Here is a 56833-nt window from a genome sequence, read left to right as displayed (position 1 = left end):
TGCAGGCCGAGCTCGACCGGTTCGAGAACCTGCTCACCGACCTGCTCGAGATCAGCCGCTTCGACGCCGGTGCGGCGGCGCTGGAGCTCGACGACGTGGACCTGGTCGACGTCGTCAACCGGGTCGTCGAGGCCACCGCACCGCTCGCCGCCGCGCGGGAGGTGCGGGTCAGCGTCACCGCCGACGGCCCGTGCGTGGCGGAGGCCGACGTACGCCGCGTCGAGCGGATCGTGCGCAACCTGGTCAGCAACGCCATCGACCACGCCGTGCGCGACGACGTGCGGGCCGCCGACATCGAGATCCGGCTGGGCGCCGACCCCGACCCGGTGACCGGCGCGGCGGCGGTGAGCGTGCGCGACTACGGCGTCGGGCTCGAGCCGGGTCAGGCGTCGCTGGTGTTCAACCGGTTCTGGCGGGCCGACCCGGCCCGGGCGCGGACCACCGGAGGCACCGGTCTGGGCCTGGCCATCGCGCGGGAGGACGCCCGGCTGCACGGCGGCCGGCTCGAGGCGTGGGGCCGTCCGCACCGCGGTGCCGCCTTCCGGCTGGTGCTGCCGCGCCACGTCGGCGCGCCGATCACGGCCAGCCCGCTGCCGCTGGTGCCCGCAGCGGCGGCGACCTCGCGCCCGCGCACCCGCGAGGACGTCGCGCGATGAGGGCGCGGGTTCTCGCGCTCGTCTCCTGCCTCCTGCTGCTCGCCGGCTGCGGCATGCTGCCGACGTCGGGCGTCGTGCACCACACCGCCGGCAGCGGCGACGGCGTGGAGGAGGGCGACGCCCGGTTCTCGGCGCCGGGACCGGCCGACGGCGACGACCCGGTGGCCATCGTCAACGGCTTCCTGCAGGCGATGACGGCCAACCCCGCCACCACCTCGGTCGCGCGCAGCTACCTCTCCCGCGACGCCCGCGGCTCGTGGAACCCCACCCGAGGCACCGTCGTCTACTCGACGGCCTCGGTCACCCAGCGCGGCAGCCAGCAGGTCCGGGCCCGGTTGGCCGATCCGCGGCTGCTGGACTCCCGCGGCAGCTGGCTGGGCAGCGCGCCGGCCGCCGCCGGTCGGCTGAGCCTGCAGGTGGTGCGCGAGGACGGGCAGTGGCGCATCACCGATCCGCCCGACGAGCTGCTCGTGCCGGACTGGTTCCTCGACCAGCGCTACCAGCCGTACAACCTGTACTACTTCGATCCCAGCGAGCAGACCCTGGTGCCCGACCGCGTCTACGTGCCGCGCGGCGAGCAGGCCCCCTCGCAGCTGGTGCGCGCGCTGCTCAACGGCCCCGGGCCCGGGCTGTCGACGAGGGTGCGCACGGAGTTCCCGCCGCAGACCCAGCTCAACCTCTCGGTCGTGGTCGCCGACGACGGCACCGCCGAGATCCCGCTCAGCGGGCCCAGCGGCGACCACCTCGCGTCGCTGCCGTCCGCCAAGCTGAGCCGGGCCGCCGCGCAGCTGGCCTGGACGCTGCGCCAGGTGCCGGGCGTGTCCCGGCTGCGGATCACCGTCGGCGACACCGCGATCACCCTGCCCGACGGCCGCCGCGACTTCAGCGCCCAGAGCGGCAACCGCTACGCGCCGACGGTGGCCACCGCACGCTCGGCGCTCTACGGCCTGCGCAAGGGCCGGCTCGTGGTGCGCACCGGCACCACCGAGCAGCCGGTGGCCGGCGCGTTCGGCACCGGCGCCTTCGTGCTGCGGTCGTTCGCGGTGCGCCTCGACGGCGGGGCCGTGGCCGGTGTGAGCGGCAACGGCCGGATGCTCTACGTCTCGCGGCGCCTGGGCGCGGGCGCTGACGCACCCCCGCCGAGCCGCGTCTACGCCGGCGCCGACCTGCTGCGGCCCGGCTACGACATGTTCGGCACGCTGTGGTGGGTCGACGACGCATCCAGTGGGGCACGCGTCTACCGGATGGTCGACGGCACTCCGACCCCGGTGCGGGTGCCCGGGGTGAGCGGCGCCAAGGTGAAGTCGTTCACGATCAGTCGCGACGGCACGTCGCTGGTGGCGGTGGTCGACGCCACGGGCGGCGACCAGGTGATCGCCGCCGGTCTGGAGCGCACGGCCGACGGCGACGTCGTCGGCGCCCTGCCGGGTCGCAGCATCGGCAACGTCCCCGACGACCTCGACGACCTGCGCGACGTGGTCTGGCGCAGCCCCAACGACCTCGCGGTGCTCGGGCGGCTGCCCAACGGCGTCTTCGAGGTGCTCTTCGTCAGCCTCGACGGCTCGCCCGGCGACCCGCGCGCCGTCCCGCCCGACACCCGCCGCGGCGAGGTGACCGGGCTGGTCGGGGCGCCCGACAGCACGCTGCCGCTCTACCTGGTGCTCAGCGGCGGTCAGCTGCTGCGCCTCGACGACAGCTCGCGTTGGGCGGCCTCGGGCATCCCCAAGGGCCTCGTCGACCCGGCCTACGTGGGCTGAGCGGCGGTCAGGACCTCCTGGGCCAGCAGCTCTCGCCACGCTGTGGGGCGCTGCCAGTAGTAGCCCTGGCCGAGGTCGCAGCCGTACGCGGCCAGCCGTTCGGCCACCTCGGCGCTCTCGACGCCCTCGGCGGTGACGGTGCAGCCCAGCCGATGGCCCAGGTCGATGATCGAGGCGACGACGGCCTCGCTGGCCGGCTCGCGGTCGAGCCGGTCGACGAACTGGCGGTCGATCTTGATCTCCGCCACCGGGATCGCGCGCAGCTGGGCCAGATTGGTCACGCCGGCACCGAAGTCGTCGAGCGAGACCCGGATGCCCGCCTGCTGCAGGTCGACCACGGTGCGGCGCAGCACCTCGTCGTCGAAGGGCGTCATGGTCTCGGTGAGCTCCAGGATGAGCCGCTCGGGGTCCACGCCGTAGCGCCGGGTGGCCTCGACGGCGCGCTGCACCACGTCGGGGGCGGTCAGGTTGCGGGCCGAGACGTTCACCGAGAGCGTCCAGTCGGCGCCCGCCTGCTGCCAGGCGGCGCAGTCGCGCAGCGCCCGGTCGACCACCCAGGCGGTGAGCTGGTCGATCAGCGGCGACCGCTCGGCGACGGGGATGAACTCGTCGGGTGACATCCGGCCGCGCTGGGGGTGCTGCCAGCGCACCAGCGCCTCGACGCCGACGGTGCGACCGGTCGCGAGCAGCACCTTGGGCTGGTACTCCACGAAGAGCTGGTCCTCGGCGATGGCCTCGGCCAGCTCGCGCTGCAGCACGAGCGGCGAGAGCGCGGCGGGCGCGATGGCCGGGGCGTAGGTGACGATCTTGGTGGCGCCGCGCTTGCCCTCGTACATCGCGGTGTCGGCGTGCTGCAACAGCTCCTCGACGTCGCCGGCGTCGTCGGGGAACAGGCACAGGCCCAGGCTGGCGTCGATGCTGATGACGACGCCGTCGACGGCCACGTCCTCGCGGATCTCGTGGCGGGCCCGCTCCATGAGCACCATGGCCTCCTCGGCGTCGTGGACCCGGCGCAGCAGCACGGCGAACTCGTCGCCGCCGAGCCGGGCGACCACGTCGTCGGAGCGAAAGGCGCCGACCAGCCGGCGGGCCACGACGCGCAGCAGCTCGTCCCCGGCGGCGTGGCCGAGGGTGTCGTTGACCTCCTTGAAGCGGTTGAGGTCGACCAGCACCAGCCCGCCCTTGCGCTCGGCTGAGCTCTCGGCCAGCGCGCGCTCGGCCAGCCGGCGGAACAGCGCGCGGTTGGGCAGCCCGGTGAGCGGGTCGTGCAGGGCGCGGTGCTCGTGGCCCGCGGCGTCGCGGCGCAGCGCCCGCGTGGTCCACCACGAGATCAGTGCGAGCATCACGTACAGCGCCAGCAGGCCCAGCCCGAGCCGCAGGTAGCCGCGGTGGGTGTTGTGCTCGACGACCTTGGCGATGTGGTCGTAGGGGAACCGGATCTCCAAGATGCCGATCGGCAGTCCGTTGCGCTCGGAGACCACCGGCTCGAGCACCCGCACGGCGCGGGTGCCGGTCATGTCGAACTGGGCCACCGGCGTGCCGGACTCGACCCGTCGGAAGGCCGCGGTGGTGGTGTCGCGTCGCTGCTCGCGATCGCCCGCGGAGGCGAAGACGACCTGCCCGTCGAAGTTCACGAGGTTCAGCTGGGCCACCGAGCCCTTGAAGATCGCCTCGTTCGAGACGGCGTAGAGCTTGATCTCCTGGGCGTCGGTGAGCCGCAGGCCGGGCGACACGTCGAGCAGGGCGGGACCGATCGACATCTGCTCGATCACCGCCGCCTGGGCCAGTCCCTGCTGCAGCGCGCCCTGCTCCGCGTCATGGCGGTAGCTGGCTCCCAGCACCACGCCCAGCACCAGCACGGGCACCAGGCTCGCACCGGCGTACAGCGCGAACAGGCGCAGCCCGCGGGCGCGGAAGCGGCGGTACGGCATGCGCCATAGTGTGGAGGGGATTCGGACATCTCGGACAGCTTTCGGACAGATAGCGCTCGTCCACAGCCGGGCGGGGCGGCCCTGGCGGAGTCTGGCGCCGGCGGCCAGGATGGCGGGGGTGAGCCTCCTCGACGCCCTGCTGGACCTGGCCGCGGGCACGGTCTGCGTGGGGTGCGCCCGGCCCGGTCGCGTGCTCTGCCTCGCCTGCGAGGCCGCCCTGCCGCTGCGCCCTCGAGCGGCGCGACCCACGCCCCGTCCGGCCGGGCTGGCGCCGACCGTGGCCGCCGGCGGCTACGACGATCCCGTGGTGCGCGCGATGGTCATCGCCCACAAGGAGCGCCGCGCGTTCGCGCTCGCGCGGCCGCTGGGCGATCTGCTGGCGAGCGCTGCGGCCGGGCTGGTCGAGCGGCCCTGCCTGGCCGGCTCGCGCGTGCTGCTGGTGCCGGTGCCCTCGCGCCCGGCGGTGGTGGCGCGCCGCGGCCACGACCCGGTCCAGCGGGTCGCCCGGCGGGCCGCGGCACGGCTGCGGGCCGCCGGGCACGACGTCCGTGCGGTCGACGTCCTGCGTCAGTCCGAGCGGCCGCAGGACCAGGGCGACCTGGGTGGTGCGCAGCGCCGGGAGAACGTGCGCCGCACGATGGCCGCCCGCGGCGCCGCACTGCGACGCCTGGCCCGCGAGGGCGCGCCGGTGGCCGCGGTGGTGGTCGACGACGTGGTCACCACCGGCTCCACCGCGCGCGAGGCCCAGCGAGCACTGGCGGCGGTCGGCGTGTCGGTCGCCGGCATCGCCTGCGTGGCTGCCACGGACGTCCGAACGGCCGGTGACGGTTCCCCACCGATCGCGTACCGTCGGCCCATGGAGCCCGACTCCGCGATCTGACCCGAGGCACGTGGTGCCTCGGGTCTTGTCGTTTTCACCGTCGTCTCACAAGGAAGGTCAGCGCATGGACATCGTGGTCAGCGGTCGCCACTGCGACGTGTCCGATCGTTTCCGGGAGCACGTGGAGGAGAAGCTCACGCGGCTGGAGAAGCACGACCATCGGATCATCCGGGTCGACGTCCTGGTCGAGAAGGACTGCAGCCCGAACCCCGCGCAGGCGGTGCGCATCGAGCTCACCGCGAAGTCGCGCGGGCCGGTGGTGCGGGCCGAGTCGGCCGCCGAGGACAAGATGGCGGCGCTGGACCTGGCGCTGGACAAGATGGCCGCGCAGATGCGCAAGGCCGCCGACCGCCGCAAGGTGCACCGGGGCCAGCGTCGGCCGCAGTCGGTGGCGCGGGCGATGGCCTCGATCGGCGCCCCCGTGCTCGAGGAGTCGGCCGAGGAGGTGCTCGAGCACCAGGTCGGCCCGGTCACGGTCACCGGCGACGGCCCGTTGGTGGTGCGCGAGAAGGTGCACGAGGCGGTGCCGATGACGCTGGAGCAGGCGCTGTACGAGATGGAGCTGGTCGGTCACGACTTCTACCTGTTCGTGGACAAGGAGAGCGAGAAGCCCTCGGTGGTCTACCGGCGTCGCGGCTACGACTACGGGGTGATCTCCCTGAGTGGTCTTTGAGTAGCCCGTCTGGACGTCTGACATGATGCGAACGTGTCACAGCAGCCAGTCGCGGTCCGCCCCGCCGGCGCCGAGCCCGTGCGCGTGGTGGTGGTCGACGACCAGGAGCTGTTCCGGCGCGGGCTGATCATGCTGCTCGGTGTCGAGCCCGACATCGAGGTCGTCGGCGAGGCCGGCGACGGGCAGGACGCGGTCGAGCTGGTCAAGAACGTCGTGCCCGACGTGGTGCTGCTCGACGTCCGGATGCCCAAGCGCACCGGGCTCGAGGCGTGCATCGAGATCAAGGACCTCGTCCCGGCGGCGCGGATCATCATGCTCACCGTCAGCGACGAGGAGGCCGACCTCTACGAGGCGGTCAAGAACGGAGCGTCGGGCTACCTGCTCAAGGACTCCTCGATCGACGAGGTCGCCCAGGCCGTGCGCGTCGTCGCCGAGGGGCAGTCGCTGATCAGCCCGTCGATGGCGGTCAAGCTGCTCGACGAGTTCAAGGAGATGTCGCGCACCGACAAGGAGCAGGTGCCGACGCCGCGGCTCACCGACCGCGAGCTCGAGGTCCTGCGGCTGGTGGCCAAAGGGCTGAACAACCGCGAGGTGGCCAAGGAGCTGTTCATCTCCGAGAACACGGTGAAGAACCACGTGCGCAACATCTTGGAGAAGCTCCAGCTCCACTCGCGCATGGAGGCGGTCATGTACGCCGTCCGCGAGAAGCTGCTCGACCTCCCGTAGGTGGTCCCCGAGCGCCTCTCGCTCGCGCGCGCCCGCCGGGTGGCGCTGGCGGCCCAGGGCTTCCGCGACCCGGCGCATGCGGTGCCGACCATGCGCACCTTCTCACGCACGCTCGAGCGCACCGGGGTGCTCCAGGTCGACTCGGTCAACGTGCTGCAGCGGGCCCACTACATGCCGCTGTTCTCGCGGATGGGCCCCTACGACGTCGAGCTACTGCGACGCGCCTCCGAGCACCGGCCGCGCCGGATGGTGGAGTACTGGGCGCACGTGCAGGCCTTCATGCCGGTCGACCTGTGGCCGGCGATGCGGCACCGCATGGCCGACTACGCCGCCCAGCGCGGCAAGTGGGGCTCCTCGGGCGTCACCGACGAGCTGATGGACTCACTGCTCGCCGAGATCGCCGACCGCGGGGCGAGCACCGCCCGGGAGCTGGACGAGGGGCTGCCGCGCACCAAGGACCACTGGGGCTGGAACTGGTCGGTGACGCGCCGCGCCCTCGACGCGATGTTCTCGGCCGGCCAGGTCGCCGTCGCCTCGCGCACCTCGCAGTTCGAGATCCGCTACGACCTGCCCGAGCGGGTGCTGCCGCCGCACGTGCTGGCCCAGCCGACGCCGAGCCGGGCCGAGGCCTCCCGCGAGCTGGTGCGCCGTGCCGCGCGCTCCCACGGCGTCGCGACGGTCCGCGACCTGGCCGACTACTACCGCATGAAGCAGGCCGACGTCGTCCCGGCGGTACGCGAGCTGGTCGAGGCGGGGGAGATCGTGCCGGTCGAGGTGGAGACCTGGCGCCAGCCGGCGTACCTCCACGCCGACGCGGCCCACCCGCGCCGGGTGCCCGCCCGGGCCGTGCTCAGCCCGTTCGACCCGGTCGTCTGGGAGCGCTCACGCGCCGAGCGGCTCTTCGGCTTCCACTACCGCATCGAGATCTACGTCCCCGCCGAGCTGCGGGAGTACGGCTACTACGTGCTCCCGTTCCTCCTCGGCGAGCAGATCGTGGCCCGAGTCGACCTCAAGGCCGACCGGCGCGCCGGGGTGCTGCGGGTGCCCGCGGCGTACGCCGAGCCCGACGCGCCCGCCCACGCCGCGGCCGAGCTGGCCGCGGAGCTGCGGTCGCTGGCCGACTGGCTGGGCTTGGCCGACATCCTCGTCGAGGAGCGCGGCGATCTGGCGCCGGCCCTGAGGGGCGCGGTGGCCGCGGGGCGCTGATCCCACCCGCCCCACTGCTTTCTCCAAACACCGTACAAAACGGACATATCTCCTTTACGGTCGTCGCGTTGTCGCATCGAGCGGCCGAATCGTCGACGAGCAGGGGAGCAGCGGGTTGCGCACGCACGGGATCAAGGAGCGGATCGTCGTCGGACTGGCGCTGGCGGCGGTGGCTGTGGCGCCGGTGCTGGTGCAGGCCCCCGCCGAGGCGGCCACCCGGGTCAGCATTGCGGCGACGCCCGCGGGGATCCTCACTGGCGGCCACGCCACCTTCGCCGGCGGGGTCAGCACCCGCTCGCACCGGCTGGTGCGGCTGCAGCTGAACAGTGCGGGCGTGTGGCGCAACGTCGCCAAGGCCCGCACCACCAAGCGCGGCAAGTACCTCGTCGCCGACCCGTCCTCGCGCATCGGTCAGTACCGCGTCGTCATGCCACGGGCGCGGGTCAGCGGCCGGACGCTGCGTGCGGTCACCTCCAGCACGGTCACGGTCGGGCTGGCCAGCTCCCTGGAGAGCGGCCAGACCCTGCAGTCGGGTCAGTTCCTGACCTCGCCGGGCGGGGTCTACCAGCTCGTGATGCAGCCCGACGGCAACCTGGTGCTCACCACCGTGGCCGACCCGGCCACCGTCGTGTGGAGCACCAACACCGCCGGCCACCCCGGCGCACGGCTCGTGATGCAGTACGCCGGCAACCTGGTCCTGGTCGACCCCGCCAACGTGCTGCTGTGGAGCACCAGCACCGCCGACGCGGGCAGCGACCTGTCCGTCGACGACGCGGGCGGCGTGAGCGTGCACGACGGCACCACGGTGCTGTGGGACCGCGTCGCCGGCGTCCACGTGCCGACCGACCCGGTCGGCACCTCCCAGGCGGCCGTGCGCGGCCAGACCTGGGTGGACGCGAAGGTGAAGTACTCCCAGAGCAAGTACTACACGAACTCCTACGGCCGCTACCGCACCGACTGCTCCGGCTTCGTGTCGATGATGTGGGGGCTCTCCAGCAGCTACACCACCCGCACGATCCCGAGCATCACCACGGTCATCACCAAGGACCAGCTGCGCAGCGGCGACGTGCTGAACTCGCCGGGCTACCACGTGGTGCTCTTCGACGCCTGGGCCAACGCCGCCCATACCCAGTACTGGGCCTACGAGGAGACCCCGAGCAGCGGAGCGGCCCACCACGTGCTGCCCTACCCGTACTGGAGCAGCTCGCGGCCGAAGTCGTTCGTGCCGCGCCGGCTCTCGCAGTAGCGGCGAGCCGGGGCCGTTAAGGATCACCGCTCACCGGCCGATGAACTAGAGGTGAACGCGACCCACCGTGGTCGTCGTAAGGTCCCGCTGCGGGGGTACGCAACCGGCCTGCTCGGCGTCCTCCTGCTGGCGATGCTGCTGCCCGTCAGCGGCTTCGCCGATGGGTCGCGCACGCTCAACCCCACCGACACCACGTGCGGCACCGCCAGCAGCTGCCGGGCCAACCTGTGGTGGCACAAGGCCACCTACGGGCCGGCGAGCAGTCGGATCCAGCAGCGCACGCTGCTGACGGTCTACCTGCGCAGCGGCGAGCAGCTCCTGCTGGGCTCCTCGGCCGTCGGCGTCGACCAGGGCGATGCCTGGGTGTGGGCGCCGGGCGCCATCACCGACGAGCAGGCGACCGACCTGCCCGGCATCAACGGCGCCGCGGGCGGTCCGGTCTTCAAGTGCTCCACCCAGCGCGCCGCCACCGGCGTCAGCGCCCAGGGCAGGATCACCACGCGCGCCCAGGAGCAGCAGGGCCCGCGCTCGGTCGACGGGACCACCAACACCGCGGGCTGGGTGCCGTGCAGCTACGCGGCCCCCGCCACCGGCCTGTACAAGGTGGCGTTCTTCGGCACCGCCGGCCCCAACCCCACCAACGACAGCACCAGCCCGACCGGTGAGACCAAGCTCTCCAGCGCCGGCAACTTCTCCTCCACCCAGGGCACCAGCGTCGCCGCCTGGGACGCCACGGTGCGGCCCACGGTGTCGAGCACCCAGGGCATCGCCGGGCGCGTCTTCTCCTACGTGCTCGAGCAGACCACCGGCGCCAACCAGCGCCCGATCGCCCAGACGCTCTACGCCACCACGAGCGACGGGTACGTGTACCGGCTCGACACCCGCGGCCTGGACCCGGCGGGCTTCATGCTCTTCTCCAGCGGACGCGGGTTCCTCGACCCGGCCGGGGAGCCGCTGTTCCACGACGTCGTCGGCAACAGCAACGACCTGTCCACCGTGCAGGGCGGCGTCAGCTTCGCGGCGCCGGAGTTCCCGATCTCGCAGTCCCCGCTGGCTCCCGAGACCCTCGCCGCCCTCGGCGTGCCCGCCGGGCCGACGGCGCCCACGCTGGGCGACCTGACCTTCGAGGGCGCGGCCACCGGTCGCCACGTCTTCGTCGGGCGCGGCGGCACGTTCCGGTTCACCACCAACGTCGCCGGACGCTACGAGATCGTGATCTCCCGCGACGGCAACGGCTTCGACCCCGGCACCACGACCAACCGCGTGCTGCGCGGGACCGTGCCCGCCGGCTCCCAGAGCGTGGTGTGGAACGGCAAGGACAACGCCGGCACCGACTTCCCCGCGGGCGCGACGTACACGGTGCGGGCCCGGGTCGAGGCCGGCATGGCCCACTTCCCGCTCATCGACGCCGAGAACTCCACGCGCGGTGGTCCCAGCGTCACCCTGACCAACCCGCCGGGCGGCAGCTGCGCGTTCGGCGGCTCGTGCACGCGCGCCTTCTACGACGACCGCGGCTACACCACCAGCGCCGGCAACGTCGGCACCCCCGGCAGCACCCTGTGCGGCCTGAACCCGCCCACCGTCAACCACTCCGACGGCGTCGACGGCTACGACAGCTCGGGCACCCAGCGCGCCTACGGGTCCACCACCTCCACCGACGCCAACGCCGGGTGCAGCGGTCAGTTCGGTGACTGGAAGGCGCTGGACACCTGGGTCTTCCACCCCAGCGACCAGCAGGCGGCGTCGTTGACCGTCGACGCCGTGCCGGCCGGCCCGGTGGCCGTCGACGACAGCGCCGGCGTCCCCGCCGGCACCGTGCTGCGGGTGGCCGCCGGCGACACCGCGGGCCTGCTGCGCAACGACTCCGGCACCCAGCTCGCGGTCTCCGGCCACACCACCCCCGCCCACGGCGGTCTCACCGTCGCGGCCGACGGCTCCTGGGTCTACACCCCGGACCACGGGTTCAGCGGCGACGACGCGTTCGGCTACACCGTGACCGACCCGGCCGGGCAGACGGCGTCGGCCACGGTGCGGATCGTCGTCGCCCCGGTGGCGGCGGCCGACGCTGTCGCCACCGGAGCCGACCTCGCCCGCACCGTCACAGCGGCGGACGGCGTGCTGGCCAACGACACCGGCAGCGGGCTCACCGTCGTCGCCAGCACCGCCCCCGGCCACGGCACGGCCACCGTCGGGACCGCGGGTGGCTTCACCTACACCCCGGCGGTGGGCTACAGCGGCTCGGACTCCTTCGACTACACCGCGCGCGACAGCGCCGGCCGCTCGGTCACCGCCACCGTCTCGGTGGTGGTCACGCCGCGGGCGGTGGCCGACTCCGCCGCCACGCGCGCCGGGCACGCCCTGGAGGTGGACCCGGCGGGCGTGCTGGGCAACGACCACGGGACGTCGCTGGTCGTCACCGCGGCGACGACGCCGGGCCACGGCACGCTCACCTGGACCGCCGCCGGCGGGTACCACTACGAGCCCGCAGCGGGCTTCTCCGGCGACGACTCCTTCCGCTACACCCTCACCGACGCGGCCGGCCGCACCGACCAGGCCACGGTGAGCATCACCGTGACCCCGGTGGCCACCGACGACGCCGGCACCACCTCGGCGGGCACCGTCCTCGTCGTGCCGTCCTCGGCCGGCGTGCTGGCCAACGACGCCGGCTCGGGGCTGCGCGCAGCCGTGTCGTCGGCGCCTTCGCACGGCACCCTGGTCCTCGACGCCGACGGCGGCTACCGCTACGAGCCGTCGCCGGGGTGGTCGGGACCGGACTCCTTCATCTACACCGCCACCGACTCCGCCGGACGCACCGCGACGGCCGCCGTCGGCCTCCAGGTCGTCCCGCGGGCGGTCGACGACGTCGAGCTGCTCGTCGCCGGCGGCCTGCTCGACGTGGCCGCGCCCGGCGTGCTGGGCAACGACGTCGGCACCTCGCCGCACGTGAGCGGACACACCGCTCCCACCCACGGCGTGCTCGGCATCGCCGCCGACGGGTCGTTCACCTACCGGCCCGCGGCCGGCTTCTCCGGCGACGACTCCTTCGGCTACACGCTCACCGACGCCGCCGGACAGGCCGCCACGGCCACCGTCTCGGTGGTGGTCGCGCCGCGCTCGTTCGACGACACCGCCCAGGCCACGGCCGGCACCGACCTCGTGGTCCTGACCTCGGCCGGCGTGCTCGTCAACGACCTCGGCACCGGGCTGGTCGTCACCGCCAGCTCCGCACCCGCGCACGGCACCGCGTCGGTCGACCCGACCGGCTCCTTCGTCTACCGGCCGGCGTCCGGGTTCTCCGGCGAGGACCACCTCGACTACACGGTTCGCGACGCGGCCGGCCGCACGGCGACGGCGGGCATCGACGTGGTGGTGGTGCCGCACGCGGCCGACGACGCCTACCTGACCCCGTGCGGCACTCCGCTCACGGTCACCGCCGCCGACGGCCTGCTCCGCAACGACGCGGGCAGCGCCCTGACGGTCGTGGGCATCGACCTGCCCGGCCACGGCGCGGTCAGCGTGCGGGCCGACGGATCGCTGGCCTACTCGGCCGATCCCGGCTTCGCCGGCGCCGACGGCTTCGGCTACCGGGTGCGCGACGCCCGGGGTCGCAGCGCCGCGGCCTCCGTGCGGGTCGGCGTCGGTCCCTGCGCCGTGCCCGACCGGAGCACGACCCCGGCGGGACGGCCCATCACCCTCGACACGCTGGCCAACGACCGCGGCAGCTCGCTGCACCTGGTCTCGGTCACCCAGCCGCCGGCCGGGACCGGCACCCTGGTCGTCGACGGCGACCTGGTCCGGTTCACACCGGCGCCCGGGTTCTCCGGCACGGTCACCTTCTCCTACACCGTCGTCGACGCCGACGGCCAGACCAGCACCGCCCAGAGCAGCGTGACGGTGATGGCGACCCGGGCCGCCGGCACCGGGACCGGCACCACGACCGGCACCACGACGGGGGGCTGGACCTCGGTGGTGCACCACGGCGCGACGGTCACCTCCAGTAGCACCTCGAGCAGCACCGTGCATCCCGCAGCAGCGGCGCCGGCCGCCAGCCCCGTCCTGCCGGCCACCGGCAACGAGGCAGGACCCGGGCTCCCGCTCGGCGGTGCGGCGATGACGCTGCTCGGCGCGCTGCTGGTGACGCGCAGGCGTCGCCGCGGCTAGCCCCACCCGTACGATGGCAGGTGGTTCCGGGGCCGCGAGGCCCGAGCAGCGGTTGAGGAGACATCTGTGTCGGTCATCGACAAGGTCCTACGGATCGGCGAGGGCAAGATCCTGCGTCGCCTGGAGGGCGTCGCCCGTGCCGTCAACGCCATCGAGGACGACTTCGTCGCGATGAGCGACGAGGAGCTGCGCGGCATGACCGAGGAGTTCCGCAAGCGACTGACCGACGGCGAGAGCCTCGACGACCTCATGGCCGAGGCCTTCGCCACCGTCCGCGAGGCGGCCCGCCGCGTGCTGGGGCAGCGTCACTTCGACGTCCAGATCATGGGCGGCGCCGCGCTGCACCTGGGCAACATCGCCGAGATGAAGACCGGCGAGGGCAAGACCCTGGTCGCCACGCTGCCCTCCTACCTCAACGCGCTGGCCGGCCAGGGCGTCCACGTCGTCACCGTCAACGACTACCTGGCCACCTACCACGCCGAGTGGATGGGCCGCGTGCACCACTTCCTGGGCCTCTCGACCGGCGTGGTCGTGCCCGAGATGACCCCGGAGGAGCGTCGCGAGGCCTACGCCTGCGACATCACCTACGGCACCAACAACGAGTTCGGCTTCGACTACCTGCGCGACAACATGGCCAACGCGCTCGAGGACTGCGTGCAGCGTGGCCACAACTTCGCCATCGTCGACGAGGTCGACTCCATCCTCATCGACGAGGCGCGCACGCCGCTCATCATCTCCGGCCCCACGCAGGACGAGGTGAAGTGGTACGCGGAGTTCGCGACGCTCGCGGAGCGGCTGACCAAGGACACCGATTACGAGACCGACGAGAAGAAGCGCACCATCTCGATCCTCGAGCCCGGCATCACCAAGGTCGAGGACCACCTGGGCATCGACAACCTCTACGACTCGGTCAACACCCCGCTCATCTCGTTCCTGAACAACTCCATCAAGGCCAAGGAGCTGTTCCGCAACGACAAGGAGTACGTCGTCATGAACGACGAGGTGCTCATCGTCGACGAGCACACCGGACGCATCCTGTCCGGGCGCCGCTACAACGACGGTCTCCACCAGGCGATCGAGGCCAAGGAGGGCGTGACGGTCCGCGAGGAGTACCAGACGCTGGCCACGATCACGCTGCAGAACTACTTCCGGCTCTACGACAAGCTCTCCGGCATGACCGGCACGGCCATGACCGAGGCCTCGGAGTTCGACAAGATCTACAAGCTCGGCGTCGTGCCCATCCCGACCAACAAGCCGATGCAGCGCGCCGACCAGTCCGACCTCGTCTACCGCACCGAGGCGGCCAAGTACCAGGCCGTCGTCGACGACATCGAGGAGCGGCACCGCCAGGGCCAGCCCATCCTGGTCGGCACCGTGTCGGTGGAGAAGTCCGAGCACCTCTCCGACCTGATGAAGCGACGCGGCATCGCCCACACCGTCCTCAACGCCAAGCAGCACGCCGACGAGGCGAAGGTCGTCGCGCTCGCCGGTCACCGGGGCGCGGTCACGGTGGCCACCAACATGGCCGGTCGCGGTACCGACATCATGCTGGGCGGCTCCGTGGAGTTCCTCGCCGACCAGCAACTGCGCGAGAAGGGCCTCGACCCGGTCGACGACGCCGAGGCCTACGAGGCCGAGTGGGCCGCCGCCGTGGAGCGTGTCACCGGCCAGGTGCACGCCGAGGCCGACGAGGTCCGCGAGGCCGGCGGGCTCTACGTCATCGGCACCGAGCGCCACGAGTCGCGCCGCATCGACAACCAGTTGCGCGGCCGGTCCGGGCGGCAGGGCGACCCGGGGGAGTCGCGGTTCTACCTCTCCCTCGAGGACGAGCTGATGCGGCTCTTCAAGTCCGACTGGGTGGACCGGGTGCTGGTCGCCCTCAAGGTGCCCGACGACGTCCCGATCGAGAACAAGTCGGTCACCAAGTCCATCGCCTCGGCGCAGGCCCAGGTCGAGGCGCAGAACTTCGACTCCCGCAAGAACGTCCTCAAGTACGACGACGTGATGAGCCGGCAGCGCGAGGTCATCTACGCCGAGCGCCGCGAGGTGCTCGAGGGCGCCGACCTGCACGAGCAGATCCGCACCATGATCGACGAGGCCGTCGCCTCCTACGTCAACGCCGCGACCGAGAACTTCCCCGAGGAGTGGGACCTCGACGCGCTGTGGACCGCGCTGCGCACCATGTACCCGATCTCGATCCGCTGGCAGGACCTCGAGGCCGAGGCCGGCGACCGCGACGTGATGGAGCGCGAGGACCTCCTCGCCGCCGTCCAGGCCGACGCGCAGGCGCAGTACGACGCCCGCGAGGCCGAGCTCGGGGCCGAGGTGATGCGCGAGCTCGAGCGTCGCGTCCTGCTCTCGGTGCTCGACCGCAAGTGGCGCGAGCACCTCTACGAGATGGACTACCTGCGCGAGGGCATCGGGCTGCGGGCCTACTCCCAGCGCGACCCGCTGGTGGAGTACCAGCGCGAGGGCTTCGACATGTTCTCCGCCATGAAGGAGGGCATCCGCGAGGAGACCGTCGGCTTCTTGTTCCACATCGAGGTCGAGCTGGAGGAGGAGCCGCAGCCCGGCGACGAGGCCTTCGAGCTCACCCCCTCGGCCGCGGCCGCCACCCACCTGCACGCCCGGGGTCTCGAGGCTCCGCAGGCGCCGACCAACCTGACCTACTCCGCCCCGGCCGAGGGCGGCGAGGTCGAGGTCACCGCCGGCAGCGCCGCCGACGCCGACGACCCGTTCGCCGGCGTCAGTCGCAACCAGCTGTGCCCCTGCGGCTCGGGCAAGAAGTACAAGCGTTGCCACGGCGCCCCCAACGGCCCGACCGGCCAGGTCACCCGCGCCGGGGGCTAGCCGCCGCGCCGCTCGCAGGGCTCGCGCGGCTGCTCAACCACCGGGTCGCGCTGGTTGAGGAGGTGCGCTCGCACCGTCTCGAAACCAAACCAGGACGTCTGTGGTCGGCGCTGGTGGTGGGGTGGTTTCGACGCGCTCGCTCGTTCCTCGCGTCGCTGCTCAACCACCGGGTGGGGCGCTGGCAAGCATGCCTCACTGATGACGCCACGTGACCCGCTCAGCCGAACTCGACCGCCGTGCACACCCACCTGCCCTCCAGGTGCTCCACTCGCAGTGCGAGGGCGCGGGAGCGCTCGCCCTGGCGCACGTGGACGCTGACCTCGGCGGTGGCGGGGTCGGGCTGGAAGCAGTGGACGCTGCGCACGTGCGAGCGCACGCGTCGACGGCGCTGGTCGGGCCGGCTGACGCCGTTGAGCACCGAGCAGCGGTCCACGATCCGCGCGTGCACGTCGGCGCTGGTGCAGCGCAGCAGCTGATGGGGGGTGCGGTCGCCCGAGACCACCTCGACCAGCGCCTGGGCGAAGCGCACCGCCCAGGCCTTGACCGGCGACGCGCTGCCGGCGACCAGCCGCAGCCCGGGAGCCGCCGGCAGGTCCTCGACGCCGCCGGCCCAGGGCGGGCTCAGCGCGAGGGCGCCCTGGGTCGGGTGCTGGTCGGGTTCGAGGGAGACGCCGAACAAGGTGGCGTGGTCGGCCAGCCGCGTGACGCCGGCGACCCCGCTCCGGGGCAGGCTGGTCGGGGGCAAGCTGGTGGGGGGAAGGGTGCGGTTCATCGGTTCTCCTGCGTGGTGGTCGTCTCCAGCCGGACGCCCGGCTCGATGAGGTCCGGGTCGGCGCCGATGCGGGCCCGGTTGCGGTCGTAGAGGCGTCGCCAGCCGCGGTCGATGTCGGCCGGTGTGGCCGTGCGCGGCAGTTCCTCGGCGGTGATGCGCCACAGCGAGTCGCCCGGGCGCACCACGATCGAGGCGGGGTGAGCGACCGGCGTCTCGGGGCGGTCGGGGACGGGCAGGCCGTCGGCCAACCCGGTGGCCAGCCCGGTGGCCAGCCCGGTGACCAGCCCGGTGACTCGCGTCGACGTCCCGGTCGGGTGGGGGTGGTCGGCCGCGGTGGCCGGGGCCGCGACGACGCCGGCGACGGCGATGCCGCACACGCCCAGCAGCACCGGTCGCAGCATGCCCGGGCAGCCGGCCCAGCCGGTCAGCTCGCGACCGGCCCAGGGCTCGAGGGCCACCAGCACCAGCAGGACCGTCAGCCAGGCCGAGGCGGCCAGCAGCAGCCACGCGCACAGCGCCACCAGCAGCGTGGCCAGGTCGGCGTCGTGCCGCAGCAGGGCGGCGCGCTCGGCGGGAAGGACGCGCCAGCAGCCGACGCCGCCCAGGGCGGTCAGGGAGGCGGCCAGCCACGGCCCCCACCAGCGTCGACCCATCTCGATACCTTTGTTTGCCTACGTTTGCCTCATACAACGTCTGATCAGAGCAGTTGTCAAAGGGTTGTCCACAGGGTTGAGTGAGGCCATGACGTCCGGGTCGGGCTGGCTGCTGGGGGTGCTCGACGACCTCGAGCAGCAGGCGGAGGGGCTCGCGCTGGTCGAGCGCGACCTGGAGGTGGCCGACCGGGCGCGTGCGGAGTACGCCGAGGTGCCGCTGCTGGCACGGGTGCACGCGGTCGTGGACCGGCCGGTGCGGCTCACGCTGCTCGGCGGCCTGCGTCTGGAGGGCACGGTGACCCGCACCGGGGCGGACTGGCTGCTGCTCGCCGACCCGGCCGGGCAGGAATGGGTGGTGCCGGTGCCGGCCGTGGCGGTGCTGCGCGGTGCGCCGGCCCGGGCGGTGCCGGCCAGCGCCGTCGGCGTCCTGCGACGGCTCTCGCTGCGCGCGGTGCTGCGCCGACTCGCCGACCAGAGCGCGGTGTGCGTGCTCCACCTGGTCGACGGCGCCACGCTGGAGGGCCGGCTGCTGCGGCTGGGCGAGGACTTCGCCGAGCTGCGGCTGGCCGGCGACGTCGGCCCGGAGGGCTACGACGTGGTGCCGCTGGTGGTGGTGGCCGCCGCGCGCTTCAGGTGAGCCGGGTCAGGTGAGCCGGATCAGGTGAGGTGGGCGCCGGCCAGGTGGCGCGGTGGCTCCTGGTCGTCGCGGCGCACCGCGCGCCGGCCCAGGTCGACCAGGGCGATGAGCAGCGCCACCAGGACCAGCCCCAGCGTGGTGCGCAGCGCCACGGAGAAGGCCTCGCCGAAGTCGCCGCGGGTGGCGCCGACCTGGTCGAAGAACTGCGCGAGCACGACCGCGACGCCGATCGCGGACCCGGTGCGCTGCGCGGTCTGCAGCAGCCCGCCGCCGGCACCGGCCTTGGCGGGGTCGACCTCGTCGAGCGAGAGCGTGATGTTGGGCGAGATCACCATCCCGCCGCCCAGCCCGGCCAGGAGCAGCAGCGGGGCGAGCTTGAGTCCGACGTCGCCCTCGACGCGCGGCACCACGACGTCGAGCCCGACCAGCGCGACCGCAACCATCACCAGACCGGTCACGGCCAGCCAGCGCCCGAAGCGGCCCACCAGGCCACCTGCGACGTAGGCCGAGGTGGCCGAGCCGACCGCGAAGGCGACCTGGGTCGCGCCGGCCTGCAGGGCCGAGTAGTGCAGGCCGGTCTGCAGGTAGAGGGTGAGGATGATGAAGATCGAGGTGAACCCGGCGAAGTAGAAGGTGCCCAGGCCCAGCCCGAAGACGTAGGAGCGGATCCGGGGGAGGGCCAGGTCGACCAGGGTGGCCCGGCCGCGCCGGTCCCAGTGCCGCTCCCAGCGCCAGAACCCGACCAGCAGGGCCGCCGCTACCGCCAGCAGCCACCACGGCCGCTGCGAGAGGCGCTCGCCCTGCTTGCCCTCGACGACCGGCAGCAGCACCAGCACCACCGAGGCGGCGAAGAGCAGGACGCCCACCGGGTCCAGCGACTGCCGGGGGCCGCGCTCGGTGCGCGGCAGCCAGCGCAGCGCCAGCACCACCAGCGCCAGCCCGATGGGGGCGTTGACGTAGAAGACCAGCCGCCACCCGAAGTCCGAGCCGCCCAGCTGCACCAGCAGCCCGCCCAGCAGCGGGCCCAGCGCGGTGGAGACGCCGATCGTGGTGCCGAACAGCCCGAAGGCCCGACCGCGCTCGGGACCCTTGAACAGGTTCTGGATGAAGCCGGAGACCTGCGGCGTGATCAGCCCGCCGCCCGCGCCCTGCACCACCCGGGCCAGGGCGATCCACAGCGGGCTCTGCGCGGCTCCGCAGGCCGCGCTGGCCAGCGTGAACACCGCGACGCCGACGATGAAGACCTGACGGCGACTGCGGGCGTCGCCCAACCGTCCTGCGGGCACCAGCGCGACGCCGAAGGCCAGCGAGTAGCCGGCCACGACCCACTGGATCGTGGCGTCACCGGCATGCAACCCGCTGCGGATGGTTGGCAGCGCCACGTTGACGATGCTGACGTCGAGCAGCGTCATCGCGCCGGCCACCAGGCACAGGGCCAGCGCTCGCCACCGGTCCTGCTCCTCGGCCATCACCTGTTCACCGTAACGACGCCACGGCGGCAGCCGGAGGCTCCCTCCGGGTGGAACCGTCGCCGGTGGGAGGGCCGATCTCGGGAGGTCGTTCGTGCTCGTCGCCGCCATCGCTCTGGCCGCTGCCGCGGCCGCCGGACCCGACCGCTCGTTGGCGGGCTGCGGCGGCGTGCCGGTCGTCGCCCATCGCGGCGTCCACAGCGTCCACACCACCGAGGACTCCGCCGCCTCCTTCTTGCGTGCGGTGCAGAAGGGGGCCGACGTCGTGGAGGGCGACGCCCGGCTCTCCGCCGACGGCACCTGGGTGCTCATGCACGACCCCACCGTCAACCGCACGACGAACGGCCGCGGCCGCGTCAGCCGCCTCCACGACGCCACGCTGGCCCGGCTGCGCTACACCGACGGCCGCGTGGGCGTCTCGACCCTGGACGCGTCCCTGACACCGCTCGACGCGGCGCCCGCGCAGCTGCAGATCGAGATCAAGCCCGCCTCGCCGGGTCGCGGCGCGCTGCAGCGGTTCATGGCCGTGCTCGACGCCCACGGCCTGCGCGCGCGGGCCACCATCACCTCCTTCCATCCCGCCGTCCTGGCCCGGCTGCGCCGTCTCGACCCCGGCTGGCAGACCGCGCCGATCCTCACCCACGCGCCGCGGCATGCGGCGTCGATGCGCCGCTACGGCGGCTCGGTCGACCTCGCGGCACACGCCGTCACCTGGCGCGCGGTGCGGGCGCTGCACCGGGCCGGCGTCACGGTGCAGACCTGGACCGTCGACTCCCACCCCACCTGGCGCCGCGTGGTGCGCAACGGGGTCGACGGTGTCATCACCGACCAGGTCTCCCGCAGCCAGCGGTGGTGCCGGTCGGTGGGGTGAGAGGCGGGCCTCAGACCTCCTCGGTCGCCTCGCTGCCCTCGTCGCTGCCCTCGTCGCTGAACGGGTGCTCGGCGATGAACTGCTCCGCGTCGCGGAAGGCGCGCTGGATGTAGGTCTCCAGATCGTCGGCCTGCACGCGCCACTGACCGCGGCCGCCGATCTTGGCCGCCTTGAGGTCGCCGCGACGCACCAGGGCGTACACCTGCGCGCTGGAGGTGTTGAGGATCTCGGCCACGTCGGCGAGCAGCAGGAACCGCGGGCTGGGGGGCATGTGCATCACTGTGCCACCTGGGACGCAACCGTGCCCACGTGGACGCAAAGACCTGTGGACGACCGCGTTTGGACCCTCAGGAAGGGGAAGGCTGGTCGGCACAGGAGGCGGGTGCGATGACGAGCATGCTGGGACGACCGCGAGCGGTCGACACCGAAGTGGGCGCCGGTGGCGACGCCGTGCCCACGGCCCGACGGCACCGGAGGCCGGGGTGGCGCGACCCGCGGGTGCTCGTCGGGCTAATCATCATCGCCGCCTCGGTGGTGCTGGGGGCCAAGGTGGTCGGCGCCGCCGACGACACGGTCGGGGTGTGGGCCGCGCGCCACGACCTGGCGGCGGGCACCACCGTGGGCAGCGACGACGTCGAACGGGTGCGGATCCGCTTCACCGGCGACGACCAGGCCGACCGCTACCTCGCCGCCGACCGGTCGCTGCCCCGCGGGGTGGTGCTGACGCGCGCGGTCTCCGACGGCGAGCTGCTGCCGCGCGCGGCGCTCGACCAGTCCCGTGGCGCGGTGGTCGAGGTGCCACTGTCGGTCGACGTCGACGGGTTGCCGGCCACAGTGAGGCAGGGGTCGCGGGTCGACGTCTGGGTGAGCCCGCAGACGGCGACCACGGCCGACCAGCTGGCCGACGCCACGCGGGTGCTGGACGACGTCGTGGTGGTCGAGGTCCCCAAGGCCGTCGACTCGCTGACCCCCACCGGCACCCGTCAGGTCATCGTCGGCGTCACCCGCGCGCAGGCCGACGACCTCGGCCAGGCGCTGGGCAGCATCGCCGCGGGACGCGTCGTGATCACCCGGCGGGGCTGAGCCGGTGCTGCCGGAGACCCGCACCACCGTGCTGCTCGCCGCCGCGGGCGCGGCCTGGGAGTCCGCGGCGCTGCGCGGGCTGGCCGCGGCCGGAGTGGTCGTGGTCAAGCGCTGCGTCGACCTGGCCGACCTGCTCGCCACCGCCGCCACCGGCCAGGCCGAGGTGGCGGTCGTCGCCGCCGACCTGCCCGGGCTCGACGCATCCTCGATCACCCGGCTGCTGCGCGGCGACGTCCGCACGGTCGCGGTCGGCGACGAGGGCATGACCAGCCTGGGCCGGATCGGGATCACCGAGGTGGTCGGCGCCGAGGCCGTCGACGACCTGGTTGAGGTGGTGCGCCGGGCCGCGTCGCGCGAGCTTGTCGAGGATCCGGTCGCCGGACCCGACGCGGTGACCTACGACGCCGCCGACGACGAGCCGGGCCGCACCGTCGTCGTGTGGGGACCGACCGGCGCCCCGGGCCGCACCACGGTCGCCATCGGCCTGGCCGCCGAGCTCGCCCGGCGCCACGGCACCGCCGGCGGGGCGCGGGTGGTGCTGGCCGACCTCGACCCCTACGGCGGCGCGGTGGCGCAGACGCTGGGGGTGCTCGACGAGGTCTCCGGGCTGCTGGCCGCGGCCCGGCTGGGCAACGCCGGCGAGCTCGACGCCCGTCGCTTCGCCGCGTGCCGCCGCGTCGTCGCCGGGATGGAGGTGCTCACCGGGCTGCCGCGGGCCGACCGGTGGGTCGAGGTGCGCGAGGCCATCACCACCGACCTGCTCGGGCTGGCCGCCGCCCGCGGCGACGTGGTCGTCGACACCGGCTTCTGCCTGGAGGACGACGACGGGTGGGGGCGCGGAGCCGGGCGGAACCGGATGACGCTGGAGGCGCTGCAGGCCGCCGACGACGTGGTGGTCGTGGGCAGCGCCGACCCGGTGGGGCTCTCGCGGCTCGCGCGGGCGCTGGTCGAGCTGGGCGACGTCGTGCCGGGCGTCGCGCCGTGGGTGGTGGTCAACCGGATGCGCGACCGGCTGGGCTGGAGCGAGCACGACATCACCGGCATGGTCGAGGGCTTCACCCGGCCCCTGGGCGTGGCCTTCCTCCCCGACGACCAGGCCGCCTGCGACCGCGCGGCCGTCGGCGGGAAGACGCTGGTCGAGGTCGGCGAATCGGCGCTGGGGCAGGCGATGTGCGCCCTGGCGGAGCGGGTGGTGCCCGCACCGGCGCGGCCCCTCGCCGGGCGCCGCGCCGGTGGGCGCCGTCAGCTGCTGAAGAGGAGCCAGAGGCCGGCGTAGGTGTAGGCCACCATCAGCACCAGCATCGGCAGCTGCCCCACGATCCGCGAGCGAGGCGGCAGCAGGCGCAGCACCCGGTCATGGGCGGCCACCGCGCCGGTGATGTGCCCGACGACGATCGCCAGGACCTTCACGTCCGCCAGGAACGAGGGGTGCTGGGAGAGCCAGTAGTCGACCGTGAGGCCACCGGTGCCGAGCAGGTTCGAGCCGTCGACCATCGGGTCCGAGAGCTGGATCAGCGTCACCTGGCCCTGCTCCACGAAGTAGGACAGGTAGTGCGCGGTCATGTAGCCCACGACGATCGGCACCAGCGAGTGCACCAGCAGACCCGGCAGCGCACGGCGCGGCCCTCGCTCGGTCGACACCGTGGTGCCTCGGCCGGTGGCCATCGCCGCGAGCGAGAACGTCGCCGCGATGACGCCGCAGAACACCACCAGCGCCACCGAGTTGGTCAGCTCCGGCGACACCGAGAGCGAGTCGACGAAGCCGGCCCAGTGCAGGTTGTCCTTGTAGCTGTCGAAGGCGGTGCTGCCGAACAGGACGGCCAGCACCGCCACCAGCCCGGGTCCGCGCGGCGTCGCGGCCAGGCCGGCCAGCGGGCTGCGCCACACCAGGACGCCGTCGGCTCGTCGCCCGATGACGGCGAGCCGGCCGACCAGGGTGGAGTACACCTCGAAGGGATCGGCCCGGGCCAGCCACACGTCGCCGAACACCACGGCGCCGACGAAGGTGATGACGACGTAGAGGATCAGCCACACCTGCACGCTGACCAGCAGCGTGCCGTCCTCGTTGGCGAGCTCCTGCCACACGAAGGCCAGCAGCCCCAGCGCCGCCGGCCAGTAGCCCAGCCATGCGGGGTAGCGCGCCAGCCCCTGGTCGGGACGGACGCCGCGGGCGCGGGAGACCAGTGCGTGCAGCGTCCGCACCGGGCTGACCAGCCGGAACGCCGGGCCGAGCAGCAGGGAGGCCGGCACGATGCCCACCCACAGCAGCACGTAGAAGGTGCCGAAGATCGGGTTGGTGACGACGTCGGGACCCACGGCCGTCGGCCAGGCCAGGTAGGCGGCGAACGCCAGGCCGAGGCCGCGCAGCGTCCAGCGCAGGCCGAGGCTGTCGACGAACCGGGCGAGGGGAGCGGCGACGGGCCGGCCTCGCGCCGATCCGTCGAAGCGGGACACCCGCCAGGCCAGGGCGAGCACCAGGAACGAGACCGCCAGGGCGGCCGCCCCCGCCGTGATGGCGAGGGCGGCCGGGATCGGCAGGTCCTTGGCGCCGCCGACCCCGTGGAGCGGGACCGGCACCGCCACGGGCACCGCCACTACTTCACCTCGAGCTGCGCGATGAGGGTGTCGGTGGCGTGGTCCTCCAGCTCCACGACGCCGGGGACCTTCAAGGTGATCTTCTTGGTGGTGGTGCCCTTGGCGAACTCGATGTGCTGCTCCGGTGAGGAGTGCAGGTGCAGCTCACCGGGGGCGTCGGCGTCGATGGTGAGGGTGATCGGCTTCTTCAGCGGGACGCTGATCTTCTTGTTCGTCGGCGTGACGGTGTCGCCCTTGACGGTGATGTGGATGTGCTGGGTGGTGCTGCTGGAGCCACCGCTGCTGCCGCAGCCGGTGAGGAGGACCGCCGCGCAGGCGAGCGCGAGCAGGCGGATGCATCTGGACATGGGTGATCGCTTTCTGGTGACGGGACATGACGCTGGGCGAGGAGGTGCGCTGGCACCGACTCGTTGCCCGCGTCAGGGCCCTCTGACCAGGACGACGCCGCGCAGCAGCGGCCACGCGTGCGGTCGACGTAGCCGGACGACGAACGGCGCCGGCCGCCTCGCCGGAACCGTCGGCACGAGGGGTGCCGCCAGCTGACGGATGCCCTCGACCAGGAGCGCGACGATCGTCCACAGCGCGCGCTCACCGCCGGCCAGCCACAGGCCGACCACGACGGCGGCCGCGACGTGGGCCAGCGCCATGGCGGCGTGGGGACCGGTCATGTCGGCCACGAGGTGCTGCACCGGTGCGGGGACCGAGGCCTGCGTCGGGGCGGTGTGGGAGCGCCCGTAGGTGAGCTCGTAGTACGTGCCGTGGCGGCTGGTCGTCGGCGGTGCCGGCACGAAGCGCGGAGCGCTCGTGCGCCGGATCGGCGGGTCGCCGCGATGGCCCGACATCGCCGTCAGCGTGCCGTGGGTGAGGAGCTGGCCGCCGACGCACAGCAGCACCACCCGCAGCCGCGAGGCCGGCCGGGCCAAGAAGGCGTAGGACATCAGCAGCCCGAGCCCGGCCATCACGGCCAGCGCCGGCCAGCGCGGCATCAGGCCCTGCGCGGAGACGTGTGCGGCCACGCCCGAACCCAGCGCCACCCCGGTCAGCAGGGCGGCACGGAGCCAACGCAGGGCAGGACGTGCCACCGGCTCATCATGGTCCATGCTTGGGTGCCATGAGCGAGCGGCTGCGCGCGGGGGACCTGTCGGTCCTGGCGCGGGAGTCGGCCCGCACCCCGATGCACAACTCGACGCTGGAGATCTTCGACCCCGGCACGTCCGGGTTCGACCACGACCGGCTGGTGGCCCACATCGACGACCGGATCGCGTTCGTGCCGCGCTACCGCCAGCTGCTGCGGCGCGTCCCGGGTGGCGTCGGCAACCCGGTCTGGGTCGACGACCCCGACTTCGACCTGCACTATCACGTGCGCCGCTCGGCGCTGCCGCGTCCGGGTAGCACCGACCAGCTGCGCGAGCTCGTCGCCCGCATCATGTCGCGGCGCCTGGACCGCGCCCGCCCGCTGTGGGAGGTGTACGTGGTCGAGGGGCTCGAGGGGGGCCGGGTGGCCGTGCTCTCGAAGTCCCACCAGGTGCTCGTCGACGGCGTCCGCACCGTCGACCTGGGCCAGGTGCTGCTCGACGTCGACCCCGGCCCGCGGCGGCTGGTCGCCGAGGACTGGCGCCCGGCCCGCCAGCCCGGCGCCGCGGCCCTGGTCGCCGGCGCCGTACAGGACGCGCTCGGCGACCGAGACGTCGCCCTCGACGCGCTGCGCAGCACCGGCCAGGCGGCCTGGCGCACGGCGGGCGCGGTGACCTCCGGGGCTCGGTCGGTGGCCGGGGCGCTGGCGGTGGGACGACGCCGGCAGGCGCCGGAGTTCGTCTTCGACGTCGACCCCTCCGAGCAGCGTCGGGTCGTGCTGGTGCGCACCGCGCTGAGCGAGTACCGCAAGGTGCGCCGGGTGCACGGCGGCACCGTGAACGACGTCGTCCTGGCGACCATCGCCGGTGGCATCCGGGTCTGGCTGATGACGCGGGCCGAGACGGTCTCCAGCCACCGCCGGCTGCGCGCGTTGGTGCCGATGAGCGTCATCGACGACGAGCAGGAGCCCACCAGCCTGGGCAGCAGCGTCATCGGCCACCTCATCAACCTGCCCATCGGCGAGAGCTCGCCGGTGGTGCGGCTGCACCAGGTCTCCTACGCGCTCAAGGCCCACAGCGAGGCGGGCAGGGCGGTGGCCGCCGACCGCATCGCCGGCGTCGCCGGCTTCGCGCCGACCACCTTCCACGCGCTCGGCACGCGGGTGGCGCTGGCCGACCAGCACCACGTCAACCTGGTCGTCACCAACGTGCCGGGCCCGCAGTTCCCGATGTTCGCCGCGGGCGCGGAGATGCTCGAGACCTACCCGCTGCCGCCGCTGCTGCCCGGGTTCGCGCTCTCCATCGGCGTCACCTCCTACGACGGCTCGGTCTACTACGGGATCACCGCCGACCGCGACGCGCTGGCCGACGCCGACGTGCTGGGCCAGTGCGTGCGCGACGCGCTCGACGAGCTGGTCGACTCCGCCACCGACTCCAAGCGCCGTGCTCCGCGCGGGCGCGTGAGGAAAACCGAGAAGGAGAGCGACGCATGACCCGGGTCTACATCCCGCTCACCCTCGCCGGCCTGGCCGACCTGCAGGCGTCCGGCACGCTGGCGCCGCCGCTGCGGGCGCACGCCGTCACCGACGCGGTGCGCGAGGAGTGGGCCGGGGCGAGCGAGGAGGAGTGGGAGTACGAGGCGCTCAACCTGGCCGCCGACGACTGCCCGCCGGGCCGACGCGTGGTGGTGGCGGCCGACGTCTCCGTGGTGCGCCCCGACGATCCCGAGGACCCCACCCTGGTCGTGGTCGAGCACGAGGTGCCGCTGCGCCGCGTCGCCGCCGTCCACGCCGACCTCACCGAGGTCGACGCCACCCAGGAGGAGGACCTGCGCTGGTTCGCCACCCAGGAGATCCCCGACCTACTGTGACGTCCATGGACGCCGTCACCACCCCGCCCGCCCCGACCAACGAGCCCAACCTGTCCTACGCCCCCGGCAGCGCCGAGCGGGCCGCCGTGGAGACCGAGCTGATCCGGCTGCAGGCCAAGGCCGAGGACCTCACCGCCACCATCGGCGGCGAGCAGAAGATGGGCGGCGGCGCCGAGCTCGAGGTCGTCCAGCCGCACGCGCACGCCTCGGTGCTGGGCGTGCTGAAGAACAGCACCAAGGCCGACGCCCGCGCGGCGGTGCGAGCGGCCACCGAGGCGGCGCCGTCGTGGCGGGCGCTGCCCTTCGACGAGCGGGCCGCGATCATCCTCAAGGCCGCGGACCTGCTCGCCGGTCCGTGGCGCGCGCGGCTCAACGCCGCCACCATGCTCGGACAGTCCAAGACGGTCTGGCAAGCCGAGATCGACGCCGCCTGCGAGCTGGCCGACTTCTGGCGCTTCAACGTCCACTTCGCCCGCCAGATCCTGGCCGAGCAGCCCATCGCCAACGCTGCCGGCGTGTGGAACCGCACCGACCACCGCCCGCTCGAGGGCTTCGTCTACGCCATCACGCCGTTCAACTTCACCGCCATCGCCGGCAACCTGCCCACGGCGCCGGCGCTGATGGGCAACACGGTGATCTGGAAGCCCTCGCCCACCCAGCAGCTCGCCGCCCACCACACGATGGCGCTGCTCGAGGCGGCCGGGATGCCGCCCGGCGTCATCAACATGCTGCCCGGCGACGGCCTGGAGGTCTCCGACGTCGTGCTGGGTCACCGCGACCTGGCCGGCATCCACTTCACCGGCTCCACCCCCACCTTCCAGCACCTGTGGGGCACGGTCGGGGCGAACCTGAGGTCCTACCGGTCCTACCCGCGCATCGTCGGCGAGACCGGAGGCAAGGACTTCGTCGTCGTCCACCCCTCCGCCGACGTCGAGGTCACCCGCACCGCGCTGATCCGCGGCGCCTTCGAGTACCAGGGCCAGAAGTGCTCGGCCGCCTCGCGCGCGTACGTCGCGCGCTCGGTGTGGCGCCGGCTCGAGGCCGACCTGGTGGCCGAGACCGAGTCCATCGCGATGGGCGACGTCACCGACCTGTCCAACTTCATGGGCGCCGTGATCGACGACCGCGCCTTCGCCAAGCACAAGAAGGCCATCGCCCGGGCCAAGCGGTCCTCGAAGCTGGAGATCCTCGCCGGCGGCCGGACCGACGACTCGGTGGGCTACTTCGTCCGGCCGACGGTCGTGGAGTCCACCGACCCGACCGACGCGATGTTCAGCGAGGAGTACTTCGGCCCCATCCTCGCCGTCCACGTCTACGACGACGGCGACTACGAGTCGGTGGTGGACCAGATGGAGTCGATCGCCCCTTACGCACTCACCGGCGCGGTCATCGCCCAGGACCGTCACGCCGTCGACTGGACCACCGACCGGCTGCGCTTCGCCGCCGGCAACTTCTACGTCAACGACAAGCCGACCGGTGCCGTCGTCGGCCAGCAGCCCTTCGGCGGCGCCCGCGCCTCGGGCACCAACGACAAGGCCGGCTCGGCCGCCAACCTGCTGCGCTGGACGTCGCCGCGCTCGATCAAGGAGACGTTCGTCCCGCCGACGGACTACCGCTACCCGCACATGGGCTGACAGCAGGGCGCTGGTCGAGGGGTTGCGCTGGCAACCGTCTCGACACCTGCGTCGGTGTCGTGTCGTTCCGATTGTCGGCGGCTCGTCGTAGCGTTGACGGGCATGAGGCGCCCCCACCAGCTCGTGGCGACCGTCCTGGTCGAGCCCGCAGCGCTGCGCGACCTCGAGCTGGAGCTGATGAGCAGCGACCTGTGGGTGTGGCCGGTGGCCACCTCGGCGGTCAGCGTCGACGGTGAGCGCCACGCCTTCCAGGTGCGCCACCGCATGGTCGAGGCCAAACGGGGGGAGTGGGACTGCGCGGCGGCATGGACGCCGGTCTTCGTCGCCTTCGGCGCCAGCTGGTACGACGGCGAGGAGCCGCTGCCGTGGGCCGCGCACGTCGCGCTGTGGCAGGTGCTGGCCGAGCACGCCGACCGGGTGCGGCACGGCAAGCGGCTGATCGGCGTGCCGCACCTCGGCGTGCCGCACGACCAGGTGCGTCAGGCCAAGTAGTCGCGTCCCACGCGGTTCTCGGCCTTCAGGGCCTTGGTGAGCAGGTCGACCAGCAGCCCCTCGATCTTGCCGCCGACCAGCGGGATGGAGACCTTGCAGTCCATGTGCACGGTCTCGGTGGTGGTGCCGCCGGACTCGGAGATGGTGATCGTCCCGTTCATCTCACCGGGCTTGCCGGGGATGGAGACGTGGACGGTGCCCTGCGTGGGGGAGGCCCACTGCTCCTCCTGCAGGATCGTGATCTCCTCGCCGACGAACTTGGTGGCGAAGGAGGGGATGCCCTGGGCGGTCTGCACCTGCTCGATGCGCACGGTCATGCCCTCGCCGGCCGGCGTGATCGAGACGTCCTTGCGGATCACCCGCTGGGCGTCGCACACCAGGTTGCGGAACTTCTCGTCGCCCAGCATCGCGTAGACCTGCTCGGCGCTCGCGCCCTCGTAGGTCAGGGCATGGTCGATCGTCTTCGTCATGGCGGCATCATGTCCCACGTGGACGAGGTGGAGCGGGAGCGGTTCGTCGCGTTCGGCGAGGAGGGCGAGCAGCTCACCTACGGCAGCTACCTGCGGCTCCCGCAGCTGCTGGACAGCCAGCACCTCGAGAGCGGTGACGACGCTCGGCCGCCCGCGCACGACGAGCTGCTCTTCATCGTCATCCACCAGGCCTACGAGCTGTGGTTCAAGCAGCTGCTCCACGAGGCCGAGACGGTGCGCGACCGGCTGATCTCCACCGAGGCGGCCAGCGGCGGCCGCGACCTGTGGTTCTGCCGTCACCTGCTCACCCGGATGCACGTCATCGAGCGGCTGCTGGTGCAGCAGGTGGACGTGCTGGAGACGATGACGCCGCAGGACTTCTTGCAGTTCCGCCAGCGTCTCGCGCCGGCCAGCGGCTTCCAGTCGGTGCAGTTCCGCGAGCTGGAGTTCCTCTCCGGGGCCAAGGACGCCGGGTACCTGCAGCGCTTCCGCGGCCTGACCGACGCCGAGGAGCGCGGCCTGGAGCGCCGGCTCGCCGAGCCGAGCCTGTGGGACGGCTTCGTCCACGTGCTGGGGGAGGCCGGCCTCGACGTCTCCTCGACCGACGCGATCACCGCCTCGCTGCGCCGCGTGGCCCATGACCGCTCCTCCTACGCCGACGTGTGGGGCTTGGCCGAGGCGCTGCTCCAGCACGACGAGCTGGCCGCGGCCTGGCGGGCCCGCCACGTGGTCATGGTGGAGCGGATGATCGGCGCCAAGACCGGCACCGGCGGCTCCACGGGGGCCACCTACCTGCGCTCGCGGCTGGACCTGAAGTTCTACCCCCTGCTGTGGGACCTGCGGTCGGTCCTCTGAGGCGTCGCGTTCCCGGCCGTCCTGCGCGCCGAGGCGTCGCGTCCCCGCGTGTCCTGGTCGCTGAGACGTCGCAACCCAGCACCCCGGGAAGCGCGCTCCGCGCGACGCGCCGGGCTGCCAGGTGGCGACGTCTCGGCTCCTGCGTCTTCGCGCGCGAGAAGTTCTGGACGCTTCGAGGTCGGCCCCGCACGTCGCTCGCCTGCGCCCGCTCGTGCGGGGCTAACCTCGAAGCGTGTCCGCAAGCCTTGACGCACGCAAAGACGCGTTGCTGAACGACCTGTTCGCGCAGGCCAAGAACCTCCCCACCCTCGACGGGGTGGACCTGGAGGCGCTGATCCGGGGCTACTACCGCCACGTGCCGGCCGAGGACATCATCGACCGCACGTCGCGCGACCTCGGTGCCGCCGTGCTGCACCACCTCGGCACCGCCGGCAACCGGCCGCAGGGCACCGCCGTGGTGCGGTTGCTCACCCCGCTGCGCGACCGCGACGGCTGGAGCGTCGGCGGCCGCACGGTGGTCGAGGTGGTCACCGACGACATGCCGTTCCTCGTCGACTCGGTGAGCATGGCGCTCGACGCCGCCGGGCACGAGGTGCGCGCCCTGTTCCACCCGCAGTTCGTGGTGCGACGCGGCGTCGACGGCGAGCTGCAGCAGGTGCTGGCCGACGACGCCGCGACGGGGGCGCACGACGTCGAGCGCGAGTCGTGGATGCACGTCGAGATCGACCGGCTGCCCGAGGGCGACGGCACCGAGCAGGCCGCCGTGGAGGCCGCGCTGCTCAAGGTGCTCCAAGACGTCCGCGAGGCCGTCGAGGACTGGCCGCGGATGCACCACCAGGCACGGGTGCTGGTCGAGGAGCTGGCCGAGCACCCGCCGTCGCCCGCGAGCGCGATCACCGGCGAGGAGGTCCAGCAGACCCGCGACTTCCTGCTGTGGCTGGCCGACAACCACTTCACCTTCCTCGGCTACCGCGAGTACGACCTGGAGGATCGCGAGGACGGGACGTTCCTGCGGGCCGTGCCCGGCACCGGGTTCGGCATCCTGCGCGGCGACCCCGACGGCGGGGCCGACGCCGGCCGGCTGGCCGACGCCGTCGCGGGCCGAGCGCGGGAGAAGCAGCTGCTGGTGCTGGCCAAGGCCAACTCCCGCGCCACCGTGCACCGCCGGGTGCACCTGGACTACGTCGGGGTGAAGAAGTTCGACGCCGCCGGCGAGGTGGTCGGCGAGAAGCGCTTCCTCGGACTGTTCTCCTCGGCCGCCTACACCGAGTCGGTCACCCGGATCCCGATGCTGCGCGAGAAGGCCCGCCGCGTGATCGCGCTGGCCGGCTACGAGCCGATGAGCCACGCCGGCAAGGCCGTCATGGACGTGCTGGAGACCTACCCGCGCGACGAGCTGTTCCAGACCCCGGCCGAGGACCTGGTCCGCATCGCCGACGCTGTCGCCCAGACCCGCGAGCGGCGCCAGCTGCGGCTGTTCCTGCGCCGCGACAGCTACGGCCGCTACCTCTCCTGCCTGGTCTACCTGCCCCGCGACCGCTACAACACCTCGGTCCGCGAGCGGATCTCGACGATCCTCAAGGACCGGCTGGGCGCTGACAGCGTCGACTACACCGCGCGGGTCACCGAGTCCTTCGCCGCCCGGCTGCAGTTCGTGGCCCGGCCGCCGCAGGGCCAGGAGCTGGCCGACGTCGACACCGGCGCGCTGGAGCAGGAGCTGGCGCAGGCCGCGCGCTCGTGGACCGACGACCTCGCCGCCAGCGTGCTGGAGCGCGAGACCGACGACGGTCCGCAGCTGGTGCGCCGCTACTCCGAGGCGTTCCCGGAGGCCTACAAGGAGGACTACGACGCCGCCACCGGCGCCGAGGACCTCTGCCGCATCGTGTCGATGGGCGAGGACGACCTGCAGCTGCTGCTCACCCCGCAGCACGCGGGCGCTGGCGAGGCGCGGCTGAAGATCTTCCGCACCGGGCCCTCGCTCTCGCTCTCGCAGGTGCTGCCGATGCTGACCGCGATGGGCGTCGAGATCGTCGACGAGCGGCCCTACGTGCTCACCGGGCTCGACCAGCCCACCCACATCTACGACTTCGGCCTCCACCTGGGCCGGCCCTGGCCGCAGGCCGCGCTCGAGCCGTTCCAGCACACCGTCGAGGCGGTGTGGCGCGGCCAGGCCGAGAGCGACGGCTTCAACGCGCTGGTGCTCGGCGCCGGGCTCACCTGGCGACAAGCGATGCTGCTGCGCGCCTACGCCCGCTACCTGCGGCAGGGCAACACCCCGTACTCCCAGGAGTACATCGAGGAGACCCTGGCCGCGAACGTCGACATCACCGGCTACCTGGTGGCGCTCTTCGAGGCCCGGTTCGACCCCGGCCGCAACGGCCTGGCCGCCGACGCCGAGTCGCGCGTGGCCAAGTGCGAGGAGCTGGTCACCCGCATCACCCGCGCCCTGGACGACGTCGCCGGGCTCGACCAGGACCGGATCCTGCGCTCCTACCTGGCGCTCATCGGGGCCACGCTGCGCACCAACTACTTCCAGCCCGGCGCCGACGGCGAGCCGCACCCGTACCTGTCGCTGAAGCTGGAGCCCTCGCAGATCCCCGACCTGCCCGAGCCGCGGCCGCGCTTCGAGATCTTCGTCTACTCCCCGCGCGTGGAGGGCGTGCACCTGCGCTTCGGCGCGGTCGCCCGCGGCGGGCTGCGCTGGTCCGACCGGCGCGACGACTTCCGCACCGAGGTGCTCGGGCTGGTCAAGGCGCAGATGGTCAAGAACACCGTCATCGTGCCGGTGGGCGCGAAGGGCGGCTTCGTGTGCAAGCAGCTGCCCGACCAGAAGGACCGCGACGCCTGGCTGGCCGAGGGCATCGCCTGCTACCGCACCTTCATCTCCGCGCTGCTCGACGTCACCGACAACCTGGTCGGCGGCGCCGTCGTGCCGCCGGGCCTGGTGGTGCGTCACGACGCCGACGACTCCTACCTCGTGGTCGCGGCCGACAAGGGCACCGCCACGTTCTCCGACATCGCCAACGAGGTGGCCAAGAGCTACGGCTTCTGGCTCGGCGACGCCTTCGCCTCGGGCGGCTCGGTCGGCTACGACCACAAGGCGATGGGCATCACCGCGCGCGGTGCGTGGGTCTCGGTGCAGCGCCACTTCCGCGAGCGCGGGATCGACTGCCAGGCCCAGGACTTCACCGCCGTCGGCATCGGCGACATGTCCGGCGACGTCTTCGGCAACGGGATGCTGTGCTCCGAGCACATCCGGCTGGTGGCCGCCTTCGACCACCGCGACATCTTCCTCGATCCGAACCCCGACCCGTCCGCCTCCTACGCCGAGCGCCGCCGGCTCTTCGACCTGCCCCGCAGCTCCTGGCAGGACTACGACGCCGACCTGGTCTCCGAGGGCGGCGGGATCTACTCTCGCGCCGCCAAGTCGATCCCGGTCAGCGCCCAGGTCCGGGCGGCGCTCGGGCTGGCCGCGGACGTCGTCGCCCTCTCGCCGCCCGAGCTGATGCGCGCCATCTTGCTCAGCGAGGTCGACTTGCTGTGGAACGGCGGCATCGGCACCTACGTCAAGGCCTCCGACGAGACCGACGCGCAGGCCGGCGACAAGGCCAACGACGCCATCCGCGTCGACGGTCGCGACCTGCGCTGCGCCATCGTCGGCGAGGGCGGCAACCTCGGGCTCACCCAGCTCGGCCGCATCGAGTACGCCCATGCCGGCGGTCGCCTCAACACCGACTTCATCGACAACTCCGCGGGCGTCGACACCTCCGACCACGAGGTGAACATCAAGATCCTGCTCGACCGGGTCGTCGCCGACGGCGACCTGAGCGAGGACGACCGCAACGAGCTGCTGGCCTCGATGACCGAGGAGGTCGGCTCGCTGGTGCTGGCCGACAACTACGAGCAGAACCTGGCGCTGGCCAACTCGATGCACCAGGCGGCCGACCTGCTGCACGTGCAGGAGAGCTGGATGCGGCAGCTGGAGGCCGACGGCCGCCTCAACCGGGCGCTGGAGGGGCTGCCGAGCCGTCGCGAGAACGCCGGGCGCATCGAGCGCCGCGAGGGGCTGACCGATCCCGAGCTGTGCGTGCTGCTGGCCTACGCCAAGATCGGGCTGGCCGAGGAGCTGCTCACCACCGACCTGGCCGACGACCCGTTCCTGCGCAACGACCTGTACTCCTACTTCCCTCACGCCATGCGGCAGGACTACCGGTCGGCCATGGAGGCCCACCCGCTGCGCCGCGAGATCATCGTCACCCAGATCGTCAACGACCTGGTCAACGGTGCCGGCATCACCTACCTCCACCGCCTCGGCGGCGAGACCGGCGCCACGCCGGCCGAGCTCACCCGCGCCAACTTCATCGCCCGCGAGGTGTTCGGCACCGAGGCGCTGCGTCGTGAGATCAACGGCTTCGACAACCGGGTCGACGCCGCGGTGCAGACCCGGATGCGGCTGGAGGTGCGCACGCTGGCCGAGCGCGCCTCGCGGTGGCTGGTGAACAACCGCCGTCCGCCGCTGGACAGCGAGGCCATCGTCGACCACTTCGACGTGATGACGCAGCGCGTGCTGGCGGCCCTGCCCGACGTCATGACCGGCCGCGAGCTCGTCGCCTTCGAGGAGCGGCGCGACGAGTACGTCAAGCAGGGCGTCCCGGCCGAGCTCGCCGCCCGCGTGGCCGCGATGCCGCCGGCGTACATGATCATCGGGATCGTCGAGACCGCCTCGCGCGACGGCCTGGACCCCCTCGAGGTCGCCCGCGTGCACTTCGCGCTGGGGGAGCGGCTCGGGCTGCCCACGCTGGTGGCCCGGATCCTCGCGCTGCCGCGCACGGACCGCTGGGAGACCATGGCCCGCGCGGCCTTGCGAGACGACCTGCACGGCGTCCACACCCAGCTCACGGCCCAGGTGCTGGCCGCGACGTCGCCCGACGACGGCGCCCCGGCCCGGGTGACCGACTGGGAGTCCGAGGAGGAGGTCGTCGTCTCGCGGGCGGTCGCCACCTTGGAGGAGATCTGCAGCGACGAGTCGGCCGACCTGGCCCGGCTCTCCGTGGGCCTGCGCGTGGTCCGCTCGCTGCTCGCCTGAGAGTTCGCGTACGGTCACGCGCGTGTCGTTGACCGAGACCGAGCGCCGGCTGCTGGACCACCTCGACGAGGACCTGCTGGTCGAGCGGCTGGCGGCGCTGGTGCGCGTGCCGAGCGTCTCGGGCACCCAGGGCGAGGTCGACGTCGTCGACGTCGCGGCGCAGATGTTCGCCGAGGCGGGGCTCGCGATCGACCGCTGGGAGATCGACCTCGACGAGCTGGCCGCCGACCCGTGGTTCCCGGGCGCCGAGGTGGAGCGCGAGCGGGCGCTCGGCCTGGTCGGCACGACCGACGAGGGGACGCCCGCGCTGATCCTGCAGGGCCACCTCGACGTCGTGCCGCCCGGCGATCCCTCGGCGTGGGGCCTGACCGATCCGTTCTCCGCCGAGGTGCACGAGGGCCGGCTCTACGGCCGCGGCGCGTGCGACATGAAGGCCGGGTTCGCGGCCAACCTGGCCGTCGTGGAGACCCTGCGCGCCGCCGGGGTCACGCTGGAGCGGCCACTGGCGCTGCACGCGGTCACCGGTGAGGAGGACGGCGGCCTCGGCGCCTTCGCGACCCTGCGGCGCGGGCACCGCGGCGACGCCGCGGTGCTCACCGAGCCCACCGGCGACCGGCTCGTCGTGGCCAACGCGGGCGCGCTCACCTTCCGCATCGAGGTGCCCGGACGCTCGGCCCACGGCAGCTTGCGCCAGGAGGGGCAGAGCGCGTTCGAGGCGTTCTTGCCCGTGCACCGCGCGCTGCTCGACCTCGAGGCCGCCCGCAACGTCGACGTCGACCCGCTCTTCGGGGAGCGGACGCTGCCCTACTCGCTCTCGGTGGGCCTGGTCAGCGCCGGCGACTGGGCCAGCAGCGTGCCCGACCGGCTGGTGGCCGAGGGCCGCTACGGCGTGATGCTGGGGGAGGACCCCGCCGCCGCGCGCTCGGCCTTCGAGGACGTCGTCACCGAGGCCAGCCTCAAGGACCCGTGGCTGCGCGACCACCGACCCGTCGTCACCTGGCCCGGCGGCCAGTTCGCCTCCGGCCGGCTCGACCCCGGCCACCCGCTGGTGGCCGCGACCACCGCGGCCGTCGTCGACACCGACGGCGTGGAGCCGCCGGTGCGCGCCGAGGTCTACGGCAGCGACCTGCGGCTCTACTCCGGCGTCGGCGGCATCCCCACCCTGCACTACGGGCCGGGCGACCCCCGGCTGGCCCACGCCCCACTGGAGCACGTGGAGCTGGCCGACGTCGTGGCCGTCACGCGGGCGCTGGTGGTGCTGACGGCGCGCTGCTGCGGCGTTCGTTGAGCATCATCTGATGCTAGATGCGATGCATGCGAACGACCGTCACGATCGACGACGAGCTCGTCGCGCGCGCGAGTGAGCTCTCCGGCATCGCCGAGCGATCGGCCCTGCTCCGCGCCGGGCTCGAGGCGTTGGTCCGGGTCGAGAGCGCACGACGGCTCGCGGCGCTCGGCGGGTCGGACCCCGAAGCCTCGGCAGGGCCGCGTCGCCGCGACGGAGCAGCGTGATCCTGGTCGACACCTCGGTGTGGATCGATCACCTCCACCGGCCGGTCCGGGAGCTGACGGACCGGCTGGCCGACGACGCCGTCAGGTGTCATCCGGCGGTAGTGGAAGAGCTCGCGCTCGGGTCGATCGTGAACCGCACGACGATTCTGGCGCTGCTCTCGCACCTGGTCGGCTTCGTCCGGGTCGGGCATCACGAGCTGCTGGGGTTCGTCGACGCGCAGCGGTTGTGGGGCCGCGGGCTGAGCGCAGTGGATGCGCAGCTGCTCGGGTCGGTGCGCGTCACGCCGGGGGCCACGCTGTGGACCCGCGATCGGCGGCTGGCCCAGGCCGCGCGCGAGCTGGGAGTGGCCCACGTCGAGGCGTCGACCTGAGCGGCCGCTTCCTCACGCGGGCGCTGGCGGTGCTGACGGCGCGCTGCTGCGGTCCGGTTCCTCCGCGGTGAGCGGCTTGGCGATGTTCTCCAGCGACTGACCCTCGGCCCGCACGCCGAGGAACGCCTCCACGAGGCCGGCGCCGATCATCAGCACGGCGCCGATGAAGTAGCCCACCGCGATGCCGGTGATGTCCTTGTCCGCCGAGGCGTTGTCGATCAGCTTGCCGAAGATGAGCGGTCCGGTGATGCCGCCCGCGGCCGTGCCGATCGCGTAGAAGAAGGCGATGCACAGCGCCCGGGTCTCCATCGGGAAGACCTCGCTGGCCGTCAGGTACGCCGCGCTGGCGCCGGCGGAGGCGATGAAGAAGACCACCGCGCCGCACGCGGTCAGCCCGATCGCCGACAGGTCGCCCAGGAAGAGGCCGGTGACGCCGAGCAGCACGCCGGAGACGACGTAGGTGCCGGTGATCATCCGCACCCGGCCGATGGAGTCGAACAGCGGCGAGAGCGCCAGCGCGCCCACGAAGTTGCTGACCGCGAAGACCGCGAGGTACCAGCCGGTCTGCTTCACGCCCAGGAAGGTCGACAAGGTGTCGCCGTAGGTGAAGAAGAAGGCGTTGTAGAGGAATGCCTGGCCCAAGAAGAGCGAGAAGCACAGCACGGTGCGCTTGGGGTACATCGTGACGACGGTGCGGGCGATGAGCGAGAGCGGGATGGTGCGGCGCTGCCGGATGGTGATGGTCTCCTCCACCGGCTCGAGCTGCACGCCGTCCTCGTCGGCCACCGTGCGCTCGATGCCGGCCACCACCTCGTCGGCCTCCTGCTCGCGGCCGTGGATGAACAGCCAGCGCGGGCTCTCCGGTACGTTGCGGCGCACGAACAGGATCCCCAGCGCGAGCACCGCACCCAGCCCGAAGGCCAGCCGCCAGCCGAACGAGGGGTCGAGCACCTTCGGGTCCAGCAGCGGGATCGTCAACAGCGAGCCGGCGGCGGCGCCCACCCAGAACGAGCCGTTGATCGCCACGTCGACGCGGCCCCGGTAGGCCTTGGGGATCAGCTCGTCGATGGCGGAGTTGATCGCGGCGTACTCGCCGCCGATGCCGGTGCCGGTGATGGCGCGGCACACGAAGTACCACAGCGGGTTCATCGAGAACGCCGTGAGCACGGTGCCGACGGCGTAGACGCCGAGCGTGAGCATGAACAGCTTCTTGCGGCCGAACCGGTCGGTGAGCTGGCCGAAGAACAGCGCACCGATGCAGGCTCCCGCGACGTAGACGGCGCCCGCGATGCCGATGTCGGTGGAGTCCATGCCCAGGCCGGTGCTGCTCGGCTTCAGCGCATCGGACATCGAGCCGACGATGGTCACCTCGAGCCCGTCGAGGATCCACACCGTGCCCAGCCCGACCACGATCAGCCAGTGCCAGCGGGCCCACGGCAGCCGGTCCATCCGGGCGGGCACGTCGGTCTGGATCGTTCCGGTCTCCACGGAGCTGGCCATGGCCGACCACTACCCGACATCCCCGCGCCGCACACGTTCTCCCGGTACGGTCTCCGCATGCGCGCCCGGTTTGTCCTGCTGCTGACGACTCTGCTGGCCGTGACGATCGCTCCCGCGAGCGCCGCGCCGGCGCTGCGACTGGACGGCGTCGCCGTACGGCTGCCCGCCGGCGCCACCCAGGTGCTCACCGTGCGGCACACCCACGGCTACCACGCTCGGGCGACGCTGTGGCAGCTCACCGACGGCCGGTGGGCCAAGGTGATCCGCAGCAACGACGCCCGCACCGGCTACGGCGGCCTGGTGGCCGGCAACCGGCGGCACCAGGGCAGCGGCACGATCCCGCTGGGCACCTTCTCGCTCGCCTCGGCCTTCGGCACCCACGAGGCCGACCCCGCCTGGCGGCTGCCCTACCGGCGCCTCACCGACGGCGACTACTGGGTCGGCGACAACAGCTCAGCCTTCTACAACCAGTTCCGCGCCAAGAGCGAGGGCGGTTTCCGCTGGTGGCTGCCCAGCAGCGACGCCGACGCCTCCGAGCACCTGATCGACTACGCCAGCCAGTACGAGTACGTCGTGCCGATCGGCTTCAACGCCAAGCAGGTGCGCCACAAGGGCTTCGCGATCTTCCTGCACGTGAACGGCAAGGGCCCCACCGCCGGCTGCGTCTCCGTGCCGCGCTGGATGATGAGGTCGCTGCTGGCCCGGCTCGACCCGGCTGCGAAGCCGGTCATCGCGATCGGGCGGTAGGTCGGCTCGCTCTTGTCCTGAGCGTGCTGAGCGTGATGAGGTCGCGTCGTGTCCACGACCTGGCTCATCGTCGTGGGGCTCGTCCCGGTCGCCCTGATCGTGGTGCTGGCCCTGGTGCTCAGGGGCCGGCTGCAGGAGCGCTGGTTCGGCGGCACCGGCCTGCAGGAGTGGCGATCGGTGGCCCGGAGCCTGCCCTGGCGCGACCGGTGGGCACTGTGGCGCGCCAATGCGGCGGGTCGGGCGACACGGTCGTCGCGGCTGGCTCCGTTCGCCGTCCAGCGCGGCCAGGCGCTGGCCGCCGCCAGTGGCCGGATGGCGGCGAACAGGTCCGTCTCGCGCACGCTGGTGTTCTTGGCGTCGGTAGCAGCGGTCACGACCGTTGTCACCGGTGACGTGGGAGTCTTCGGCTGGCTGTCGCTGGTTCTCGACGCGCTGCTACTGCTCCTCGGCCTGTGCTACCGACGGCTGCACCTGCGCCAACAGGCGCGCTTCGTCGACTCCGTGCGACGCAACCAGGAGCTCGCGGCCCGGTAGGCAGGTCGGCTCAGGCGCTCTTCTTCGCCGGGGCCGCCTTCTTGGCGGCTGCCTTCTTGGTGGTGGTCTTCTTCGCCGCGGTCTTCTTGGCGGCCGCCTTCTTGGCCGGCGCCTTCTTGGTCGTCTTCTTCGCCGCCGGCTTCTCGTCGGTGTCGTCGGTGTCCTCGGTGTCCTCGGTGTCGTCGACAGCCTCGCCCCGCTTGGACTTCGCCGCGTTGACGCTCTTCTGCAGCGCGGCCAGCAGGTCGACGACCTCGCCGGAGGTCTTGGTGGTCTCCGGGGTGCGCTTGACCTCGCCGCCCTCGATCTTGGCCTTCACCAGCGCCTCGACGGCCTCGCGGTAGTCGTCCTCGTACTCGGAGGCGTCGAAGTCGCCGGCCAGCGTCTCGACCAGCATGGTGGCCATCTTGACCTCGCTGGGCTTGGCGTCCTCGGCGTCCAGGCCGCCGAAGTCGGGCTGGCGGATCTCGTCGGGCCACATCATCGTCTGCAGCACGATCACGTCGTCGCGCACGCGGAGCACGGCCAGCGAGGTGCGGTTGCGGATCGCGATGGTCACCAGCGCCATGCGGTCGGAGTCCAGGAGCGCCTGGCGCAGCAGGGCGTACGGCTTGACGCCGGTCTTCTCCGGCTCGAGGTAGTAGCTCTTCTCGAACAGCATCGGGTCGATCTGGTCGCTCGGCACGAACTTCTCGACGCCGATCTCGCGGCTGCCGGTGACCGGCAGGTCGGCCATGTCGTCGTCGTCGAGGATGACCATCTCGCCGTCCTCGGTCTCATAGCCCTTCGCGATGTCGGAGTAGGGCACCTCCTCGCCGTCGAGGGAGCAGATCCGCTGGTATTTGATCCGGCCGCCGTCGGTGACGTGCACCTGGCGGAACGTGACGTCCTTGCTCTCGGTAGCGGAGTAGAGCTTCACCGGCACGCTGACCAGCCCGAACGAGACCGCGCCCTTCCAGATCGATCGCATAGCACCAGCATAGGGTCGACGCGTGCCCGCCCCCGGTCGTCCGATGCTCGCCACCAAGGGCGAGCGCGTGCCGCGCGGTGAGGCGTGGTCGCACGAGGTGAAGTGGGACGGCATCCGAGCACTCGTCGACGTCGGCGAGCGCGTACGGGTCTGGACCCGCACCGAGCGCGACGTGAGCGTGGCGTTCCCCGAGCTCCAGGCGCTCTCTCACGCCGGCTGCGACCTGCTGCTCGACGGGGAGATCGTCCGTCTCGGCGACGGCGTGCCCAGCCTGGCCGGCCTGGCCGACCGGATCCACCTCACCAACGCAGGCAAGGCGCGACGGCTGGCGGACACCGCACCGATCACGCTGCTGGCCTTCGACGTCCTGCGGGCCGAGGGTCGCGACCTGAGCCGCGAGCCGTGGGCGGTCCGCCGCGAGCGGTTGGAGGCGCTCGGCCTCGACGACGTCTCCTGGCAGGTGCCGCCCACCTACGGCGACGGCGAGGCGCTGCTGGCCGGCGTGCGCGAGCAGGGATTGGAGGGCGTGGTGTCGAAGAAGGTGACCTCGCGCTACGAGTGGGGCGCGCGCAGCCGCAGCTGGCTGAAGTTCCCGCTGCGCACCACCGGCTCCTACGTGGTGGGCGGATACCGGTTCGAGACCGACAGCGCCAGCCGGCTCGGGGCGGTGCTCCTCGGCGAGCGGACCGGGTCGGGGCTGGTCTTCCGCGGCCGGGTGGGCAGCGGCCTGGCCGGTCGCTCCGGGCGGGCAGTGGCCCGTCTGCTCGAACCACTGCGACGCGCCGACAGTCCGTTCGTCGAGGTGCCGCGCGTCGACGCGCTCGGCACGGTGTGGGTCGAGCCGCAGGTCGTGGTCGACGTGGACTACCTGCGCATCACCGCCGACGGCCGGCTGCGCCAGCCGTCGTTCCGGGGCGTGCGGGAGGACGTCGATGGCTGAGATGCAGGTGGAGGTCGACGGCCGCACGCTGAAGATCTCCAACCTCGACAAGGTGCTCTACCCGCGCACCGGCACCACCAAGGGCGAGGTGCTCCACTACTACGCCCAGGTGGCGCCCGTGCTGCTGCCGCACCTGGCCGACCGCGCGGTCACCCGCATCCGCTGGCCCCACGGGGTGGAGGAGAGCAGCTTCTTCGAGAAGAACGCACCGGCCGGTGCGCCGTCGTGGCTGCGGACGGCCAAGGTGCCCACCACCGGCTCGCGCAGCGCCTCGGGCCAGGCCGACACGCTGCGCTTCCCGATCGTCGACGGCCTCGCCGCGCTGACCTACCTGGTCAACCTGGCCTCGCTGGAGCTGCACGTGCACCAGTGGACGGTGGGCCGCAACGGTCAGCCGCGCAACCCCGACCGGCTGGTCATCGACCTCGACCCGGGCGAGGGAGCCGGCACGGGGGAGTGCGCCGAGGTGGCCCTCATCGTCCGCGACCGGCTCGCCGCCGACGGCCTGACCGCCTACCCGGTCACCAGCGGCAGCAAGGGCATCCATCTCTATGCGGCGGTCGACCTCGGCAACCCCGACGACGTCCGGGCGTGGGTGCACGAGATCGCCCAGGAGCTGGAGAAGCAGCACCCGGCGCTGATGCTGTCGTCGATGACCAAGTCGCGCCGCAGCGGCAAGGTCTTCTTGGACTGGTCGCAGAACGCCGGCTCCAAGACCACCGTCTCGCCGTACTCCCTGCGCGGCCGCGAACGGCCGACGGTGGCCGCCCCGCGCACCTGGGCCGAGATCGAGGCCGGGGCCGACGACCCGTTGGAGCTGGAGCAGCTGCGCTACGAGGAGGTCCTCGAACGGGTCGCCGCCGACGGCGATCTGTTCGGGACAGCGTGAGTCCGCCGCTCCCGAGATACGGCGGACTACTTTCTCTGTTCCCGCGCAGCAGCGTCGCAAACCTCCCTTTCCGGGATACCGTGCTCGGCATGTCTGCTCGCCTGCGCCACCTCTCGCCTCGGACCGGAGCCGCGCTGGTCGCCGTCGTCGTCAGCCTGGTGATGGGGGTGCAGGCCTCGGCCGGCGCCGCACCCCTCCCCACACGCAAGGCCTGGCTGGCCGACACGGTGAGGGCGATGAAGGGCTCGCAGGCCTATGTCCGGCAGCGGGTCGACGCCCAGCAGAAGGGCCAGAAGCTCGCCATCAACCTCGACATCGACAACACCTCGATCCAGTCCCACTACGCCTACCCCAAGGCGGTGCCGGTGACGCAGCGGTTCGCCCGCTACGCCACCAAGCACGGCGTCACGCTGTTCTTCAACACCGGCCGCTACGCCGACCAGCTGGGCGCGATCTCCAAGGTGCTGACCAAGGCCGGGTACGACTACACCCGCATCTGCGGGCGCCAGCACGGCGAGTCGCTGACGCACAGCAAGCAGCGCTGCCGGGCCCAGTTCTACGCCGACGGCTACACGATCATCGCCAACGTCGGCAACCGCGCCACCGACTTCGTCGGCGGCGACTACGAGAAGGGCTTCCGCCTCCCGGGCTACGCCGGCAAGCTGAGCTGACCGCCCAGGAGAGCGCCCGCCCGAGCGCCCTCTAGGACAGCGGTGCGGCCAGCTCGAGGTTGATGTCGTCGGGGTCCTGGATCGACAGGATCGCCATGCCGGCGTCGGTGAGGTCGGTGACCTCGCCGTGCTCGATGCCCGCCTGCGTGAGCGCCTCGGCGGCCGCCTCCAGGTCCGCGCGGGAGGACACCGCGAAGCTCACGTGGTCCAGTCCCGTGCTGTCGGCGTCGAAGGAGGAGGACCCCACCGGTCGCAGCCCGAACAGGGTGCCCTGCGGGGTCTGGTAGACGACGCCGCCGTAGAACTGCGCCGGGTCTTCGCGGACGCCGGGGTCATCGACCTTGGCCGAGTTGTCGGCCGCGACCTCGAACCCGAAGAGGCGGTCGTAGAACTCCTTCGATCGAGCGATGTCGGTGACGGTGAGGCGGACATGGCCGAAGCCCGAGCTGTCAATGAGTGCCATGTCCGCCCCGTACCCGTGTGCCGGAAGCGCAATCAGGGCGTCAGCCGGTGCAGGTCGCGCGGGAACAGCGTCACCTCGCGCACGTTGGCCGCCTCCACCAGCCGTGCCGTCCAGCGCTCCAGCCCGATCGCGAACCCGCCGTGCGGCGGCATGCCGTGCCGGAACGCCTGCAGGTAGGCCGCGTAGTCCGCCGGGTCCTCGCCGCGCGCCCGGAGCGCCGCGTCGTAGTCGCCCGGCCGGTGCAGCCGCTGGCCGCCGGTGACCAGCTCCAGCCCGCGGAAGAGCAGGTCGAAGCTGTTCGACCAGCCCGCATGGCCGGTCGGTCGAGGAGGCGCGGCGGCGTCGTCTCGAGACCACGGGTGGGTGTAGAACGGCCGCTTGGCCATCGGGTACCCCTCGACCGCCACCAGGTCCGAGCCGTGCTCCGCCTTCGCCCAGGCACCGATCTCCCGCTCGTGCTCCGGCGCCAGGTCGGGCTCGTCCTCGGGTGCGCCGACCAGTCGCAGCGCGTCGGCGAAACCGATCACCGGGATCTCCTCGGGCACGACCGGCACCTCGACACCGAGCCGCTTGATCGCCGCCGCGGCCCAGCGGCGCACGCCGTCGGCCATGCCGGCGACGACGTCGCGCAGCACCGCCAGCACGTCGCGGTGGTCGCGGACGAAGCCCAGCTCGACGTCGAGCGAGACGTACTCGGCCAGGTGACGCACCGTGTCGTGCGGTTCCGCGCGGAACACCGGACCGACCTCGTAGACCCGCTCGAAGACGCCTACCAGCTGCTGCTTGTAGAACTGCGGGCTCTGCGCCAGGTACGCCGGCCGGCCGAAGTAGTCGACCTCGAACACGTTCGAGCCGGACTCGGTGGCCGACTCCACGAACTTCGGCGACTGCACCTCGGTGAAGCCCGCTGCGTCGAGCGTCGCCCGGAAGCCGCGCAGGCTGGCAGCGGCCAGCTCCCACCGGGCCCGCTGCGCCGGGTGGCGCCAGGTGACCGGCGCGTGGTCGAGCAACGTCGGCAGCGAGGTGTCCAGCGTCGGTCGCCACAGCTCCACCGGTGGTGTCTCGGCGGGCTCGGTGAGCAACGTGATCGTCGGCGCGGTCACCTCCACGCCACCCGGCGCCTGCGGGTTGGCCGTCGCGGTGCCGGTGACCTCCACCGTGGTCTCCTCCGGCGGCACCGGCGTCCCCGGCGCGACCACGACCTGCGCCAGCCCGGTGCGGTCGCGCAGCACCAGGAAGGTCACCGACGCCAGCTCTCGGCGCCGGTGCACCCAGCCCTGCAGGGTGACCTGCGAGCCGGGCTCGGCGTGCGCGAGCGAGTCGTTCAACGTGCGTGTCATCTCCACCTCCAGTCATGGGCCCTGGAGGTGTGGGCGGGGGCTAGATCGCGGTGCCACCACACCTTCGCCGACCCGGATCGGATCGGCCTCTCGTCGGTACGCCGTGACGCGCGGGCCGACGTCAGCGAGGGTTGTCAGGCCTCACGTCGAGCCGGCAGCAGGATATCCGGAGCCCGCCGACAACCCCATCGGATTCCTTGGAGTTATCCAGGCATGATCGCCAGCCACGACCGTCGTGCGTTCGAGGAGTTCGTGCGCGGCTCCTCCGACCGGCTGCTGCGCACGGCCTACCTGATGTGCGGCGACCGCGGTCACGCCGAGGACCTGGTGCAGACGACGTTGCTCCGCACCGCCCGCCGCTGGCGTGCGGCCCGGCGGACACCGGAGGCCTACGCCCGGCGCGTGCTGGTCAACCTGGCCAAGGACCGCTGGCGCGGCCTCTCGCGCCGTCCGGTCGAGACGGCGTGGGACGGCGTGCCCGAGCCGGTGTCGGTCGAGACGGGCGCCGACCCGACCGTGCTGGACGTCGTCCGCCTACTGCCGCCGGGCCAGCGCACCGTCCTGGTGCTCCGCTACTTCGAGGGCCTCAGCGTCGAGGAGACCGCTCAGACCCTCGGCTGCTCCACCGGCACCGTCAAGTCCCAGACCTCCCGCGCGCTGGAACGGCTCCGGCACGCCCTCACCGAACAGGAGTCACCATGCTGACCGACGACGAGATCACCACCCGGCTGCGGCGCAGCTTCGAGCACGCGACCGCCGACCTGCACTACGCCCGGCCGGTCGCCCCGCCCCGCCCGCGCCCGGCGCTGGTCCTGGTGCCGGCGGTCTCCCTGGCCGGTGCTGCGGCGATGGGAGTCGTCGTGGCCGGCCAGCCGGGTGCGGCGCCATCACCGCACTCACCGGGCACCCACGCCGCGCCGCCGAGCCCGACGGTCGTGACCACGTCGCTGGGCACGCCGTCCTCGACCATCCGCTTCGCCGGCTACCTGATGACCTCACCGGCCGGGGTGGACGCCGCTCACGCCGTCGCCGCCCTGGTGACCGACCCGGTGCCGGTCCCGACAGATGCCAGCCGGGTGCGGAACGCCGACGGCGTCGAGGCTGCCGTCGGTCACTACCCAGGCACCGACCGGGAGGCGATCTGGGTCACCGTGCCCTCGCGCAACGACGGCCGGCCGATGGCGCTGGTCTCTCCGGACCTGACCCGCCAGCAGCTCCTCGAGCTGTGGCGCACCGGGACGTCCGCCACGAAGTGAGGCCGCGGTGGTTGACTGCTCGCGTGGACGACGACGCGCGCGTGGTGACCGCGAGCCGTGAGATCGACGCCCCGGCCGACGTGCTCTTCGAGCTCATCGCCGACCCGGCCCGGCAGCCGGAGTGGGACGGCAACGACAACCTCGCCTTCTCGATCTCGCCCCGCGTGCGCGCCGTCGGCGACGTCTTCGTTACCACCCTGACCGGCGGCACCGACCGCGACAACCACGTGGTCGAGCTCGAGGAGCCCCGCCTCATCGCGTGGCGGCCGGCCACCGCCGGACAGCCGGTCGCCGGCCACCTCTGGCGCTGGGAGCTCGAGCCGCTGGACGCCGCCCGCACCCGTGTGACCCACACCTACGACTGGTCGCAGCTCACCGACCCCCACCGCGAGGAGCGCGCCCGCGCCACCACCCCCGCGATGCTCGCGGCCTCGCTGGAGCGGCTGGCGGCCCTGGCCGGCCGCGCGTAGGGATCACCCCGCCGCCGACGGTGAATGCCGCTGCCCGGCTCGACCACCGGAGTGTCGTGGGTGGGTCGTCAAAGGGTGTTGACGGTGGGTGCAGGTGGGTTCGGTCGTGGGGCCGGCTGTGGTGATCGAGCAGCTGGCGAGCCGCGCGTCGAGATCACCCCACCGCCGACCGCAGCCGCGTCAGGTCCGGTCGATGGTGGCCAGTGCGTCGATCTCCACCAGCATCTCCTCACGCGGCAGGCCCACCATCACCGTGGTCCGCGCGGGGAGGACGGCGTGCGCGCCGAGCCGCTCGGCGAGGAAGTCGCCGTACGCCTGGTTCATCGCGGCGAAGTCGTCGCGGGTTGTCAGGTAGACGCGCAGCATGACGACGTCGGCCAGCGAGGCGCCGCCGGCGAGCAGGATCGCCTCGACGTTCTGCAGGGTGCGGGTGGTCTGCGCGGCGACGTCGCCGGCGAAGACGTACTCCCCGGAGGCGGGGTCCACCGGTCCCTGGCCGGAGACCTGCAGCAGTCCGCCGGCGAGCACGCCCTGGGAGAAGGTGTGGGCCGGGGCCGGCGCGTCGGAGGTGGTCACGGCGGTGCGGGTCATGAGGGTTCCTTTCCCGACCACGCCGCCTCGATGGCCGACGTGGTCTGCAACAGGTGGGGGAGCAGGTCGTGGACGCCGTCGCGCTCGAGCAGCACGGTGGGCACAGAGACCGACACCGCGGCGACGACCCGGCCGCCCGGGTCGTGCACGGGAGCGCCGATGCAGTTGACGAACTCCTCGTGCTCCATCGCGTCCTCGGCCCAGCCGCGTTCGCGGACCAGGTCGAGCTCGGCGCGGAAGGCGCCGGCGTCGGTGATGGTGCGCGAGGTGAAGGGGGCGAGGTCGAGGCCGGCGAGCACGGCGTCGAGCCGTCGCGCCGGCAGGTCGGCCAGCAGCACCTTGCCCACGGCGGTGGCGTGCACGGGCGCGGGCAGACCCACGCGCGAGTACATGCGCACCGGGCTGGTGCTCTCGACCTTGGCGAGGTAGACGGCGTCGTGCCCCTCGAGTGCGGCAAGGTGCACCGCCTGGCCGCCGGTCGTGCGGCCGAGAGAAGTGAGGTGGGGGAGTGCGAGGTCGCGCACCGCGTGGTGCTCGAGCGCGACGGCTCCGAGGTCGAAGAGGCGCGAGCCCAGGGAGTAGCGGTGCTGCTCGTCGTGGCGGACGAACCGGTCGTGCTCGAGGGTCCGCAGCAGCCGGAGCACGGTGCTCTTGTGCACCTCGAGCCGGGCCGCGAGCTCGTCGAGGGAGCGCGGGCCCTCGCCCAGCTCACCGAGGATCTGCAGCGCCCGTGCCACCGATTGGCTCATCGTGGATCCTCGAGCAGGTGGTCGCCGCGGTGGGTCAGCACCGACGCCGCCACCCGGTGGCCCAGGCCGAGCCGCTCGGCGGGGTCGAGGCCCTCGACCAGCCCGGTGAGGTAGCCCGCCGCGAAGCCGTCGCCGGCCCCGATCGGCTCGACGACGTCGACGCTCAACGCGGGCACGGTGGTGCTCGCCCCGGACGGCTCGACCTCCGTGGCCTCGTGGGCGTCGGACTTCAGCACCAGCCGGGGCCGTGGCCCAAGTCGTGAGCGCAGGCCCGCCACGTCGGCGGTGCCGAGAGCGGCGAGCGCCTCGTCGGCGCCCAGGAGCACGACGTCGGCCAGCGAGAGCAGGTCGACCAACGCGTCGTGGTCGCGGCCGTGCCACAGGGCGGGGCGCCAGTTGAGGTCCACGCAGAGCGTGAAGCCGAGACGGTCACGCTCGCCGACGAGCCGGTGCAGCAGGGTGTCGTCGGCGAGCACGCCGGCCGTGATGCCCGAGGTGTGCACGACGGCGCACTGCGCCAGCGCTTCGGCGACGTCGGGCCGGTCCAGCAGGTCGGCGCACATCGCCGAGGCGGCCGAGCCGGAGCGGTAGTAGTGCATGCGGCTCGCGGCGGTCTTCACGTAGGCGCCGGTCGGTCGGACCTCGTCGCGCGCGCCCAGCACGCGCACGCCGGCTGCGGTGAGGTCGGCCTGCACCAGGTCGCCGAAGGGATCAGCGCCCAGCCTTGTCACGAAGGTCGCGGGCACGCCGAGGACGGCCAGACCCCAGGCCACGTTGGCCTCCGCGCCGCCGACGCCGGCGCGCCAGGTGCGATCGCCGACGGCGTCCAGCACGGCCAGGGCCTCACCCAGGCACACGACTCCTTGACCGCTCATCGATGGCGATGCTAGGCATGTGCCTTCGCATCGCGCAACATGCATTGCACATTGTGCAATCGCTGGGTTGGGAGTCTCGTGGAACCGTCCGACCGCATCGATCCGTGGGTCAAGTGCGCCCCACCGGCGTGGTGGGGCCGCACCCTCGCGGAGGTCCGCGGCACGCTGCTGCGCGAGATGCCGACGCCGCTCCTCACGCTCTCCCGAGTGGCCCTCGACCACAACCGCGACGTGCTGGCGGCGTGGTGTCGCGAGCGTGGTTACGAGCTCGCCCCGCACGGCAAGACCACCATGGCCCCGCAGCTGTGGCGCGAGCAGCTCGACGCAGGTGCGTGGGCGATCACCGTGGCCAACGCCGCGCAGCTGTGGGTGGCCCGGGCCTTCGAGATCCCGCGTGTGCTGGTGGCCAACCCGATCCTCCACGTCCCCGCCCTGCAGGAGATCGCCGCGCATCCCGAGCAGGAGGTGCTGGTGTGGGCCGACGCGGTGGAGACGGTCGAGCGGATGGCGCGCGGACTGCCCGACGCCGCCGCCCTCGCGGTGCTGGTCGAGGTCGGCGGCGCCGGCGGACGGACGGGAGCGCGGTCGGCGCAGACGGCCGCAGAGGTCGCGAGAGCAGTGCTCGCGGCTCCCAACCTGCGACTGGCCGGCGTCGCCGGCTACGAGGGCGCCCTGGCCCACGACCGTGACGAGGCCAGCCGCGAGACCGTGCGTGCATACCTGCGCTCGTTGGTCGAGGTGCATCGCTCGCTGGTCGGCCGCTACGAGACCGAGCCCGTGCTCACGGCCGGCGGCAGTGCCTACTTCGACGTCGTCGACGAGGTGTTCGGCGAGGTGGAGGACGCTCGCCTCGTGCTCCGCAGCGGCGCCTACGTGGCCCACGACGACGGCTTCTACCGGCACGTCTCGCCGCTCGGCGAGCAGCCGCGCACGTCCGGTCCGGCGCTGCGACCCGCCATCCACGGCTGGGGCCGGGTCAGCTCGCAACCTGAGCCAGGACTGGCGATCCTCGACGCCGGCAAGCGCGACCTGCCCTACGACGAGGGCCTGCCCGAGGTGCAGAACGCCGAGGGCGTCCGCATCATCGCCCTCAACGACCAGCACGCCTTCGCGCGCTTCGATGCCGACCGGGCACCGATCGGCATCGGCTACGTGGTGCGGCTCGGGCTCTCCCACCCCTGCACCGCCTTCGACAAGTGGGCCTACATCCCGGTGCTCGACGACGTCGACGCCGAGGACCCGGTGGTCGTCGACGTCGTACGGACGTACTTCTGATGCGCACGCTCGTCCGCGACGCACTGGTGGTGGACGGCTCTGGGGAGCCGGGCTACACCGCCGACGTCGGGATCGTCGAGGGCCGCATCACCTTCGAGCCGGTCCGCGATGCCCACGTGGTCGAGTCGCGCGGTCGCGTGCTGTGCCCGGGGTTCATCGACATGCACGCCCACTCCGACGTCGTGCTGCTCACCGAGCCCGAGCACACCGCCAAGGTCAGCCAGGGCGTCACGCTCGAGGTGCTCGGCCAGGACGGACTCTCCTTCGCGCCCACTGACGAGCCCACCCGCGTGGTGCTGCGCCAGCAGATCGCCGGCTGGAACGGCGACTGCGCCGAGGCCGGCTGGGACACCGTGGCGGACTACCTCGCCCGGCTCGACGAGGGCATCGCCTGCCACGCGGCGTACCTGGTGCCGCAGGGCACGCTGCGGCTGATGGTGGTGGGCGCCGACGACCGGCCGGCCACATCCGCGGAGATCGACGCGATGTGCGACCTGCTCGCCCAGGGTCTCAGCGAGGGCGCCTTCGGCATGAGCAGCGGGCTGACCTACGCGCCCGGCATGTACGCCGACGATGCCGAGCTGGCCGCGCTGCTGCGCGTCGTCGCCGAGCACGGCGGCTACTACAGCCCGCACCACCGCTCCTACGGCGCCGGCGCGCTCGAGGCGTACGCCGAGATGATCGAGCTGTGCGAGCGCACCGGCTGCCCGCTCCACCTCACCCACGCCACCCTCAACTTCGAGCCCAACCGCGGCCGCGCCCCCGAGCTGGTCGCGATGCTCGACGCGGCGCTCGAGCGCGGCCTCGACCTGACCCTGGACAGCTACCCGTATCTCGCCGGCGCCACCACGCTGGCCGCGCTGCTGCCGGGCTGGGCCTCCTCCGGCGGGCCGACGGCGGTGCTCGAGCGGTTAGCCGATCCTGAGCAGGCACAGCGGATACGCCACGACGTCGAGGTCAGCGGCAGCGACGGCTGCCACGGCTGCGTCGTCGACTGGAGCACCGTGCAGGTCAGCGGCACCTCGGTGCCCGAGCGCGCCGGCACCTACGTGCGCGACTTCGAGGACGCCGTCGGGCTGCTGCAGGCCGACCGGCTCGCCACCTCCGTGCTCCAGCACGTCGGTCACGAGGACAACGTGCGCACGATCATGCGGCACCGCACACACTGCGGTGGCTCCGACGCGATCCTCGTCGGCGAGCGGCCGCACCCGCGCGCCTGGGGCACCTTCCCGCGCTACCTCGGGCACTACGTGGCGCAGGGCGTGCTCGACCTGGTCGAGGCCGTCCATCACCTCACGGGCCGTCCCGCCTCCCGGCTCGGGCTGACCGACCGCGGCCTGGTCCGCGAGGGCCATGCCGCCGACCTGGTGCTGCTCGACCCCGACCGCGTGCGAGACACGGCCACCTATGCCGACCCGCGCCGCCAGTGCGAGGGCATCGACGAGGTCTGGGTGGCTGGCGAGAGCGTGGTGTCCGACGGTCGCCGCACCGCCGCGATGCCGGGGAGGGCGCTGCGTCGCAGGGGATCGGGTCGCCGAGGTTCGAGCCGATGATCGACCTCCTGACCCAGGACCGCTGCCTCGCTGTCGTGCGGGCCCCGCGCATCGACGACCCGGTGGCGCTCGCCGACGCCCTGGCCGTCGGCGGCATCCGCGTGGTCGAGCTGACCTTCACCACGCCGGGGGTCACCGACCTGCTGCGCGCCGCGGTCGACGCCGGTGCGTTCGTCGGCTGCGGCACCGTGCTCAGCACCGAGCAGGCGGAGCAGGCCGTGCTGGCCGGTGCCCGGTTCCTGGTCACCCCGGGTCTCGGCCCGGACGCCGCCGCCATCGTCGCGACCGCCCACGCCGCGGGCGTGCCGGTGATGCTCGGGGCGCTCACGCCCTCGGAGGTCATGACCGCGGTCGCGCTCGGGGCCGACGTCGTCAAGATCTTCCCCGCGCGCACCGTGGGCCCGCGCCACCTGGCCGACCTCCACGGTCCGTTGCCCGACGTCGCCCTGGTGCCTTCGGGCGGGGTCGACGCCTCCAACGCCGCCGACTACCTGGCCGCGGGCGCGCTGGCCGTCACGGCCGGCACCTCCGTCGTCAGCGGCGACGACGTCGTCCACGGCCGCTGGTCCGCGATCACCAGCAAGGCGACGGACTTCGTCGCCGCTCTCGGAAAGGTCACCGCATGAACCCGCTGCTCGCCCCGCTGGCGTCCGACGACGACACGCTCAAGCTCATCCACGAACCGTGGAGCGGGCACGACACCCAGGTCGTCGTCGTCACCGTGCTCGGCATCGCGCTGATCGTCGCGCTCATCGTGGCGCTGAAGATGCACGGCTTCCTCGCGCTCACGATCGGCTCGCTGTTCGTCGGTATCGGCTCGGGCATCAAGCTGACCGACCTCGCGCTGTCCTTCGAGACCGGGGTCGGCGCGGTGCTCGGCAACGTCGGCGTCCTCATCGTGCTCGGCGCGATGCTCGGCAAGCTGCTGGCCGACTCCGGCGGCGCCGACGAGATCGTCGACAAGATCCTCTCCGGCGGCCGCGGCGGGCTGCCGTGGCGGATGGCCGCGGTGGCGTTCATCATCGGCATCCCGATGTTCTTCGAGATCGGCCTGGTGCTGCTGATCCCGGTCATCATGCTCGCCGTCCGTCGTTCGAAGGCGCCCGCGATGCTGCTCGGGATCCCTGCCCTGGCTGGACTCTCGGTGCTCCACGGCTTCATCCCGCCGCACCCCGGCCCGCTCGCGGCCATCGGCAACCTGCACGCCGACGTCGGCATCACCCTCGCCCTCGGCCTGGTCTGCGCGGTGCCGACGGTGATCCTGGCCGGTCCCGTGTGGGGCCGCTTCGCCGCGCGCCTGGTGCCGATCGGGGCCGAGGGTGCCGGAGGTGGCCTGCTCGCCGCCGACGACCGCGACGCCGACGGGGCTGACGAGCGCTCGACCCGGCGGCCGACCTTCGGCCTCACGATCGCCACCATCCTCGCGCCGGTGGTGCTGATGCTCATCCGCGCCGCGGCCGAGATCTGGATGAGCGAGAAGGCCTGGATCTACCCGCTGCTGCAGTTCCTGGGCGAGCCGATCGTGGCGCTGCTGATCGCGGTGCTGCTGGCCACGGTCACCTTCGGCACCGGCGTCGGCATGTCGCTGGACCAGGTGACCACCAAGTTCGCCGACAGCCTCAAGCCCATCGTCAGCGCCACGATGATCGTCGGCGCCGGCGGCGGCTTCAAGCAGGTGCTCGTCGACGGCGGCACCGGCGTCGCCATCGGCAAGGTCGCCGTGGCCGCGAGTCTCTCGGCCCTGGTGCTGGGCTGGATCATCGCCGTCCTGGTGCGCGTGGCCACCGGCTCGGCGACGGTCGCCATCGTCACGGCCTCGGGCATCGTCGCGCCGCTCGCCTCCGACCTCTCCGCCACCCACCTCGCCCTGGTGGTGCTGGCCATCGGTGCCGGCTCCCTGGCGCTCTCCCACGTCAACGACGCGGGCTTCTGGCTGGTGAAGGAGTACTTCGGCATGAGCGTGGGCCAGACCCTGAAGACGTGGACGGTGATGGAGACGATCATCGCCGTCGTCGGGCTGGTGCTGACCCAGGTGCTGTGGCTGCTGCTGTGACCTCGCGGTTGGGCGGTTTCCCCGCCTAGGCGGGGAAACCGCCCTGCGAATTGGGTGAAAGCAGGTCACCGAAGGGCGGTTTCCGTCACTCACGTGTCCGGTATCTCCGACCGGTCCGGTTCGCGCCTGCGGGATCGTTCCGCGCCTGCCACGCCCCGGCCGAACCATTCGTCCCACTGTCCACAGATTGCAGTGGGACCTGTTTGACCTGCGGTCGGGCTGGGGAGATGGTTCGGCAACCCACAGGTCGCTCGAGGAGGTGCGGGGGCGTGAGTCAGACCGTCGTGCCGATCGTGCCCGAGACCCTGCTCGACGACTTGGACGCGCGGGTGCGCGAGGTGGTGCGTCGTGACGGGGTCGACCCGCAGCGTGAGGTGCCGCGGGTGCGGCGGATCGCTGAGCAGGTGGTGCGTGCGCACGACGATCGGAGCCTGACCGGGGTCGTGGCACCGGTGGCCGACGTCGCGCAGGTGGTCGGCGAGCTGGTGGCGCGGGTGGCGGGGTTCGGGCCGTTGCAGCGTTTCCTCGACGACCCGGAGGTCGAGGAGATCTGGGTCAACGACCCGAGCCGGGTGTTCATCGCGCGGCGCGGTCGTCACGAGCTGACGTCGTTGATCTTGAGCCAGGCACAGGTCGAGGAGCTGGTGGAGCGGATGCTCAAGACCAGTGGTCGGCGGATCGATCTGAGCCAGCCGTTCGTCGATGCGATGCTGCCGGCCGGGCATCGGCTGCATGTGGTGCTCGAGGGCATCTCGCGGGGTTTCTCGGCGGTCAACATCCGCAAGTTCGTGCTGCGGGCCGCGCAGCTGGGCGACCTGGTCGAGCTGGGCAGCCTGACCTCGCAGGCGGCGAGGTTCCTCGAGGCCGCGGTGCTGGCCGGGCTCAACATCGTCGTCGCCGGCGGTACGCAGGCGGGCAAGACCACCATGCTCAACTGCCTGTGCGCCGCGATCCCGGGCAGCGACCGGATCGTCAGTGTGGAGGAGGTGTGGGAGCTCCGGTTCCCGGCCACCGACTGGGTGGCACTGCAGACCCGGCAGCAGGGTCTCGAGGGCACGGGCGAGGTCACGCTGCGCGACCTGGTCAAGGAGGCGCTGCGGATGCGGCCCACCCGGGTGGTGGTCGGCGAGGTCCGCAGCGCAGAGGCGCTCGACCTGCTGCTCGCGCTCAACAGCGGCCTGCCGGGTATGGCCACGATCCACGCCAACAGCGCCCGCGAGGCGCTGGTGAAGCTGTGCACACTACCGCTGCTGGCCGGGGAGAACATCTCCTCGCGGTTCGTGGTGCCCACCGTCGCGGCGTCCACCGACCTCGTGGTGCACCTGGGGCTGGACCGCCACGGCGTACGCCGGGTGAACGAGATCGTGGCGGTGCCCGGCCGCGTGGAGAACGACATCATCGAGACCGAGCCGCTCTTCCACCGCGAGGGCGACCAGCTGGTCCGCTCGCCGGGCATGCCGGCACGGCTGGAGGCCTTCGAGCGGGCCGGGATCGACGTCCACGCGCTGCTGAGGACCGACTGATGGGCGTCGTCGTCGGACTCGGGATCGGCATCGGCCTGCTGCTGGTGTGGTCGGCGTTCCTCGTTCCTCGTGCACCGCGTCGCAAGGGGCCCGGACGCATCGGACCGATGCTGGCCGCGGCCGGGATGGGCGGAGTCAGCGTGGCCGGCTTCGTCGCGCTGTGCCTCGGCTGCGCGACGGTGGCGGGGCTGGCGGTGCTGGTCGTCTCGCGCACGGCCAGCGTGGCAGCGGCGTTCGCGCTGATGGGTGGCTACCTGCCGGTGGCCATCACCCGCGGCCGGGCGCGACGCCGGCAGCGCGAGCTCGCCGAGGTCTGGCCCGAAGCGGTCGACAACCTCGCCAGCGCTGTTCGTGCCGGCCTGTCGTTGGCCGAAGCCGTTGCTGCGTTGGCGATTCGCGGCCCCGAGCCGCTGCGGCCGGCGTTCGCCGGGTTCGCCCTGGACTACCAGGTGACCGGCCGCTTCGAGGAGAGCCTCGACCGGCTCAAGGAACGTCTGGCCGACCCCGTCGGCGACCGTGTGGTCGAGGGCCTGCGCGTCGCTCGCGAGGTCGGCGGCGGTGACCTGGGCCGGCTCCTGCGGAGCCTGTCGGGCTTCCTGCGCGACGACGCCCGCACGCGCTCGGAGATCGAGGCGCGCCAGTCCTGGACCGTCAACGGCGCCCGGCTCGCGGTCGCGGCTCCCTGGCTGGTTCTTCTGCTGCTGTGCTTCCAGCCCGAGGTGATCGGTCGCTACTCCTCCACCGCGGGCGTCGTGGTGCTGGTCGTCGGCGCCGTCGCCTGCGTGGTCGCCTACCGGGTGATGCTGCGCATCGGGCGGCTTCCCGCCGAACGACGGATCCTGTCATGAGCTCACCCCACGACGTTCTTCTCCTCCGCTTCGCTCCTCCGAACAACGCCGCGGGGA

The 56833-nt window shown here is 72.7% G+C and carries 52 protein-coding genes (1 of these 52 cut by a window edge); 36 read left to right on the top strand and 16 right to left on the bottom strand.

The genetic code is table 11. The features are described 5' to 3' along the window. Positions 1-656: the final stretch of an MtrAB system histidine kinase MtrB gene (mtrB, locus tag D9V37_RS08410; protein WP_121805660.1), read on the top strand. 985 nt of this gene lie to the left of the window's left edge; 656 of the gene's 1641 nt are visible here — the last part of the coding sequence; the start codon falls outside the window, past its left edge; its stop codon occupies positions 654-656. Next, complete coding sequence (locus tag D9V37_RS08405; RefSeq protein WP_121805659.1) at positions 653-2413, top strand: LpqB family beta-propeller domain-containing protein; 1761 nt, start codon at positions 653-655, stop codon at positions 2411-2413. The genes mtrB and D9V37_RS08405 overlap by 4 nt, the downstream gene beginning before the upstream one ends. Here the strand turns inward: D9V37_RS08405 and D9V37_RS08400 are convergent. Continuing rightward, positions 2401-4344 (bottom strand): putative bifunctional diguanylate cyclase/phosphodiesterase, encoded by a 1944-nt coding sequence (locus D9V37_RS08400; RefSeq protein WP_121805658.1) that lies wholly within the window; start codon positions 4342-4344, stop codon positions 2401-2403. The genes D9V37_RS08405 and D9V37_RS08400 overlap by 13 nt on opposite strands. A 118-nt stretch (positions 4345-4462) precedes the next feature. Here D9V37_RS08400 and D9V37_RS08395 point away from each other — a divergent pair, with 118 nt between their 5' ends. The 7 genes from D9V37_RS08395 (at position 4463) to secA (ending at position 16086) form a co-directional block, all read left to right on the top strand. After that, on the top strand, positions 4463-5224 hold the full coding sequence (locus D9V37_RS08395; protein ID WP_232524817.1) for a ComF family protein: 762 nt from the start codon (positions 4463-4465) through the stop codon (positions 5222-5224). Between the two features lie 64 nt (positions 5225-5288). Next, entirely contained in the window at positions 5289-5897 is a 609-nt protein-coding gene (hpf, locus tag D9V37_RS08390; protein WP_121805656.1) for a ribosome hibernation-promoting factor, HPF/YfiA family, read from the top strand. A gap of 33 nt (positions 5898-5930) precedes the next feature. Then, positions 5931-6623, top strand: a complete 693-nt coding sequence (locus D9V37_RS08385; RefSeq protein ID WP_121805655.1) for a response regulator — start codon at positions 5931-5933, stop codon at positions 6621-6623. Next, complete coding sequence (locus D9V37_RS08380) at positions 6624-7829, top strand: winged helix-turn-helix domain-containing protein (RefSeq protein ID WP_232524816.1); 1206 nt, start codon at positions 6624-6626, stop codon at positions 7827-7829. Positions 7830-7944: 115 nt separating this feature from the next. Next, positions 7945-9075 carry a hypothetical protein gene (locus D9V37_RS08375; RefSeq protein WP_121805654.1) on the top strand — a complete coding sequence of 377 codons (1131 nt, stop codon included), beginning with the start codon at positions 7945-7947 and terminating at the stop codon, positions 9073-9075. 51 nt (positions 9076-9126) lie between these two features. Further along, a complete protein-coding gene (locus D9V37_RS08370; protein WP_121805653.1) occupies positions 9127-13236 on the top strand; it encodes an Ig-like domain-containing protein in 4110 nt (1369 codons plus the stop codon). Between the two features lie 66 nt (positions 13237-13302). Next, entirely contained in the window at positions 13303-16086 is a 2784-nt protein-coding gene (secA, locus tag D9V37_RS08365; RefSeq protein WP_121805652.1) for a preprotein translocase subunit SecA, read from the top strand. A 217-nt stretch (positions 16087-16303) separates the two neighbouring features. Here secA and D9V37_RS08360 read toward each other — a convergent pair whose 3' ends face one another. Then, on the bottom strand, positions 16304-16858 hold the full coding sequence (locus D9V37_RS08360; RefSeq protein WP_121805651.1) for an Rv3235 family protein: 555 nt from the start codon (positions 16856-16858) through the stop codon (positions 16304-16306). Continuing rightward, on the bottom strand, positions 16855-17511 hold the full coding sequence (locus D9V37_RS08355; protein WP_121805650.1) for a LysM peptidoglycan-binding domain-containing protein: 657 nt from the start codon (positions 17509-17511) through the stop codon (positions 16855-16857). Before D9V37_RS08355 ends, D9V37_RS08360 begins: the two co-directional genes overlap by 4 nt. An 88-nt stretch (positions 17512-17599) precedes the next feature. Here D9V37_RS08355 and D9V37_RS08350 point away from each other — a divergent pair, with 88 nt between their 5' ends. After that, a complete protein-coding gene (locus tag D9V37_RS08350) occupies positions 17600-18148 on the top strand; it encodes a hypothetical protein (RefSeq protein ID WP_121805649.1) in 549 nt (182 codons plus the stop codon). A gap of 20 nt (positions 18149-18168) precedes the next feature. Here the strand turns inward: D9V37_RS08350 and D9V37_RS08345 are convergent, their stop codons facing one another. Further along, entirely contained in the window at positions 18169-19617 is a 1449-nt protein-coding gene (locus D9V37_RS08345) for an MFS transporter (protein ID WP_121805902.1), read from the bottom strand. Between the two features lie 94 nt (positions 19618-19711). Between D9V37_RS08345 and D9V37_RS08340 the strand changes: the two genes are divergently transcribed. Then, positions 19712-20488 carry a glycerophosphodiester phosphodiesterase gene (locus D9V37_RS08340; RefSeq protein ID WP_121805648.1) on the top strand — a complete coding sequence of 259 codons (777 nt, stop codon included), beginning with the start codon at positions 19712-19714 and terminating at the stop codon, positions 20486-20488. 10 nt (positions 20489-20498) lie between these two features. Here D9V37_RS08340 and D9V37_RS08335 read toward each other — a convergent pair whose 3' ends face one another. Continuing rightward, on the bottom strand, positions 20499-20759 hold the full coding sequence (locus D9V37_RS08335; RefSeq protein ID WP_121805901.1) for a helix-turn-helix domain-containing protein: 261 nt from the start codon (positions 20757-20759) through the stop codon (positions 20499-20501). Between the two features lie 116 nt (positions 20760-20875). On the opposite strand from D9V37_RS08335, the gene D9V37_RS08330 reads away from it, so the two are divergent. Further along, complete coding sequence (locus D9V37_RS08330) at positions 20876-21571, top strand: hypothetical protein (protein WP_121805647.1); 696 nt, start codon at positions 20876-20878, stop codon at positions 21569-21571. A gap of 4 nt (positions 21572-21575) precedes the next feature. Then, on the top strand, positions 21576-22847 hold the full coding sequence (locus tag D9V37_RS08325) for an AAA family ATPase (protein WP_158604416.1): 1272 nt from the start codon (positions 21576-21578) through the stop codon (positions 22845-22847). On the opposite strand, the gene D9V37_RS08320 is transcribed toward D9V37_RS08325, so the two are convergent. The 3 genes from D9V37_RS08320 to D9V37_RS20035 form a co-directional block, all read right to left on the bottom strand. Continuing rightward, on the bottom strand, positions 22814-24166 hold the full coding sequence (locus tag D9V37_RS08320; protein WP_232524815.1) for a hypothetical protein: 1353 nt from the start codon (positions 24164-24166) through the stop codon (positions 22814-22816). The genes D9V37_RS08325 and D9V37_RS08320 overlap by 34 nt on opposite strands. Then, positions 24166-24513 carry a hypothetical protein gene (locus tag D9V37_RS08315; protein ID WP_121805645.1) on the bottom strand — a complete coding sequence of 116 codons (348 nt, stop codon included), beginning with the start codon at positions 24511-24513 and terminating at the stop codon, positions 24166-24168. The genes D9V37_RS08320 and D9V37_RS08315 overlap by 1 nt, the downstream gene beginning before the upstream one ends. A gap of 72 nt (positions 24514-24585) precedes the next feature. Further along, positions 24586-25248, bottom strand: coding sequence for a hypothetical protein (locus D9V37_RS20035; RefSeq protein WP_147455898.1), 663 nt, complete (start codon positions 25246-25248; stop codon positions 24586-24588). 29 nt (positions 25249-25277) lie between these two features. Here D9V37_RS20035 and D9V37_RS08300 point away from each other — a divergent pair, with 29 nt between their 5' ends. The 4 genes from D9V37_RS08300 to D9V37_RS08285 all read left to right on the top strand — a co-directional run bounded on the left by D9V37_RS08300 (position 25278) and on the right by D9V37_RS08285 (position 29235). Continuing rightward, positions 25278-26732 (top strand): wax ester/triacylglycerol synthase family O-acyltransferase, encoded by a 1455-nt coding sequence (locus tag D9V37_RS08300; RefSeq protein WP_121805642.1) that lies wholly within the window; start codon positions 25278-25280, stop codon positions 26730-26732. Then, complete coding sequence (locus tag D9V37_RS08295) at positions 26729-27109, top strand: DUF6912 family protein (protein ID WP_121805641.1); 381 nt, start codon at positions 26729-26731, stop codon at positions 27107-27109. The genes D9V37_RS08300 and D9V37_RS08295 overlap by 4 nt, the downstream gene beginning before the upstream one ends. Positions 27110-27114: 5 nt before the next feature. After that, on the top strand, positions 27115-28743 hold the full coding sequence (gene pruA, locus D9V37_RS08290) for an L-glutamate gamma-semialdehyde dehydrogenase (RefSeq protein WP_121805640.1): 1629 nt from the start codon (positions 27115-27117) through the stop codon (positions 28741-28743). A 102-nt stretch (positions 28744-28845) separates the two neighbouring features. Continuing rightward, positions 28846-29235: a hypothetical protein gene (locus D9V37_RS08285; protein ID WP_121805639.1), complete on the top strand. Its 390-nt coding sequence runs from the start codon at positions 28846-28848 to the stop codon at positions 29233-29235. On the opposite strand, the gene D9V37_RS08280 is transcribed toward D9V37_RS08285, so the two are convergent. Further along, the gene (locus D9V37_RS08280) at positions 29223-29705 is read right to left on the bottom strand and encodes a DUF2505 domain-containing protein (protein WP_121805638.1); all 483 of its coding nucleotides are present in this window, start codon (positions 29703-29705) and stop codon (positions 29223-29225) included. The genes D9V37_RS08285 and D9V37_RS08280 overlap by 13 nt on opposite strands. Positions 29706-29723: 18 nt before the next feature. Here D9V37_RS08280 and D9V37_RS08275 point away from each other — a divergent pair, with 18 nt between their 5' ends. From D9V37_RS08275 to D9V37_RS08255, 5 genes are all read left to right on the top strand, one after another. Continuing rightward, the gene (locus D9V37_RS08275; RefSeq protein ID WP_232524814.1) at positions 29724-30560 is read left to right on the top strand and encodes a tryptophan 2,3-dioxygenase family protein; all 837 of its coding nucleotides are present in this window, start codon (positions 29724-29726) and stop codon (positions 30558-30560) included. 232 nt (positions 30561-30792) lie between these two features. Then, the gene (locus tag D9V37_RS08270) at positions 30793-35646 is read left to right on the top strand and encodes an NAD-glutamate dehydrogenase (RefSeq protein WP_121805636.1); all 4854 of its coding nucleotides are present in this window, start codon (positions 30793-30795) and stop codon (positions 35644-35646) included. Positions 35647-35668: 22 nt separating this feature from the next. Further along, on the top strand, positions 35669-36934 hold the full coding sequence (locus D9V37_RS08265; protein ID WP_232524813.1) for an ArgE/DapE family deacylase: 1266 nt from the start codon (positions 35669-35671) through the stop codon (positions 36932-36934). A gap of 26 nt (positions 36935-36960) precedes the next feature. After that, a complete protein-coding gene (locus D9V37_RS08260; protein ID WP_121805635.1) occupies positions 36961-37158 on the top strand; it encodes a type II toxin-antitoxin system VapB family antitoxin in 198 nt (65 codons plus the stop codon). Continuing rightward, complete coding sequence (locus tag D9V37_RS08255; protein WP_121805634.1) at positions 37155-37529, top strand: type II toxin-antitoxin system VapC family toxin; 375 nt, start codon at positions 37155-37157, stop codon at positions 37527-37529. The genes D9V37_RS08260 and D9V37_RS08255 overlap by 4 nt, the downstream gene beginning before the upstream one ends. A 12-nt stretch (positions 37530-37541) precedes the next feature. Here D9V37_RS08255 and D9V37_RS08250 read toward each other — a convergent pair whose 3' ends face one another. After that, positions 37542-39029: an MFS transporter gene (locus D9V37_RS08250; RefSeq protein ID WP_121805633.1), complete on the bottom strand. Its 1488-nt coding sequence runs from the start codon at positions 39027-39029 to the stop codon at positions 37542-37544. A 57-nt stretch (positions 39030-39086) separates the two neighbouring features. Between D9V37_RS08250 and D9V37_RS08245 the strand changes: the two genes are divergently transcribed. Both D9V37_RS08245 and D9V37_RS08240 read left to right on the top strand, forming a co-directional pair. Next, entirely contained in the window at positions 39087-39776 is a 690-nt protein-coding gene (locus D9V37_RS08245) for a L,D-transpeptidase family protein (protein ID WP_121805632.1), read from the top strand. A 48-nt stretch (positions 39777-39824) separates the two neighbouring features. Beyond that, on the top strand, positions 39825-40310 hold the full coding sequence (locus D9V37_RS08240; protein WP_121805631.1) for a hypothetical protein: 486 nt from the start codon (positions 39825-39827) through the stop codon (positions 40308-40310). Between the two features lie 10 nt (positions 40311-40320). On the opposite strand, the gene ku is transcribed toward D9V37_RS08240, so the two are convergent. Next, complete coding sequence (gene ku / locus D9V37_RS08235; RefSeq protein WP_121805630.1) at positions 40321-41280, bottom strand: non-homologous end joining protein Ku; 960 nt, start codon at positions 41278-41280, stop codon at positions 40321-40323. A 22-nt stretch (positions 41281-41302) separates the two neighbouring features. Between ku and D9V37_RS08230 the strand changes: the two genes are divergently transcribed. From D9V37_RS08230 to D9V37_RS08220, 3 genes are all read left to right on the top strand, one after another. Then, positions 41303-42220 (top strand): ATP-dependent DNA ligase, encoded by a 918-nt coding sequence (locus D9V37_RS08230; RefSeq protein WP_232524812.1) that lies wholly within the window; start codon positions 41303-41305, stop codon positions 42218-42220. Continuing rightward, a complete protein-coding gene (gene ligD / locus D9V37_RS08225; RefSeq protein WP_121805628.1) occupies positions 42213-43109 on the top strand; it encodes a non-homologous end-joining DNA ligase in 897 nt (298 codons plus the stop codon). Before D9V37_RS08230 ends, ligD begins: the two co-directional genes overlap by 8 nt. A gap of 89 nt (positions 43110-43198) precedes the next feature. Further along, on the top strand, positions 43199-43780 hold the full coding sequence (locus D9V37_RS08220) for an HAD family acid phosphatase (protein WP_147455897.1): 582 nt from the start codon (positions 43199-43201) through the stop codon (positions 43778-43780). A gap of 31 nt (positions 43781-43811) precedes the next feature. Here D9V37_RS08220 and D9V37_RS08215 read toward each other — a convergent pair whose 3' ends face one another. Further along, positions 43812-44243 carry a VOC family protein gene (locus tag D9V37_RS08215; RefSeq protein ID WP_121805626.1) on the bottom strand — a complete coding sequence of 144 codons (432 nt, stop codon included), beginning with the start codon at positions 44241-44243 and terminating at the stop codon, positions 43812-43814. A 32-nt stretch (positions 44244-44275) separates the two neighbouring features. Continuing rightward, positions 44276-45583 (bottom strand): aspartate--tRNA(Asn) ligase, encoded by a 1308-nt coding sequence (gene aspS, locus D9V37_RS08210; RefSeq protein ID WP_121805898.1) that lies wholly within the window; start codon positions 45581-45583, stop codon positions 44276-44278. Positions 45584-45796: 213 nt separating this feature from the next. On the opposite strand from aspS, the gene D9V37_RS08205 reads away from it, so the two are divergent. The 3 genes from D9V37_RS08205 to D9V37_RS08195 are packed head-to-tail and all read left to right on the top strand — an operon-like array spanning position 45797 to position 47309. Further along, complete coding sequence (locus D9V37_RS08205) at positions 45797-46288, top strand: SigE family RNA polymerase sigma factor (protein ID WP_121805625.1); 492 nt, start codon at positions 45797-45799, stop codon at positions 46286-46288. After that, a complete protein-coding gene (locus D9V37_RS08200) occupies positions 46282-46839 on the top strand; it encodes a hypothetical protein (protein ID WP_121805624.1) in 558 nt (185 codons plus the stop codon). Before D9V37_RS08205 ends, D9V37_RS08200 begins: the two co-directional genes overlap by 7 nt. Before the next feature lie 23 nt (positions 46840-46862). Beyond that, the gene (locus D9V37_RS08195) at positions 46863-47309 is read left to right on the top strand and encodes an SRPBCC family protein (RefSeq protein ID WP_121805623.1); all 447 of its coding nucleotides are present in this window, start codon (positions 46863-46865) and stop codon (positions 47307-47309) included. Between the two features lie 180 nt (positions 47310-47489). On the opposite strand, the gene D9V37_RS08190 is transcribed toward D9V37_RS08195, so the two are convergent. Genes D9V37_RS08190 through D9V37_RS08180 form a run of 3 tightly spaced genes read right to left on the bottom strand, consistent with a single transcriptional unit; the run spans position 47490 to position 49524 of the window. After that, positions 47490-47900, bottom strand: coding sequence for a RidA family protein (locus D9V37_RS08190; RefSeq protein WP_121805622.1), 411 nt, complete (start codon positions 47898-47900; stop codon positions 47490-47492). Then, positions 47897-48649 carry an IclR family transcriptional regulator gene (locus D9V37_RS08185; RefSeq protein WP_121805621.1) on the bottom strand — a complete coding sequence of 251 codons (753 nt, stop codon included), beginning with the start codon at positions 48647-48649 and terminating at the stop codon, positions 47897-47899. The genes D9V37_RS08190 and D9V37_RS08185 overlap by 4 nt, the downstream gene beginning before the upstream one ends. Continuing rightward, positions 48646-49524, bottom strand: coding sequence for a sugar kinase (locus tag D9V37_RS08180; RefSeq protein ID WP_158604415.1), 879 nt, complete (start codon positions 49522-49524; stop codon positions 48646-48648). Before D9V37_RS08180 ends, D9V37_RS08185 begins: the two co-directional genes overlap by 4 nt. Before the next feature lie 78 nt (positions 49525-49602). Here D9V37_RS08180 and D9V37_RS08175 point away from each other — a divergent pair, with 78 nt between their 5' ends. The 6 genes from D9V37_RS08175 (at position 49603) to D9V37_RS08150 (ending at position 56776) form a co-directional block, all read left to right on the top strand. After that, the gene (locus tag D9V37_RS08175) at positions 49603-50799 is read left to right on the top strand and encodes a type III PLP-dependent enzyme domain-containing protein (protein WP_232524811.1); all 1197 of its coding nucleotides are present in this window, start codon (positions 49603-49605) and stop codon (positions 50797-50799) included. Next, positions 50799-52352 (top strand): N-acyl-D-amino-acid deacylase family protein, encoded by a 1554-nt coding sequence (locus D9V37_RS08170; protein ID WP_121805618.1) that lies wholly within the window; start codon positions 50799-50801, stop codon positions 52350-52352. Before D9V37_RS08175 ends, D9V37_RS08170 begins: the two co-directional genes overlap by 1 nt. Next, the gene (locus tag D9V37_RS08165) at positions 52349-52978 is read left to right on the top strand and encodes a bifunctional 4-hydroxy-2-oxoglutarate aldolase/2-dehydro-3-deoxy-phosphogluconate aldolase (protein ID WP_121805617.1); all 630 of its coding nucleotides are present in this window, start codon (positions 52349-52351) and stop codon (positions 52976-52978) included. The genes D9V37_RS08170 and D9V37_RS08165 overlap by 4 nt, the downstream gene beginning before the upstream one ends. Continuing rightward, on the top strand, positions 52975-54405 hold the full coding sequence (locus D9V37_RS08160) for a GntT/GntP/DsdX family permease (RefSeq protein ID WP_121805616.1): 1431 nt from the start codon (positions 52975-52977) through the stop codon (positions 54403-54405). The genes D9V37_RS08165 and D9V37_RS08160 overlap by 4 nt, the downstream gene beginning before the upstream one ends. A gap of 269 nt (positions 54406-54674) precedes the next feature. Then, on the top strand, positions 54675-55928 hold the full coding sequence (locus D9V37_RS08155; protein WP_232524810.1) for a CpaF family protein: 1254 nt from the start codon (positions 54675-54677) through the stop codon (positions 55926-55928). Further along, positions 55928-56776 carry a type II secretion system F family protein gene (locus D9V37_RS08150; protein ID WP_121805614.1) on the top strand — a complete coding sequence of 283 codons (849 nt, stop codon included), beginning with the start codon at positions 55928-55930 and terminating at the stop codon, positions 56774-56776. The genes D9V37_RS08155 and D9V37_RS08150 overlap by 1 nt, the downstream gene beginning before the upstream one ends. The last annotated feature ends 57 nt before the right edge of the window (positions 56777-56833 follow it).

Origin of the sequence: Nocardioides mangrovicus (assembly GCF_003674065.1) — a bacterium.
Taxonomy (GTDB): Bacteria; Actinomycetota; Actinomycetes; order Propionibacteriales; family Nocardioidaceae; genus Marmoricola; species Marmoricola mangrovicus.
The sequence above is the reverse complement of the archived record's forward strand: the minus strand, read 5'-3'. Positions and strand labels throughout refer to the sequence as shown.

Excerpts from the sequence above, each read along its gene's own strand:
- D9V37_RS08405 (WP_121805659.1), top strand. The coding sequence starts at position 653 with ATGAGGGCGCGGGTTCTCGCGCTCGTCTCCTGCCTCCTGCTGCTCGCC.
- D9V37_RS08400 (WP_121805658.1), bottom strand. The coding sequence starts at position 4,344 with ATGCCGTACCGCCGCTTCCGCGCCCGCGGGCTGCGCCTGTTCGCGCTG.
- hpf (WP_121805656.1), top strand. The coding sequence starts at position 5,289 with ATGGACATCGTGGTCAGCGGTCGCCACTGCGACGTGTCCGATCGTTTC.
- D9V37_RS08360 (WP_121805651.1), bottom strand. The coding sequence starts at position 16,858 with ATGAACCGCACCCTTCCCCCCACCAGCTTGCCCCCGACCAGCCTGCCC.
- D9V37_RS08355 (WP_121805650.1), bottom strand. The coding sequence starts at position 17,511 with ATGGGTCGACGCTGGTGGGGGCCGTGGCTGGCCGCCTCCCTGACCGCC.
- D9V37_RS08350 (WP_121805649.1), top strand. The coding sequence starts at position 17,600 with ATGACGTCCGGGTCGGGCTGGCTGCTGGGGGTGCTCGACGACCTCGAG.
- D9V37_RS08345 (WP_121805902.1), bottom strand. The coding sequence starts at position 19,617 with ATGGCCGAGGAGCAGGACCGGTGGCGAGCGCTGGCCCTGTGCCTGGTG.
- D9V37_RS08335 (WP_121805901.1), bottom strand. The coding sequence starts at position 20,759 with ATGCCCCCCAGCCCGCGGTTCCTGCTGCTCGCCGACGTGGCCGAGATC.
- D9V37_RS08330 (WP_121805647.1), top strand. The coding sequence starts at position 20,876 with ATGACGAGCATGCTGGGACGACCGCGAGCGGTCGACACCGAAGTGGGC.
- D9V37_RS08315 (WP_121805645.1), bottom strand. The coding sequence starts at position 24,513 with ATGTCCAGATGCATCCGCCTGCTCGCGCTCGCCTGCGCGGCGGTCCTC.
- D9V37_RS08300 (WP_121805642.1), top strand. The coding sequence starts at position 25,278 with ATGAGCGAGCGGCTGCGCGCGGGGGACCTGTCGGTCCTGGCGCGGGAG.
- D9V37_RS08295 (WP_121805641.1), top strand. The coding sequence starts at position 26,729 with ATGACCCGGGTCTACATCCCGCTCACCCTCGCCGGCCTGGCCGACCTG.
- pruA (WP_121805640.1), top strand. The coding sequence starts at position 27,115 with ATGGACGCCGTCACCACCCCGCCCGCCCCGACCAACGAGCCCAACCTG.
- D9V37_RS08285 (WP_121805639.1), top strand. The coding sequence starts at position 28,846 with ATGAGGCGCCCCCACCAGCTCGTGGCGACCGTCCTGGTCGAGCCCGCA.
- D9V37_RS08280 (WP_121805638.1), bottom strand. The coding sequence starts at position 29,705 with ATGACGAAGACGATCGACCATGCCCTGACCTACGAGGGCGCGAGCGCC.
- D9V37_RS08260 (WP_121805635.1), top strand. The coding sequence starts at position 36,961 with ATGCGAACGACCGTCACGATCGACGACGAGCTCGTCGCGCGCGCGAGT.
- D9V37_RS08250 (WP_121805633.1), bottom strand. The coding sequence starts at position 39,029 with ATGGCCAGCTCCGTGGAGACCGGAACGATCCAGACCGACGTGCCCGCC.
- D9V37_RS08245 (WP_121805632.1), top strand. The coding sequence starts at position 39,087 with ATGCGCGCCCGGTTTGTCCTGCTGCTGACGACTCTGCTGGCCGTGACG.
- ku (WP_121805630.1), bottom strand. The coding sequence starts at position 41,280 with ATGCGATCGATCTGGAAGGGCGCGGTCTCGTTCGGGCTGGTCAGCGTG.
- ligD (WP_121805628.1), top strand. The coding sequence starts at position 42,213 with ATGGCTGAGATGCAGGTGGAGGTCGACGGCCGCACGCTGAAGATCTCC.
- D9V37_RS08220 (WP_147455897.1), top strand. The coding sequence starts at position 43,199 with ATGTCTGCTCGCCTGCGCCACCTCTCGCCTCGGACCGGAGCCGCGCTG.
- D9V37_RS08215 (WP_121805626.1), bottom strand. The coding sequence starts at position 44,243 with ATGGCACTCATTGACAGCTCGGGCTTCGGCCATGTCCGCCTCACCGTC.
- aspS (WP_121805898.1), bottom strand. The coding sequence starts at position 45,583 with ATGACACGCACGTTGAACGACTCGCTCGCGCACGCCGAGCCCGGCTCG.
- D9V37_RS08205 (WP_121805625.1), top strand. The coding sequence starts at position 45,797 with ATGATCGCCAGCCACGACCGTCGTGCGTTCGAGGAGTTCGTGCGCGGC.
- D9V37_RS08200 (WP_121805624.1), top strand. The coding sequence starts at position 46,282 with ATGCTGACCGACGACGAGATCACCACCCGGCTGCGGCGCAGCTTCGAG.
- D9V37_RS08190 (WP_121805622.1), bottom strand. The coding sequence starts at position 47,900 with ATGACCCGCACCGCCGTGACCACCTCCGACGCGCCGGCCCCGGCCCAC.
- D9V37_RS08185 (WP_121805621.1), bottom strand. The coding sequence starts at position 48,649 with ATGAGCCAATCGGTGGCACGGGCGCTGCAGATCCTCGGTGAGCTGGGC.
- D9V37_RS08180 (WP_158604415.1), bottom strand. The coding sequence starts at position 49,524 with ATGAGCGGTCAAGGAGTCGTGTGCCTGGGTGAGGCCCTGGCCGTGCTG.
- D9V37_RS08170 (WP_121805618.1), top strand. The coding sequence starts at position 50,799 with ATGCGCACGCTCGTCCGCGACGCACTGGTGGTGGACGGCTCTGGGGAG.
- D9V37_RS08165 (WP_121805617.1), top strand. The coding sequence starts at position 52,349 with ATGATCGACCTCCTGACCCAGGACCGCTGCCTCGCTGTCGTGCGGGCC.
- D9V37_RS08160 (WP_121805616.1), top strand. The coding sequence starts at position 52,975 with ATGAACCCGCTGCTCGCCCCGCTGGCGTCCGACGACGACACGCTCAAG.
- D9V37_RS08150 (WP_121805614.1), top strand. The coding sequence starts at position 55,928 with ATGGGCGTCGTCGTCGGACTCGGGATCGGCATCGGCCTGCTGCTGGTG.